Source organism: Winogradskya humida, from assembly GCF_016862215.1.
Classification (GTDB): Bacteria; Actinomycetota; Actinomycetes; order Mycobacteriales; family Micromonosporaceae; genus Actinoplanes; species Actinoplanes humidus.
Window position 1 is genome coordinate 56,241 of the sequence record NZ_BOMN01000126.1, and the last position, 41,295, is coordinate 97,535.

A 41,295-nucleotide genomic window follows, 5' to 3' on the forward strand; every position below is an offset into this window, starting at 1 on the left:
CCGACCCGGCCGACGGCGGCGGCGCCTTCCATGACGGCGTAGTCGACCGAGATGCGGGGCAGCGTGGGCCAGACCTCGCCGAGGACGTCCTCGCGTGACGGGGAATCCCAGGCCTGCGCGATCCGGGCGATGCCGGCGTGCAGTTGGGGCTGCTGGCGGGCCAGCTCGGTGAGGAAGACGTCGACCCGCCACACGAACATGCCGGCGTTCCACAGGTAGTTGCCGGATTTGACATAGCTCTCGGCGACTTCGTAGGAGGGTTTCTCCTTGAACTCCTCCACCGCGAGCACCGGGCCGTCGCCGACCGGGCTGCCGCACTGGACGTAGCCGTAGCCGGTCTCGGGGCGGGTCGGCGTGATGCCCAGGGTCATCAGCAGACCCTGCTCGGCGCCGTTCATCGCCTGCTTGATGACGTCGATGAAGTGCTCGCCGTTCGCGATGAGGTGGTCGGCGGCGAACGCACCCATGATCGCCTCGGGCTCGCGCCGGGCGATGACCGCCGCGGCGAGGGCGATCGCCGCGCAGGAGTCGCGTGGCGAGGGCTCGACGAGGATGTTCTCTTCCGGCACGGCAGTGAGCTGGCGTGCCACGGCGGCGGCGTGCGCCACGCCCGTCACGACGAAGATATGGTCGGTTTCTGTCATGGGCAGCAGCCGATCGACGGTCGCCTGCAGCAGCGACGCGTCCGTTCCGGTCAAGGGGTGCAGGAACTTCGGGTGACCCGCCCTGGACAAGGGCCATAGACGAGTGCCACTGCCACCTGCTGGGATGACGGCGTAGAGCCCACCCTGGTTGTCACTCATGCGCACGGAGTGTAGCGAATAACTACGACGCCACGCGGTTCCATGTCGTTACATGAACCTCTGCGCTTGTTGCCCACGTGAACTCCTTGGCCCGATCGAAGCCTGCCTTGGCCAGAGTGAGCCGCCGGGGCTCGTCGTGCAGGAGGTCGGCGAGGTCCTCGGCGATGCGGTCCGGGTCTTCCGTGGTGTACGCGACGGCGTCCCCGCCGACCTCCGGAAGCGACAGGCGCGGGGTGGTGAGGACCGGCGTGGCGCAGGCCATCGCCTCCAGGATCGGGAGCCCGAAACCCTCACCGAAGGACGGGTAGCACGCCACGAGGGCGCCGCCGAGGAAACCGGGCAGGTCGGCGTACCGAAGATAGCCGGGACGCAGCAGCCGCAGGTGCGACGGGACCTCGGCCACCGCACGGTCGATCTCGTCGTCGTGGCCCTGGCCACCGGCGACGACCAGCGCGGGCGGGTGCGGCCAGTCGGCGACAGCGCGGGCCCAGCCGCGGATCAGGTTGGGCACGTTCTTGCGGGGCTCCTTGGCGCCGAGGAACGCGACGTAGCCCGAGGAACCCAGGCCGAGCCGGGCCCGCACCCGCGCCTTCTCCTCGTCGCTGGGCGCGTGGAACGCCGTCTGGTCGACCCCGTGGTAGGCCACGTCGATGCGGGTCGGGTCGGCGTCGAGGAGCCGGATCAGCTCGTCGCGGGTGGCCTTGCTCGGCACGATGACGCGGGCGGCCCGGCGCAGCGAGGTCTTGATGGCGCTGCGGAAGAACGTGCGCTTGGTGTTGTCGTAATGCTCCGGCTCGGTGAAGAAGGTCGCGTCGTGCACGGTGACCGTGACCGGGCAACCCGCGCGCAACGGGCACGTGTAGAACGGCGAATGCAGCACCTTGGCGCCGACCTGCTGGGCGAGCAGCGGCAGACCCGTCTGCTCCCAGGCGAGCCGGGCGGGACGATGGGCCACCGCGGACGGGCCGGCGATGACCTCGGCGTTGGTGAGCATCCGGGAGTAACGCTCCGCATCTGAACGCTGCGCCACCACGGCGAGGTCCAGGCGGTCAGGATCGATGCTTCCCAGCGCGCCGAGCAGCCCGTCGACGTATCTGCCGACACCGCCTCGGTCGGCGGGGACGCTAGTGGCGTCGACGAGGACTCGGGGCGGACGACCGGCGGTCACTTGCAACTCCTCAAAGCTGTGGGCCAGACCACGGCCAAGGGTACGCCGCTCGATGCATCCCGTGTGAACTGCGACGCCCCACGTCATCTTGCCGTTACGTGTACTTCCGGTGCGCGCCGCCCACATCCACTCTCCGTGATGCGACTATCGTCTTTCGTGATGAACGAGACCATCCCCGCCGCATTCGCGCAAGCTGTCCGCCGCGACCCGACGGTCCCCCTGCTGACCTGGTACGACGACGCCTCAGGCGACCGCACGGAGCTGTCCGGCGCAACGATGGACAACTGGGTCTCCAAGACGGCCAACCTCCTCGTCGACGGCGCCGGCCTGGGCCAGGGCGACACGGCGGCCGTACTGCTGCCTCCGCATTGGCAGACCGCCGCGATCCTGCTGGGCGCCTGGTCAGCGGGCCTCACCGCGGCCCCGACCGCCGTCCCCGGCCCGGCGGACGTGCTCTTCACCAGCCCCGCCGAGCTGGCCTCAGCGGCAACCTGGTCGGCCGGCGACCGCTACGCGACAGGCCTCCTGCCGCTCGCGATGCCGCTGCGCCCGCTCCCCGACGGCTACGCGGACTACACGATCGAGGTACGAGGCTTCGGCGACCGCTTCGTCGCCCCCCAGCCGGTAACCCCCTCGGACCACGCCCTGGGCGACATCACCCACGCTTCCCTCTCGGGTACGGCATCAGCGCGCGCGTCATCCCTCGGCATCACGCCCGGCACCCGGGTCCTGGTCGACGCCACGGCCCACCCCGACCCGCTCGACTGGCTCCTAGCCCCACTCTTCGCCGGCGCCAGCATCGTCCTCTGCGCCAACCTCGACCCGGCCCTCGTGGACAAGCGCGCAGCCTCCGAGAACGTCACGCTGATCCTTCATTGACATCTTCTCCGCCCTGAAGCTCAAGGACTTCTCCGCCCTGAAGCTCAAGGACGGAAATTCCCTCCACACTGCGCGTGGAACACGCAGCGTCCGGGTGGGTTACCGCTTCACCGCGCGGTGCCGGCACGAATGCTGGTCTTACCTGCGCTCCACGGTTGTGGAAGTCCGCCTGCCCGGCGGCCTTGACATTCTTTGCAGCGCACGCCATTTGGTCTTCGTCACAAATTTCGGCACAGAATGTTCAGCGACCGACACCTCGCCCGGATGGGCGAGATCATGTGGTCGGTATGCACGGACTTCGAGACCGAGTTGGTCGAGTTCAACCACATCTGCCTACTCGTCAACTTCCCACCCAAAGTCGCCCCGGCGAAGCCGGTCAACTCGTTGAAGGGCGTGTCGTCGCGACGGATGCGCCAGGAGTTCCCTGACCGGGTACGGCACTACTACCAGGTCAACAAGCTCTGGTCCGGCTCTTACTTCGCCGGGCACGGCCCTCCCAACATGGGCCCTCACCCCCGCCCTGAAGGCCGGAGCGCTGGCCCGCATGTCAGTAGCCGACGGCGACCAGCAGGTACTTCGGGTCGGTGTGGGAGATGTAGGTCGATTGGGCCGCTACGTCGTCGTACGCGAAGCCATAAGCTTTGTGTCCGATAGCGTTGTCGTGCCAGAACTTGGCGTAATAGTTGGCCGGGGATTTCTGGTAGAACGTGCTCGGGCTGGCGCTCGTAGAGTTCCGGTTGAGCTGCGCGCACTGATCGGGCTTGCCGGATAACGGTCCAGCGCATCCGAAAATGTCCGAGGTCGCAATGTCACCCGGGAAATAGCCGGCATATTTTCCCCCGGCCCGGAATTGCGGATCGCCACCGGGCGAAAGAATCCGCGTCGTCCCCTCGGCCAGGTGATCGAACTCCGCGGGCACAGCGTCCCGGAACCGCCGGAACGTAGCCGCCCGCGACTCCGCGAACGTCGCCTGGTCCTCCCCGACCGTGAGGTCCGCACCGCTGCTGGAGTGCAACCGCATCGCCAGCTTGAGCACAAACGCATCGACCCGCGTGGTGTTCCCGTTGAACTGATCGGCCCCCACCGTGAACTCCACGAAGTCGTTCAACGCGGCATCCGGCGAGCCCAGATGGAAATACATCCGACCGGCCGAATTAGCGGGCATGTCAAGAAAAGGCTGCTCCGCGATCGAATGGGTCTGGCCGTTGAAACTCCAATAGACCTTGCTGTCGGGGTACTTCCCGTTGGTCCGGTTCAGCACCTTCACGGTGAGCACATTCTTGGCCTTCGGAATCCCACCCGCATCCCAGAAAGCCCCGCTTCCGGCCACCTTTTTGCTCGCCGTGGGCCGCACGCCGCTGGGTCCCGCCACGCTCGCCGACGGCTGTGCGCTCCCAGATGCCGGCGTGCCCGATGACGGCTGCGCGCTGCCGGATGCCGCACCCGCTGACGGCTGCGCGCTGCCGGAAACCGCCGCGCCCGCCGGCGGAGCCGCACTGGCCAACGGACCGGCCACCACCGACCCCGTGGGATTTCCGGCCACGGCCACCGGGTCGGCCCGCCAGCCACCGGCACCCCGCAGCACAACAAAACCGATCACAGCAGCAACGGCGACAGCAGCCCCGCCCGCGGTCCAGACAAGCCCCGCAGACGAGCGACGATGGGTTCCCACCCGCCCAGCCTCCGGACCGCCCCGCCACCCGTCAACGTGATGATGTCGGCGCCGAATTTCGGTTATCCCATTAGCTGTCGGCCGCCTCCATAGGCGGGGTCAATGTCAGTCACCCCCCCCGTGGCCCCGCTGAACGCCAAGCTTCAGCGAGCCGCCGCGCTTCCACCCGTGCCCCCGCTGAACGCCAAGCTTCAGCGAGCCGCCGCGCTTCCACCCGTGCCCCCCGCTGAACGCAAAGCTTCAGCGAGCCGCCGCGCTTCCACCACGACGCGGCTGGACCCGGGCCAGGCAGCCACCGCGTCCAACCCGTCGACCGGCAGCCGAACCCCCGTCGCCACCGCCGTCTCCGTCGCGAGGGCAAGCAGCTCGGGCGTGCCCCGCGGCACCTTCGGCGCGACTCCCGACGGCCGAGGCAGGGTAATTCTGGGCGGTGGTGTCTCGGGCGGAGCGCCACGCAGCAGGTGGGGAAGCGCCGCCGCCAGCAGGCGCCAGACCGAGAGCGGTGCACCGGCGGACGCGGCGTCGCGAAGGACCTCGACGATGCGGGTCGGCTTGAGCGGGCCTGACGTCGACAGGACGCCGATCAGCTCGCCGATGCCCTCCGGGTTGAGCGTTCCGGTGGCAGCCATCGTCAGGAAGGCGTCCAGCGCGGCGATCCGATCGGCCGGCCGCCGGGCGCTCACCGCGTATGCCAATCCCAGGTCGAGCGCCACTCCCCCGTCCCCGTCGCAGTCGGCCAGCAGAGGCAGGATGGCGGTGCTGCCATCGTCGATGTCCCGATCCGCAGCAGCGGCCAGGAGTGGCAGCGCCGCCGCGGCTACAACGCCACGATGGTGCGGCATCGCCAGTGCCCAGTGCCGCGACCAGTCCTCCTCGGCACGCGTCGAGTAGTACTCGCCGACGGTCACGTCGAGCAGCTCCACCAGCTCGAAGCCGAGGCCGGCGGGCGGTGCCGTCTCGACCAGAAGACGCCGGGGCCACAGGCCGAAGGACTCCCGTACGTCCGCGTCGTCGAGCTTCCGGCTGAACTCGACCGACACCGTGTACTGGCCCGGCTGCGGCAGCCCGCCCGAGCGGAGCCGCGCAGCAAGCGCCTTCCCAGCGCTGCTCCCCAGTGCCTCCGCCTGGGCTGCCAACCCGTTGTCGGGGGCCAGTGGCAGCCGGAGCAGCGCCTGCGTCAGGTCCACGGGCCACGGTTCGCGGTCTCCGAGCGAGGCGATGCGTTCGAGTAACACCGAACCGTCCAGCGAACCCGTCATCGAGGTCGGCGTGCAGAGCAGACTCGGAGTGCTGCCGAGCCGGGCGGTGGCCTCCTCGAGACGACGACGCACCAGGACCGCGGGTGCGGCCCGTGCCGGATCCGGCTCGTTCTCACTGGACCAGTCCTGCGGCTCCCGTTCGCGTTCCAGCCCCGCCGCGGCCCGGAGCAGGTCACCCATCGATTCGCAGAGGCAGTGCGGCTCGTTGCGATGTCTCCGGAAGACCCACCCGCGCGCATCCCGCAGGAGGGGTCGCAGTGCGCCCGCCAGCCGTCCGTCATCCACCGCGGCGAGCCGGACGAGGCCGTCGAGCACCCGCTCCACCGGCCCGTCGGGAATCCTGCGCCGCAGAAGGAGCGCGACTTCCTCGACCAGGGTGTCAACGTCGGTTATGGGAGGAGGCGCGGGTTGCGGCAACGCAAGCGCAGGCAGGTCATCACCCCGAGGCGACGAGAACACCACCGGGGCAGCCGGTCCGGCGACGCCGAGCCAGGCGAGCTGCGCCTTCACCAACGCCTTCTCGGGGCGCGCGAGCACCACCCGCGACGCCTCCAGCAAGGCATCCCGATCAGGCAGGTCGACCGTACGCAGAACCCGCTGCGCCATGGTCGCGACGCTCACCGGTCCGTCGGTCAGCAGCCGCAGATAGTCCCCGGGTCGTGCGACGACTTCGGCGGCGGTCGGCGCAAGTGTCTCGTGCAGCATGATGAACGCCCGCAACGCCTTCGGCCGGTCCCCTCGCAGCAGCCGGTCGAGCGTCGCACCGATCAGGTCAGCACGATCGAGCACACCTTCCCTGCTCAACTGGGCGACAGCATCGGCGAACCCGTTCTCCCGGCCGGTACACAGGTCGGGGAAGTGTAGTCGCAGACCGACGGTGTCGACCTCGAACAGCCTCGGCAGCAGGGCCCGAAGGAACGGGTCGTCTCGTAACCGATCGGCGAGGGGCCGGTCGAGGTCGCGCATCCCCAGGTCGGTCGCCCAGCCCTCGACGAAGCGATCCCCCGTGGGCGGTGGGGCTCCTTCCGCGCGGATGAGCCCGGCGACGAACCGCCAGTCCGGATCGGGGACGGTGGCCAGTCTGTTGGCGAGTTCAACAAGCCAGGGAACGCCGAGCGCACGGGCCACTTCGAGCACCGGCGCGACGGCCTCTTCCGGAAGGCCCACCGAGGGGCGGCCGAGGATCTGCGCGGCCGTCGCGGCGGTGGGCTGGCATCCGACGACAGCGACGCTCAGTGCGGCGCCCCGGGTGCCGTCCCACCAGACCTCACGGTCGCGTGTCATCGCCGTGAAGGCCGTGCGGGCCTCGCGGCGGCCCAGCTCGTCGGGGCTGCGGACGGCTGTGACCACTGAGGCCACGTCGCCCGCCTCGATCGCGGTCCGGAGACTCATGCGTTCGCCCCGGCCAGTCGGCGGGCCTCGGTCACGAGACGGCCGGAACCGGGACGGGCGGCGGCCGCGGCGAGGCCGTCGACCTCCAGGCTTACGCCGGTGGTTGTGGCCGTCTCGGTCGCCAGGGTGAGCAGGTCGGGAGTGCCGCGGGGTGGTTTGGGGGCCTTGAGCATCGGGGGCAGGGCCGCGGCCAGCACACGCCAGACCGATAGTGGCGCTCCGGCCGCGGCGGCGTCGCGGAGGGGTTCGAGGAAGCGGCTCGGTTTCAGGGCGTCGCGGACGGCCAGGCGGCCGAGGCTGGAGCCGATGGCGGTCGGGTCGAGGGTGCCGGCCGCGGCGAGGGAGAGGAACGCGTCGAGTGCCGCGACGCGGTCCTGGGGGTGGCGAGCGGCTAGGCCGTACGCGACAGCCGTCGGCAGCGCGGCCCCGCCGTCCCCGGCGCACTCGGCCAGGAGCGGCAGGATCGCGGCGCCGTCCCGGATGTCGCTGTCCGCCGCCGAGGCCACCTGCGGGAGGGCCGCCGCGGCGATCAGGCCACGATGGTGGGGCAGCAACGCCGGCCAGTAGCTCGTCCAGCTCCGGTGGTAGCTGGTCTCCGTGGTCCCGACGATGCCCGTGAGCAGGACCTCACTGTCGGGGTCGGTGCCGGGCGGCGCGGTTGTGCGGGTCAGCAGCCGCCAAGGTGGCAGCCTCTCCCAGGCTTCGTCCTGCCAGAAGCGACCGGTCTTGTTCGGGCGGCGCTCGACGAGCACCTCCTCCTGCAGCGGCTGTGGCAGGCCGCCGGCGCGCAGCCGGGCCGCGAGCGCGTCGCCCGCCGGTGTGCCGAGGGCCGCCGCGCGGGTGGCGAGCTGTTCGTCGACGCCCGGCTCGATCCGCAGGAACGCCTGGAACAGGTCCCACCGCCACGGCGCCCGGTCACCGAGCGCTGCGATGCGTTCGTAGAGGGCGGTCGCGTCGATCGCGCCGGTCGACGAGGTCGGGGCGGCAAGAAGCCCGTGATAGCCGACCGGGCCGCCGCCTGCGGGCAGGGTCAGGCCGGCTCTGTCGAGAGGCCGGGATCCGCCATAGCTGAGCAGGGCAGGAATCTCTGCGAGCCGTAACGCAAGGAGCCGGTGCAGGGGCGGAACGCTGCCACGGCCCTGCAACGGATGCTCATGGGCGCGGAGGATTTCCCCGAGCTTGCCGAGCCAGGTGGCGCGGGCACCGGCGGACGGAGCGGCCACGGCCCACAGGGCTCCCCCGATCGCCGGACACAGACACAGCGCGTCCCAACCGTCCCGCCCGAAGTTGCCGGTCTCCACCATCGGCCGCAGCACGCCCGCGAAAGACGACGACTGAACCTCGCCCGCGAAAACCGACGGCCGCGCCGCGCTCGGGAGGGATGTCGTGGCTGACAAGCGGACGATGCCGTCGAGGACTCGTTCGAGCGGGCCGGCGCTGAGATCGCGGAGCAGCAGCGCCACCTCCTCTCGTAGCTCGGCCACATCGGAGATGGGTGGTGGGGCGTCCGCCGGCCGGATGGGCGCGGGCAGGTCGTCACCGCGCGCCGTCACCACCGCGACCGCCGGCCCGGGGCCGGCACCGATGAGGGCGCGGGCACGGTCGCGGATCTCGGGAGCGGGATGATCCGCGGCGATGGCGATCACCTCGGCGACCTCCGGTGATCGGGGGAGCTTGCCCAGCCAGGTGAGTTGCTTCTTCACCAGGGTCTTCTCGGGACGGGTCAGCACCACCCGGGACGCGTCGAGCAGCGAAGACACCTCGACATCGGCGCCGGGCAACGCCTTCTGCGCCATAGCCGCGACGTTTCCCGGAGCGTCGGTGAGCAGGCGCAGATATTCACCGGTGCGAGCAGTGGTTTCCTCCCGGGTCGGGGCCAGGAGGTCGTGCAGGACCACGAACGCGCGCATCGCCCCCGGCCGGTCACCCCGGACCAGGCGATCGAGAGTGCTGTCCAGGACGGTTGCCCGGTCGAGCGTGCCGTCCGCGCAGAGGTGCGCGAGGGCGTCGAGGAAGACGTGCTTGATGCCGGAGCGGCGCGACTCGAAGAGCAGGCGGGTGCCGAGACCGTCGAGCTCGAAGATCCTGGGCAGCAGGACCGGCAGGAACGGGTCGGTGCGTAGCCGGTCGATTAGCGGAACGCTGCGCTGCCGGGGGATGTGCGGGAAGTCGAGCTCCCACAGCCAGCCCTGGACGAAGGCCTCGCTCGTGGGTGGCGCGGCGTTCTCGGCGTGGAGCAGGCCCGCGACGAAATCCCAGCGTTCCGCCGAGTCGCCGAGGCGGTGGGCCAGGTCGGCGAGCCAGGGGATGCCGCGCGCACGTGCGACGGTGACCACCGGGCCGACCGCTGCGGCGTCGAGTGCGATGTCTCGGCGGCGCAGGATCTGGGCGGTCTTCGCGGCAGTGGGCAGCAACCCGACCGCCGCCAGGACGGCCAGCGGCGCCTCGCCCGTAGTCCACCAGCCGTCGAACTGCTCACGGGTCAGCGTCGGCGACGCCCTGAGCACCGCCTCGACCACCGCATCGGTCTGCCCACCGTCGATCAACTTGAGGAAATTCACGACCGAAGGCCCAGCAGCCCGAGGACGGTTCGAGGACGGAGGCCGAGCAGCCTGGGCACGGGTCACGGCCGGAGACCCAGCAGCCCGAGCACCCGTCATGGCCGAAAGCCCAGAAGCCTGAGGATGGGTCACGGGCGGAGCTCCAGTTGGACGGCGAGGACGTGTTTGCAGGGGCCGCGTTGGCCGCGGTGCTTGGCGTACCAGGGGCAGGAGCAGGAGGACTCGGCGACGCGGACGCGGTGGTCGCCGACCGTGGCTGCGCGGCCGTCCTCGTCGAGCTTGACCAGGCCGGACGAGACGAGCGTGCGGGCACCGATCAGGCGGGGATTGTCGCGCTCGGCCCGGGTGGCGTCGCAGGGCATGACGCGGTGGAAATACGCACCCTCGTGGACGTCGTAGCCGACCCGCCCGGCCGTGCCGAGCTGGGCCAGCGCGCCCAGCACCCGCTCGGCGGTGAGCCCGGCGGAAGCGGCGAGACAGGCGACGTCGATCGCCGGGTCCCAGGAGAGCAGGGCCGAGATCAGCTCGGCGTCGTCGACGACCTCGTCTCCCGACAGCGCGGTGAGCGCGGCGCCCTCGCCCGAGAACCCGCGGTAGGGCTCGGGGCTCAGCGTCAGCGACAGCCGCAGCACTCCCGTGTCCAGCTCCCAGGTGCTCGGCAGCGGTCCTGAGCCGGCGGTGACCGGCGGCCCGTACACCTTGAGGGAGCGGGCGAAGCGCAGCATCCCGCGCAGGGCGCTCAGCCGGGAGCCGTCGGGGACGCAGATCGCACCCGGGACCGGGCGGGAGGTCAGCCGCAGCCCGCGACCTGCCGGGATCGCCCAGAGCACGCCCTTGGGCAGGCGGCGCAGGAAATCGACGGGGGCCACGCCTCGCTGCTCGAAGCCGGCGGACAGCACCTGCACCTCGGCGAAGCCCCGCAGCCAGCGCGGCGGCAGCGGCACCTTCTTCTCGACGATCGTGGCGTCCATCGTGGACACGGTCAGGTCGTCGGGCCCGACCGACAGGCGCAGCGGGTCGAGCCCGGAGACGCGCGCCAGCGATGCCCGCAGCGGATCGTTGACGTCGACGTTGGTGGTGCCGTGTGCCACGATCTCGCCGTCCAGGCCGTCGGGCAGCGCGTCCAGCCGGGCATAGACCCCGCAGCAGCCGGAGAAGGACTCGAAGCGCAGCCGGTCGGAGCCCGCCGTGACCACCGGGTCGAGGCTCGCCGCGCGCACCGGCTGGAAATATCGCGTGCGGGCGACCTCGGCCACCGCGAGCAGCCCGGCCGCGGCCGCCTGCGGGGTGGTCAGGAAGCCCGTGAAGAAGCGCGGGTTGGCTGCCGGGCCACCGCTGGTCTGCAGCGCGAGGCCGGCCTCACCAAGCCCGGAAGACCCGAGATATCGGTACGCCTGAACGACTGTCACGTCCCGGGACTCTAGGAACCGGGTACGACACTTTCGAACGCGGCCAGCGACTCGGGGTTCGCCAGGGCACCCATCGCCGCAGCTCGGTCAGCGGGTGTGCCAGTCAGGATCCGCTTCACGGGCACCTCGAGCTTCTTGCCGGACAGCGTGCGCGGCACTGCTCGTACCCGATGGATCTCGTCCGGGACGTGCCTGGGTGAGAGCGCCGCACGCAGCTCCGTCCTGATCCGGCCGCGGACGTCGTCATCGAGGTCGAGGCCGTCGGCGAGCACCACGAAGAGCAGGAGCCGGTCGCTCTCGTCGAGATGGATGACGAGCGAGTCGGCGACCTCGGCGAGACCCTCGACGACGGAGTAGAACTCGGCGGTGCCCAGCCGTACGCCACCGCGGTTGAGGGTCGCGTCGGAGCGGCCGGTGATCACGCAGGTGCCGTCCTCGCCGATGGTGATCCAGTCGCCGTGCCGCCACACCCCGGGAAAGACATCGAAGTACGCCTCGAAATAGCGCCGGCCGTCGGAATCGTTCCAGAATCCGACCGGCATGCTCGGCATCGGCGCGGTGACGACCAATTCGCCGAGCCGGCCGATCAGCGGTTTGCCTTCCGGGTCGTAGGCCTCGACCTTCGCGCCGAGTGCCCGGCAGGAAATGACCCCCTCGATCACGGGCAGCAGGGGTGCGCCGCCGACAAATCCGGTGCAGACATCGGTGCCGCCGGACAACGACTGCAGTTGCGGATCGGGGCCGAGCGCCGCGTAGATCCAGCGGAAGCCCTCCGGCGGAAGTGGCGCGCCGGTCGACCCCACGCCGCGGATGACGTTCGGCGGTGGCTGAACCCCGGCTTTACGGCAGGCGAGAATGAACGGCGCGGACGTCCCGAAATAGGTGACTCCGGCGTCGGCGGCCAGCTGCCAGAGCGTACCCAGATCGGGGTGTCCGGGGTTGCCGTCGAAAAGGACGATCGCGGCGCCGACAGCCGGGCCGGAGACCAGGAAATTCCACATCATCCAGCCGGTCGTGGTGAACCACAGGAACCGGTCGCCGGGGCCGAGATCGTGGTGCAGGGCGAGCATTTTGAGATGCTCGAGCAGGATGCCGCCGTGGCCGTGCACGATCGGTTTCGGCAGCCCGGTGGTGCCCGAGGAGTAGAGCACGTAGAGCGGATGGGCGAACGGCACGGCCGCGAAGGTCAGCGGCTCCGGGCCGTCGAGCGAGGCCCAGTCCCCGTCGGTGCCGAGATAGGGGATCGTGACCAGCTTTTCGACGCTCGGCAGCGCGGCGCGAATGGCGGCGACCTCGTCCCGCCGGTCGATGTCCTTGGCGCCGTAGCGATATCCGTCGACCGCGACCAGCACCTTCGGCTCGATCTGCGACCAGCGGTCGATGACGCTGCGGGAACCGAACTCCGGCGCGCACGAGGAAAAGATCGCCCCGAGACTCGCGGTCGCGAGCAGCAGCACGAATGTCTCCGGAATGTTCGGCGTATACGCCGCGACCCGGTCACCCTCACCGACACCCAGACCGCGAAGCCCGGCTGCGACCCGGCGGACCTCATCGCGCAACTGCCGGGCCGTGAGCGTGACAGCTTCCCGAGTCTGTGAGTACGCGTGAACGACAGCATCGTCGTCACCCAGCCCCGGCATCCGCAACACGTTCTCGGCGTAATTCAGCGTCGCCCCCGGAAACCATTCGGCACCGGGCATCGAGGTGTCGCCGAGCGTGGCGGTCGGCTGCGCATGTGCGACCACCCCGAAGTGGTCCCAGATCGCCCGCCAGAATCCGGCGAGATCGGTGACGGACCACTCCCACAATCCGGCGTAGTCGTGCACGTCGACGCCGCGCTCGTCGCGTACCCAGGACAGGAATTTCCCCATCCGGGAGGTCTCGAGAACGTCGGCCGGTGGCGTCCACAACACTGTGCCCGTCGTCATACCGCCACCTTAACGGTCATTCAGCGGGGGCGGCCCGGGCATCCTGAATGGCGGTGCGGCGGGCGAGCCGGTGCTCACGCCGGATGATCGCCTCCCGGAACCGGCGCTCGTCGTCCGGCGACTCCGGCAGCACCGGGGGCACCGGGCGCGGCTGACCGGAAACGTCCACCCCGACAAAAACCAGGTAAGCGGTGGCCACGGTGAGCGGCTCCCCATCGGCAGTGTCCCACCGCTCCGCGGTCACCCGCACGCCGACCTCCATCGAGGTGCTGCCGGCCCAGTTCACCTGCGCGTACGCGTGAACGAGGTCGCCCACCCGCACCGGCTCGACAAAGACGATCTCATCGATCGCGGCGGTGACAGCAGTGCCGCCGCTGTGCCTCGCGGCCGCAGCCCCGGCGACGTCATCGACGAATTTCATCAGCACACCGCCGTGCACCGTGCCGTACAGGTTGACATCGATCGCGGTCATGATCCGGCTCAGGGTGACGCGCGAACGCGAGGTGGGCCGCCCCTGGGGCTGGTCGCTCATGCCCCTCACGGTAGCGATCCCCGAGTTGAACGCCCCGGCTACGGTTCCCGCCGTGAGGCATCTCCGATCAGTTCTGTACGCACTCGTGCTCGCCCCCGCCGCCTGGATCCTGTGCGGCGTCGGCTTCGACCACGATCTCACCGGCCGGGCGCTCGACAACGGCGGGCCGGAGTCGGTGGGCGGCCCGCTGCTGCTGTTGCTGGCCGGTGCGGCGTACGCGATCCTGCTGCTCGCGCCGATCTCCCCCGCCGGACCGCTGCTGGCCGGTCTGACGTTTCTCGGCGTCGGCTTCTGGGCCCGCAGCGCCCCCGACGCGTACGCAGGTCTGTGGCCGGCCGATATCGCCAAGGACGGCTTCAACCTGAGCACACCCGGTTACGGCCTGGTCATGCTGCTCGCCGTCCCCCTGATCTGCACGGCGCTGAGCTCCCGCCGCTGGGCAGCCTACGAACCGCCGCAGATCGTCTTCCTCGGCACCGTCGGCCGAGCCCGGGGCGCCGCCCGCCCCTACGGCCCACCCATCGCGTCAGAGCTCACAACGGCCCTGCCACCGATGTCGGTCGTCGACGCCGACAGGACCCAGGCCCTGCGCACCCAGGTCATCAACCCTGCGACGCCGCACGCGGCGGACGCCACCCAGCGGATCTGACGGATCAGATCTGGGATCCGCCGCCGTCCACCGCGAGCTCGGCGCCGGTGGTGAATGTCGCGTCGAACGCCAGGAAGAGAACCGCCCTGGCGACCTCGGCGGGTTCCCCGAACCGCAGCATCGGGTTCTGGGCGCGCATCTGCGCCTTCGTCTGCTCGGCGGCTTCCGCCGGCATCGCGCGGTCGAGGATCCCGGTGTCGACCGGGCCGGGGCTGACAGCGTTGACCCGGATCTGGCGCGGGAGCAGTTCGCGGGCGAGGCTGCGGGTCATCGAACGCAACGCCGCCTTCGTCGCCGAATAGGCGCTGATCATCGGAATGCCGAGGACATTGGCGACCGAGGTGGTCAGCACCACGCCGCTGCCCGGGGCGAGCAGTGGGGCGAGTTTCTGGATGGTGAAGTACGGGCCTTTCGTGTTGACCGTGAAGAGTTCGTCGTACACGTGCTCGGACATCTCCTCGAAGGGCGTGAAGCGGGTGATGCCGGCGTTGACGAACAACGCGTCGACCGTGCCGAACTCGGCCTTCACCCGGTCGGCGAGCGCGTCGATGTCGGGCAGCGAAGCCGCGTCGCTCCGCACCACGATCGCATTGTCGCCGAGGTGTTCGCGGGCCTCGTCGAGCGTTTCCCGGGTGCGGCCGGTGATCAGAACCCGGGCACCCTCATCGATCAGAAGTTTCGCCGTCGTGCGGCCGAATCCGCTGCTACCGCCGGTGATCACAACACTCTTGCCGTCGTACTTACCCATTTCCGGGTTCCTGTTCTTTCGCCGTCCGTTGCCGCTCTCGAGTCAAGACGACGCCAAAACCGCTGTCCAAGACCTGTTCTGCACCGCGCTATACCGAAACAACATGACGGGTACGCTTGCCACGTGCCCGAAATCGGCCCCGACCTCGATCTCCGGCTGGTGCGCTACTTCGCCGTCGTCGCGGAGCACCGCAACTTCAGCCGGGCGGCCACGGCGTTGCACCTCGCGCAGCCCTCACTCAGCAGGCAGATCCAGCGCCTCGAGGAGCGACTCGGTGTCCGCCTGATCGACCGCACCCCGCAGGGCAGCACCCTCACCGGCGCAGGCCAGGCGTTTCTGCCGAAGGCACACGCCCTGCTGGAGGCCGCCCGTGACGCGACGCTCACGGCGCGCGCCGCGGCACCCCCGCGAACGATCACCGTCGGGTATGTCGAGGACCTCGTCGTCACGCCTGTCGTGCGCGAGCTGCGGCGGCGTTTTCCGGGCGCTGACGTGCGTACCCGTCATCTGAGCTGGAACGGGACGCAGGCCCTGCCGGACGGCGGGGTTGATGCCCTTCTCGCCCGGCTGCCGCTGTCGATTCCGGCGGAGAAATTGCGTGTGACCGTTCTCTATGAGGAGCCGCGGGTTCTCGTCGTGCCCCTTTCGCACCCGCTCGCAGGCAAGGAATCCGTCACGCTCGACGACCTCGCCGACGAACTCGTCCCGTGCACGAGTGACGCGAGCGTGTGGGGCACCGACGACGGCCGCGTGGACGAAACGCACGGCTACGCGGACAAAATTGAACTGATCGCCGAGGGCCGCGCGGTGGCGGTGTTACCTATCGGCGATCGGCGCACCTCACTGCGCGACGATCTGGCCACCATTCCCATCGAGGGAATCGATCCCTGCCAGGTCGTGATCGCCACACGGGCAGGCGACACCAGTGCCCTGACCGACGCGATCCATTCGCTCGCCGGACTACTGTCCTAGGCTCCCGACGCCCTTCGCGATCACCAGAACCGAGATGAACAGCGCGGACGTGGACTCGATGCCCATCAGGATCTTCGCGCGGGTGGACAACGGCATCGTGTCGGTCGGGCTGAACGCCGACGAATTGGTCAGCGACATGTAGAGATAGTCGACCACGGTCGGCACCCAGTCGCTGGCCCTGCTCGACCTGATCCGCACCTCGACAATGGCGTCCGCGTCCTCGTCCTGCGGAAACCGGAAATCCGCCGGAGGCAGCTGAACGCGAGGCAGGTGCGTCCGCGCAACCGGCCCGCCACGGTCCAGTTCCCAGTACGCGATGCCGTACACGATGACGTTGGTGAGCCAGACCTGACCCGCGGCGATCAGCAGCTCCACGGCCTCGTCACTGCCGGTCGTGACCAACTGCCGCAGCAACAGCACCAGAGCCACCGCATTGGCGACAGCAATGAGACACACGAGCGTCAGCGCCACGATCCGCGACCAAGGCGTGTCCCGCGTCATCCGAGAGGGATTGACGCCGACAAGGGCCACGAGAAGCGCGACCTCAAGCCCCGGAATAACCAGCCGGGGCCCGATGACCAATTGCTCGGGCAACAGCGCATAAAGCGCAATGGCAACCACAACCACAAGCGCGGAGGGCAGCCGCGCTTCACCCCGCCGCGCCCTCGCCGTAGCCACCATCACCCCAGCATGCTGCCACCCCCCACAGTGATCAAACTCCCGCCACCCGACTCGCCGCCCGAACAGCAGTCAGGGCCTCGGCGCTCCCTGCCCGCGCACAAACGCCCGAGCCTCGATCAGGTCGAACACCACAGCAGCGGCGTTCGTCGCGGCGAGCACCTGTGCTGTGTCGATCTTGTCCTGACCCCAGTCGCAGATCCCCTTCACCACGATCCATTCGACCCCCGCCCGGACCGCCGCCGCGTAAACCGCCGCACCTTCCATCTCTCCGCCGAGAGCGTCGCGGTATCGGTCCCGCAAGGCTGCGCGCAATGGCGCAAAATCGACGAGCACATCCCAGGAAAGCAAAGTGCCCTGCCATATGCGTACGCCCAGAGGTGGCACCGCAACAGCGAACCGCTCGACCAACCGGTGGCCGGCGGTGATCGCATCGCCGCGATCGCGGGTCTCCTCGTCCCCCACCCGCAGATTGACCACCTGAAGCCGCCGCCCGACGATCACGTCACCCAGGCTCTGCTCCTGCTCACGCAGCCCGAAGCAGATGCCGAGCATGATCACGAAGCGTGGGCTCCAGAACTCGATCAGTTCCGGCAGGCTGTAGGCGACCGACACCGGGCCCGTCACGCCCGGACCGCACTGTGCCAGGAGGACCTCGACGTCGCCGATCACCCCGAGCCGGTAGACGGGGTGACCCCCCGAGAAGTCCCGGATCGGCTCGGCCCTGCTCCGCGCCAGCACCGCTTCCCGCTCGACCTCGGTTGCCACGACGAGGAGCACTCGGTCGCGGCCCAGAGCGTCATCCATCATGGTCAGATATTCCGCACGCAGCGCCGAACGATAGCGGCGGTAGTGGGCGATCGCGCCGGCGCCGACCAGGACCGTCAGCGGCAGGAACACGCCGATCATCACGCCCGTCGACCGCGACCAGAACGTCACGGGATGCACCCCGGGCGGGTCCTGCCAGGCAAGCCTGTACCAGATCCACTCCAGCGCCGTCGCGTAGGACATGGGAGTGCCGGAGGCAGAACGCTCCCATTGAACGACCGACGACGCCATCGACACCAGCATCACAGCGACCAGCAGCAGGTAGACGAAGAAGAACGCGCCGGTCTCCATGACGCGGTGCGCGCGCACGGGCCGGCGTCGAGGCAGGCGCACGCTCACCTCGGGCCTCTCGATGTTCCCGCGTAGTCCGTCGGCCCAGACCGCGACCCGGTCACGCATCTCGACCGTACTGATGGCCCGGGCCGGGCAGGCCAGAGCCACGTCGTCGCCCGCCAGCGCAACCAACCGCCGCTCGACCGAGTCCAGCAACGCCGCAGCGCCGTCCGCACCCACGTGATGACACAGCGCCATGGACCACTGCTCGAAGGGCAGCGTTTCGGCGGCCACCTCGAGGGGACGAGGAGCATCCCGCGCCAGCGATCGCAACCCGCGCCAGACCATCTGTGTCAGCGCGGTGATCTGATCGGCGGCGACGACCAGCGACCACTGCCGGTCGATCCACCGGAGCCCCCGCGCTGTCCTGCCGATCGCCCGATCCGCGGGTGCCCGCAGCACGACGAACGAATCCGGCCCGTGCCAGACCAGCCTGTCCTCGCGGGCGGCCCGGAAGATCTGCAGCCAGATCGGCGCCCTCGTCCGGAAGAAACCATGCGTGCGGGGCCGCGAGAAGGCGACGACGTCATCCGCCATCGCGGCGGCGTGCAAGGCCCGCGCCGCTTCCCAGCAAGCACCAGGCCCGAGCCGTCGCCCACCCACGGACCAACCATAGGCCGTTCTCATCCCACCCACGAAGTACACCGGGGTGGAGGGATCGGCTGGTTTCGGGCACCATGGGGCGGTGAGTCCAGTGAGCCGGCGTCGCAAGGGCGCCAAGCCCAGTCAGAGCGGTCAGCGGGTGCTGCGCACCGTGCAGCCGGCAGCGCCGGAAGAGCCGTGCGACTGTCCCAATTGTTCGGGTGCGGAGCTGGATCTCGAGGATCTTGCCAACACGCTCGTCGGCGGGGCCGGGGAGTTGCTCAAGGTTGATGATCCGCTGGATGCGGAGTTCTTCGCCGCGGGGTTCCTGGCGATCGGGGCGATGGCCGGTGAGACCTTTGACGAGGCTCTTCAGGAGGGGATTCTGCCGGCCGTCGCCCGGCACGAGAGCTCTGAGGCCCTGGCTGTGCTGATCGCGCTCGACGCGGTCGGTGCCGGGCCGGTGGCCGGTGACGCTGCGGCGCGTCTTGAGCGTGCGGGTCTGGCGTTGCCGTCGTGGGCGGGCGAGTTGCGGGGGCCGGTGCGGCTTGGTCAGTCGTTGCGGTTCGCCGATTCCGACGGTGACGCGTCGATGCTGGTCTGCACGTTCGAGCGGGCCGGTCGGGGGCACGGGTTTGTCGTGCACGCCGATCACACCGACTGCGACGCGGCGGCGGAGATCGCGCTCTTCCCGACCGAGGTTCTGGACGAGGTTCTCGAAGAGATCCGGTCCGACGCCCGGCATGCCGGGCTGACCGTCACGTCCGAGGTGCTGGATCCTGCCGAGCTCCGCTGGCAGATCGAGCGCGCTCTCGACGCCCGCGAGGTGCACGACCTCGAGGACGGCGACCCCGAGCCGCCATCCGACATCCTCGACGAGGAGAACGACGAGGACGTTCCGGACTACCACCTCCTGGCCGTCCTGCTCAGGGCCCGCATCCGGACGCTCCCCGAGCCCACGCGCCCGCCCGCACCCCACGGCTCCACCGAGTAAGCGTGCTCCGCGCCCGCATCGCCACCTCCCTGGCCTTTCTCCTCTTCGGCACGTCGCTCGGGGTCTGGACCGCCCGGATCCCCGCGGTCAAGGAGAAGCTCGGGCTGAGCGACGGGCGGCTGAGCTTCGCCCTGCTGGCCTTCGCGGCGGGCTGCATCCTTGGCATGGCTCTGCTGGGCCGGCTGACCGATCGCTTCGGCAGTTCCCGGGTCCTCATAGTCACGGCGTTGCTGGAAGGGCTGCTGCTCATCCCGCCCGGCTACAGCACGAGCCTGGTCACGCTCTCGATCGCCGTGTTCTGCTTCGGCGCCGTGCACGGAACGCTGAACATCGCCATGAACGCGAACGCCGTCGAGGTGCAGCGCGCCTGGGGCAGCCCGATCATGTCGTCGTTCCACGCGATCTACAGCATCGGCGGTTTCCTGGGCGCCATCGCCGGAAGCCTGTTCGCGCACCACGGCGTGGGCGTCGGCCCGACACTCCTGACCGTCGGCGCCGCCGTTCTCGTGCTCGCTGCGTGGGCCGCCCTCTGGGTGATGCCCGTGCCCGGCGCTCCGGCCGAAAAAACCGAGCCAGGCGATACACGTACGGCCGGCAGCTCGCTCCTGGTCTTCTTCGGCATCCTCGTCCTCTGCACCCTGGTGGGCGAGGGCGCGGCGGCCGACTGGAGCGCCGTCTACCTTCGGGACAATCTGGACAGTGAGCCGGGCTTTGCCGCGTACGGTTATGCCGCTTTCTCCATCATGATGACGATCGGCCGCATCTTCGGCGACCGCTCGGTCCGCACTCTCGGCCCCGTCGGATTGGTACGCCTCGGCGGCCTGATCGCCGCGGCCGGCCTCGGCGCCGCCCTCATCATCAACCACCCGATCGCCGGCGTCATCGGTTTCGGCCTCCTGGGCATAGGCCTGTCCGGAATCGCACCCCAGGTCTTCTCCGCCGCCGGCAACCACGACCCGAAACGCTCCGGCCGAGCCCTTTCGATGGTGGTCAGCATCGGCTATCTCGGCTTCCTCCTGGGCCCCATCCTCATCGGCGCCGCAGCCAGTGTGGTCGGCCTGCCGACCGCCTTGTGGATCCCGGTTCTCCTGGCCGTCTTCGTCGCCCTGAGCGGCAACGCCATGCGCGCTCCACGGCCGCCGGCAGCCGTGAATCCGACACCCGCATAGGCATTCCGCTCGATATTCTGCGGATACCACTGCCCCGAGAATCGGCGGCATCCATATGCCGAAGCGACCACCAAGACCACCCGGCGGCCACGCCGACGGCCCGGACAACATCCGCCAGGCCCAGGAACAAGCCGCCGCCCTCTTACGGACAGGCCGCTCCAGTGCCGATGGCGGCGATGGCCGCGCCGGCGCAACCGCACAGAAGCTACAGCCAGACGATCTGGTCACGCATCTGACAGGGAGTCGCGGCGAAGCGCCAGATGGCCATCCGACGCGTATCGAGGTTGATGACGACGACGCAACCCGGCGGTCCATCGAGATGGAGAATTCCGCGGCGGTCACGTTGGCCGAGCAGGGCTGGCGTGTAAAGCAGAATCCGACACCCGACGAGATCACCAAGGCACGCCAGGAAACCGGAGATGTCGGCAATCCTCAAAAGAATCCGGATTACCTTCTTGAGGGACGAGTGTTCGATTGTTACGCGCCCACAAAGCCGACCAAGAACGCCCGCGGCGTCTGGACCGAGGTCAAGAAGAAGATCGTTACGCTCCAGACCCAACGGGTCGTGGTCAACCTCGAGGATTGGCGTGGAGACCTGGATGCCCTCACAGCGCAGTTCGCTGACTGGCCGATAGCAGGGCTGAAGGAACTCAAAGCCATCACGCCGGAAGGCGAAACCGTCCAGATCGACCTTACGCCGAAGACCGATTGAGAGCATGCGCCATGGCGATCGAGTACGACCTGACCCTCGCCGGGAACATCCCCGTCACCATGGTGGCCGAGCGGGCACTTCCCGATCCGGACGAGCGTCCCATCGGAACCCCCGAACTGCTCTCGATAGACCTGAGCAGCCGGTATGGCTTTGGCGTCACCATCCTTGCCGGAACGGACGTCTACCTCGACGTGGAAACCGACCAGGGCTCGTGGGAGTGGGAACCCGATGCCGCCACGACGATCGGGTTTCGCCTGGACAAGACTGCCGACCGTAAATGGGCGGTGGTGAACATGCTGACGGTGGTTCGGCGGGTGTTGGGGAGTGGGGCTGAGGATGCGGCGCTGGTTCTGAACGGGGATGTTCTGGTGCTGGCTCGGTTTGACGGGGTGGTGGTCAAGCATCATCGGGAGAGTTGGTGGGGGCACTATGCCGGGGCCGATGAGGTGATCGCTTCGACCGGGGGTGGGTAGCGCCGATAGGGTCGCCCGGAGGTGATCTTCGGGGAAGGGGGCGGGCGATGCCGTTGGATTCGTTGCGGTTGTTGGAGCAGCGTATTCGGCCGGATTTTCGGAAGGCTGTGGCGTTCGGGGTTTTGGCGCTCGCCGCGCTGATTGTCGGGTCTGAGCTGGGTGAGGTTCGGGACGGGTTGCGGCGGGGGCTCATCGCGTACGGGTGTGCGTTGCTGACCGCTGTTTTCGGGGTGATCGCGAGCCGGACCGCGGCGAATGAGGTGCATCGGGTGGCGGCTGCGCGTGCGGGTACCGCGGCGGCGGCTATGTTGCGGTTGCTGGTGCAGCTGGGTGGTTATCTGATTGTCGCGTTCTCGGTGTTCGATCTGATCGGGGTGGGGCTGCAGCATCTGCTGGTCGGCAGCGCGGTCACCGGTGTGATTCTGGGGCTGGCGGCGCAGCCGGTGCTGAGCAATCTGTTCGCCGGCCTGGTCCTGCTGTTCTCGCGGCCGTATGTGACGGGCGAGCGGGTGCGGGTGATGTCCGGTGCGCTGAACGGCCCGCTCACCGGCACCGTCGTCTCCGCCGGGCTGCTCTACACGATGCTGGAGACCGACGACGGCCCGCTGAACATCCCGAACTCGGCGTTGATGGCCTCCGCGGTAGGCCCCGCGACAGAGGAAGAAGAGGCGAAGCCCGACGAAGCGGAGCCCGAGACGCAAGGTGCGGCGGCCGGCGCGATCGGCGCAGTTGATTGATGGTGATCTATGGCGTTCCAGTAACGAGATAGTCACAAGTCGATGCCATGATCTAGGCGCGCCGGGACTCTATGCAGTCGTATGTGTTCAGGCTGCAACTCCGTCTCGGTAGCGCCCGGAGGCAAAGAGATGACTGTCCGATTCCAGGTGGCCCGCGGGCCGGCGGCGATCGCGATCGCCGCCCTGCTCGCCCTCACCGCCTGCAGTGGTAGCGACTCCGATTCGACGCAGGGCGAGCTCGGCTTCGACTCCTGCGCCAAGACACCGCTGACCTGCAACACCGGCAAGACGAAGGCCGGCGGCACGATGGTGTACTACGAGGAGCAGGACCGCACCACCTGGAACACCGTGAGCGAGGACGGCGCGCACTACGTGACGTCGATGATGATGCGGCAGCTGTTGCCGTTCGTCTATTACGGGGCGCCGGACTACAAGGCGGCACTGAACGGCAACCTGATGGTCGAGGAGCCCAAGCTCGTCGGGACCGACCCGCAGCAGGTGGTCTACAAGATCAAGCCGGAGGCGGTGTGGAGCGACGGTACGCCGATCACCGCCGATGACTTCGCCTACCAGTTCCGGGCCCGCAACACGCGCGACTGCCCGAACTGCGCCACGTCGAGCAGCGCCGGGTACGAGCTGCTGGCGAGCGTGGTCGGCGCGGACAACGGCAAGACGGTGACCGCGACGTTCCAGAACGGCAAGGCGTTCCCGGACTGGAAGTCGCTGTTCAACGAGATCTATCCCGCGCATCTGGCGAAACAGAACGGCGACGACGGCACGCCGGCCGGCGTGTCCAAGTCCTGGGAGTGGTTCAAGAAAACGCAACCGACCTGGTCCGGCGGCCCGTACATGATCGAGAGTTACGCCGAGGGCCAGCAGCTGGTCGAGGTGCCGAACCCGAAGTGGTGGGGCACGAAGCCGGCCCTGGACAAGCTGATCTTCAAGATCGTGACGGACCAGTCGTCGTTCGTTCCCGCGCTGCAGAACGGCGAGATCAACGCCGGTGACCCGCAGCCCAACCTGGACATGGTGACCCAGGTGCAGAACCTGCAGGACGTCAACTACCGGATCAGCGGCGGGCTCTCCTGGGAGCACATCGACCTCAACCTGCAGAACAAGTTCCTGAAGGACAAGGCGCTGCGCCAGGCCGTCTTCCAGGCCATCGATGTTCAGAGCATCATCAACCGTACGGTGGGCACGTTCTGGAAGGACGCCAAGCCGCTCAAGAACCACAACTTCATCCCGGAGAGCCCGTACTACCAGGACGTGGTGACCGCGAGCGGTGCGGGCGCCGGTGACGTCGAAGGGGCGAAGAAGACGCTGACCGACGCCGGCTACACGGGTGTCGGCACGCAGCTCACGACGCCGGCCGGCGAGCCGGTCACGCTGCGGTTCCGGCACACCGAGGGCAACGTCAACCGGGCCGCCACCGGCGAGCTCACCCAGGCGACGCTCAAGCAACTGGGCATCCCCGTGACCATCCAGCCCACGAACAACCTGTCCGACACGCTCGGCTCGGGCGACTTCGACATCATCGTGTACGCCTGGGTCAGCACGCCGTTCTTCTTCACGACCGCACAGAGCCTCTGGGCCAAGGGCGCCGAGTCGAACTACGGCCACTGGGTCAACGACCAGGCGGACACGCTGCTCAAGCAGGGTATCCAGGAGGGCCTCGACGAGGCCAGGGGCGCCGCGTTGCTCAACCAGGCCGACGCGTTGATGGCCAAGGACTACTACGTCCTGCCGCTCTTCCAGCGGGCGAACTTCCTGGCGGCCCAGTCCAGCTACGTGAACATCCGGCCGAATGCCACGTCCACCGGACCAGTGTTCAACTCCGAGGAGTGGGGACTGAAGGCAACCGCGAATTAAGTACGGGGAGAGCACATGTTCGCGTACCTCGTCAGACGCCTGCTCGCCGCTGTGCCCGTACTCATCATCGCGTCCTTTTTGTCCTATGCACTGGTGGCCCTCTCGGGTGACCCGCTCGAACCGCTGAAGTTGCGGAACCCACCCGCGCCGCAGCGGACCATCGAGCTGGAGACAGCGCGGCTCGGCCTGGACGACAACATCGTCGTCCGGTACGGGCACTGGCTCTGGGGCGTGCTGCACGGCGACTTCGGCGAATCGGTGCAGAGCACGTACGACATCGGCGCCAACCTGACCCGTTCGACCGCGGTCACCCTGCGGCTCGTCCTGGTCGCGATGCTGCTCGCCCTGGTCCTGGCCGTGTTCACCGGGGTGCTGGGGGCGGTCCGGCAGTATTCGAAGTCGGACTACGTGCTGACGTTCACGGGCTTCGTCTTCCTCGCCATGCCGTTGTTCTGGGTCGCGATCGTGCTCAAGGACCTGGCAGTTCGCTACAACAAGGCGACGGGTACGACGGTGTTCTACACGATCGGCGAGAAGTCGCAGGGCTACGACGAGCTCTCCCCCGGCGCGAAGGTGGCGGATCTCGCGGGGCATCTGGTGCTACCGACGATCGCGCTGGCCCTGATCTCGTACGCCGCCTGGAGCCGCTACCAGCGCGCCGCCGTACTCGAAGTGCTGAACTCCGACTACGTACGCCTCGCCCGCGCCAAAGGCCTGTCCTGGCGCAAGGTCCTGGTCAGGCACGTGTTGCGCACCGCACTGATCCCGCTGGTCACCGTCACCGCCCTGGACGTCGCCGGGATCCTGGGCGGTGCGGTGATCACCGAGACCGTCTTCAACTGGAACGGCCTGGGCCGGATGCTGCTGACCGGCGTCGCCCGCGGTGACACCGACGCGGTGGCGAGCTGGCTGCTGCTCGCCGGGCTCATCGTCGTCGCGTTCTCGGTCATCGCCGACGCCCTCTACGCCGTCCTCGACCCGAGGATCCGCCATGAATAACGTGGAGCGGACGCAGACCCAGCTGGTGCTCCGCCGGTTCTTCCGGCACCGGGCGGCGGTGACCAGCCTGATCCTGCTCGTGCTGGTGACGCTGTTCGCGTTCGCCGGCCCGCTGCTGTGGCGCTACAGCTACACGGACATCACCGACGACCTGTCCCTGCCGCCGTCGCCGGGGCACCCGTTCGGCACCGACCTGATCGGACACGACACGTTCGCCCAGGTCATGCGGGGCACCCAGCAGTCGATCAAGATCGCCCTGGCCATCGCGCTGATCGGTACGGTCTTCGGCACGCTCTGGGGCGCGATCGCGGGCCTCTACCGGGGCAAGCTCGACTTCCTCATGATGCGGCTCGTCGACATCGTGCTCACCCTGCCGTTGATCGCCGTCGCCGCTGCCGTCGCCGCCCAGGGCGTGGGTCAGAGCCAGTGGTGGGCCATCGCCGTCGTGCTGGGCGCGCTCACCTGGCCGTACGTCTCCCGCGTCGTCCGCAGCGTCGTGCTCTCCCTGCGCGAGCAGGAGTTCATCGAGGCGGCACGGGCGCTAGGCGCGGGCAACGTACGGATCATCCTGCGGCACCTGCTCCCCAACGCACTCGGCGCGATCATCGTGTCGGCCACGCTCGCCATCGCCACCGGCATCCTCGGCGAAGCGGCCCTGTCCTTCCTCGGGGTCGGCGTCCAGGCCCCGGACACGTCGCTGGGGCTGCTCGTGTCGATCAACAAGGACGCGGTCAACACCCGGCCGTGGCTGTTCTACTTCCCCGGCCTGTTCATCATCGCCATCGCGCTGACCATCAACTTCATCGGCGACGGCCTGCGGGACGCGTTCGACCCCAAGCAGACGAGAGTGCGCCGATGACGTTGCTGTCCGTGGAGAACCTCACCGTCGGCTTCCCCACCGAGGACGGTCGGTTGCGGGCGGTACGCGGGGTCTCGTACGAGGTGAACCGCGGCGAGTCCGTCGGGATCGTGGGCGAATCCGGCTCGGGCAAATCGGTGACGTCGCTCGCGATCATGGGGCTGCTGCCACGCAACGCGCAGGTCACGGGGTCGGTGAAGCTGCTCGGGGAGGAGCTTGTCGGGCGTACCGATAAAGAGCTGTCGAAGATCCGCGGCCGCAGGATAGCGATGATCTTCCAGGACCCGCTCACCTCGCTGAACCCCGTCTACACCGTCGGTGACCAGATCGCCGAGGCGGTCCGCGCGCACAACGGCGTCTCGAAACACGACGCGCTGCGGCGGGCGACCGACCTGCTCGACATCGTCGGCATCCCCAACCCGAAGCTGCGCGCCCGCAACTATCCGCACGAGATGTCCGGCGGCATGCGGCAACGGATCGTCATCGCGATCGCGATGGCCAACAACCCCGACCTGATCATCGCGGACGAGCCGACCACCGCCCTCGACGTGACCGTGCAGGCCCAGGTGCTCGAAGCACTCGAAGCCGCCCGCGCGGAAACCGGCGCGGCACTGGTCCTCATCACCCACGACCTCGGCGTCATCGCCGGCCACACCGACCGGGTCTGCGTGATGTACGCCGGCAAGCTCGTCGAGACCGGCACCGTCGACGAGATCTTCTACGGCCCGCGGATGCCCTACACCCTCGGCCTGCTGGGCAGCCTCCCGCGCATCGACGAAACGGGCCGGCAACGGCTCACCCCGATCACCGGCGCACCACCGTCACTGCTGCACCTGCCACCGGGCTGCCCGTTCTCGCCGCGCTGCCCCATGACCCGCGACCGGTGCGACGACGCGGAGCCCGTACTCACCGCAACAACCGGCCCTGACCACCGCGCGGCCTGCCACTTCCACACCGAGCTCGCCGAGGCGAAAGCGGAGGACGTGTTCTGATGACCGAACCCATCGTCTCGGTACGGAACCTGGTCAAGCACTTCCCGGTCCGCTCGCGGGGCGTCCTGCGGCGACGCACCGGCGACGTGCACGCGGTCTGCGACGTCTCCTTCGACATCTTCGCCCACGAAACGCTGGGTCTGGTCGGCGAATCCGGCTGCGGCAAAACCACCACCGGCCGCGTCCTGCTCAACCTCGAACCGGCAACCTCAGGCTCGGTCCACTACCGGGGCCGCGACCTGGTCCCACTCTCCCGCGCCCAGATGCGCCCGCTGCGCAAGGAACTGCAGATCGTCTTCCAGGATCCGTACGCCTCGCTCGACCCGAGAATGACCGTCACCGAACTCATCGCCGAACCCCTGCGCATCCACGGCACGTTCCAGGATCGATCCCAGGTACGCGACCTGCTCCGAACCGTCGGCCTCGACGCCGAACACGGCACCAGGTACGCCCACGAATTCTCCGGCGGCCAACGCCAGCGCATCGGAGTGGCCCGCGCGCTGGCCCTGCGCCCCAAGGTCCTGGTCCTCGACGAACCGCTGTCAGCCCTCGACGTCTCGGTCCAGGCCGGCGTGGTCAACCTCCTCGAAGACCTCCAGGACGAACTAGGCCTCTCCTACCTCTTCATCTCCCACGACCTGTCCGTCGTACGCCACATCGCCGACCGCGTCGCCGTCATGTACCTCGGCCGCATCGTCGAAACCGCCCCGGTCGACCAACTCTTCCGCCAGGCCGCCCACCCCTACACCCAGGCCCTGATCTCCGCCATCCCCGTCCCCGACCCCCGCAAGGAACGAACCCGCCGGCGAATCATCCTGAGCGGCGACGTCCCCAGCCCCATCACCCCACCGACGGGCTGCCGCTTCCGCACCCGCTGCCCCAAATACGCCACCCAGCTGACCGACCCCGAACGCCGCCGCTGCGCCGAAGAACCCCCCACCCTCACCGACCGCGGCCAGGGCCACCAGACCGCCTGCCACTACGCCGAACCCCTCACCCTGATCTAGCGAGAAAGTGTAAGTAAGGATCGGCCTTACCTCACCGCCTGCGCAGCCCTGAACGCCGACCCCATCCGGAGCATCGCCTTTGAGGACTCCCCCACCGGCGTGGCCGCCGCCCGCGCCGCCGCCATGCACGTGGTCGGAGTCACCTCCCTACCCGGCGTAACCCTCGCCGCCGACACGGTCTTCCCCTCCCTGACCCATCCGGCCCTCACCCACTGGGCCACCACGGTTGGTACCCCGGACGAATAGATCAGCAGAGAGGCCCCGCGTTCGAAACTGGATCAATCGTCGCACTATTGATACGATCGATCCATGTCGAGACGCACCGCGCTCATTGCGATCAGTCCGGTGACCAGCGAGCAGTGGGGCATGATCACAGCCGGGCAAGCTCGTCGCCTCGGCGTGTCACGTCAAGACCTGAACCGGCTCCTCAATGACGGCTCGCTGGCCGCAGTAGATCTGGCAGCGCGCGTATACCGGCTGACCGGAGCACCGGAAGATCCCGATCTGGACCCGCTCCGCGCAGCCTGGCTGCAGCTCGGCGCAGCGAAGTCATGGGTGGAACGAACTACCGCCACCCCCGATGCCATCATCAGTCACCGCAGTGCGGCACATTTGCGTGGACTCGGCGACCTGATCCCCCACGAATACGATTTTTATACAACCACTCGGCTACGGCCTCGGCGCGAAGACATCAAAACACGAATCCGGTCACACGTCGCACCCGAAAGCTGGGAAATCTGGGGCGGCCTACCGGTACGAAAAGTTCCAGCGATCATCGATGACCTCCTGACCGACCGCGAGGATGAATCCGCGGTGGCGCAGATCGTGAGTGACGCTCTCGGCCTCGGCCTTCTCAGCAGAGAATCACTCGACGCCATCGCCGCACCGCATGCGACTGCCTATGGCCGATCTGATCCGAGCAGTTTCGCTCGCGTGCTCGCAGGAGAGGTGACCGGCCGGTGACCAGCAAGTCTCTTCGCTACACAACGCCGACGGCGTTCCGAACAGCGTTGAAGAACGTTTCGGCCAGATCGCTCGCACCGATCAGCGTTACCCGCTCGCGGAACTTCAACGCCAATTCGCCTATGACCGCGCACTCGCTCGCCTGTTCAGCTCCCGGGAGGCCGGCCAGTGGGTCCTCAAGGGCGCCGGAGCGCTCCTGGCACGCCTCGCCGTAGCCCGCCACAGTAAGGATGTCGACGTCTTCTTCGACACCACGGACGCCGACGTCGACGACGCTGTCAACGCGTTGCAAGGCGCCCTTCGCCTCAATCTTGGTGACCATTTCATCTTCGATGTCATCCGCATCGCACCACTGCAGGAGAAGGCGAAGGGCGCCCGGGTCCACGTCAATGCACGACTGGGCCCAGCATCGTTCGCCAGTTTCCACATCGATGTCGTAGTCGGCACCGTCATGACCGGAACGCCCGACATCGTCGCGCCGCTGACTCCGATCGACATCGAAGGGCTTGCCCGACCACACTATCGAGTGTTCCCGATTTCCGACCACCTGGCCGACAAGTTCTGCGCAACGATCGGTGCATACACCCGGGAAGGACAGCCCACCGGCAGCAGCAGGGTGAAGGATCTCGTCGACATCGCCATCATCGCAGGCACCCATTTCGTTTCGGCCGAGGCACTCGCGTCCGCCGTCTTCGGAAACGCCGCAATGCGCAAGATAGAGTTGCCCGAACGCTTCAAGGTCCCCGATACGAATAGCTGGGCGATGCGCTACCCCCGGGTTGCAGCTGAGGCGCCCGGCCCCGTTCCCGACTTCGGCACTGCGGTGAGCCTCGCTGGACAGCTCTTGGATCCCGTCCTCAACAGGACAGCTACCGGCATCTGGAATCCGTCAGCTCTCAGCTGGACGAGCCGCTGACGACATCGCGGGGCGAAGCGTGAACGCCCACCTCACCCGGAGCATCGCCTTCGAGGGCTCCCCCACCGGCGCGGCCGCCGCTATGCACGTGGTCGGAGTGCCGTCCCTGACCCACCCCACCCTCACCCATTGGGCCACTACCGTCGCGTAACAAATACGGACAGTCCTCAAAGGATTGTTTACATATTCGGCGATGGTCGGGGGTGGGTGACCATGGCGTAAGGTGTCGGCGTTCCACCGGCCTGTCGCCGATTCTCTGACCGTCGATGTGCGAAGTGAAGGTCCCCGGTGTCATTGAAGAAGAACCAGTGGTTTGCCGTTGCGGCGGGCCTGGTCACGCTTGGTTTGATACTTGTCGTTGCGACCGTGGTGATGCTGGTGAACAAGCCTGGCGACAAAGCGACAACGACTGTCGCGCTCGCGGCGGATGCGTCCACGGCGCCGGTTCCGGCGTCGACGATCACGGTCTTTGTGAGCGGGTCGGCGGCTACTCCGAGCCCGTCCGCGTCGAAACATCCGAAGACGAAATCGCCGGCGCCGAAACCGAAACGTACGAAGTCGCCGACGCCGAAGGCGACCCCGTCACCGACGAAGACCGTGGCGGCCATCAAGACGCCGACCTCGGCCGACGGGCGTTGCATCCAGTTGCCGGCGTCGACGATCAACGGCGCGAAGGTTTCGGCTGCCAAGTGTGACGGCTCGGCCGGGCAGAAGTGGATTGTCACGCAGAACGTTTTCAAGAACGAGGCGTCCGGCAAGTGCCTCGACTTCGGCAACAACGGCGGGGCCGATATCAATTATCAGATCCAGCTCTGGGACTGCAATCTCGGCGGAGCACAGATCTACACCTATAAATCGGACGGTACGCTCTACAGCCCCCGCGCCGACCGCTGCCTCACGATCCGCCCCGACAACGACGGCGGCCCGGCCCTCGCCGTCCTGCCCTGCACCACGGACGCGAATGCCCGCTGGAAGCTGCCCGCGTAAGTCAGCTCCAGCGTTTGATGAAGTCCAGAGAAACGTCGCAGACCTCGCGCCAGCCGTGGTCGATGACAAGGGCGTGACCGCGGCCGGGCATGGTGGTTGTCTCGGTCACGCCGGGGTTCAACTTCTGCTTGCGGTAGATGGCGTTCGTGATGGCCGGCGGTGCCGTGTTGTCGCGTTCGCCGGAGACGATCAGCATCGGGCCGCGATCGGGGTTCCGGTAGTCGGCTCTGGCCTCGGTCCGCGGGTTGATGTTCGCGGTGGCGGCCTGGAAGAGCGGCATGCCCGAGGCCGGAACGGCGAATTCGCGGTGGAGCCGGCGCGCTTCGTCCTCGTCGACCGTGTTGGCGAACGCATAGCGGAACTGGTCGTAGGTCAGGGCCACCGCGCGGCGATAGTTGAGCGGGTTGCTCAGCACCGGAGCCGCCGCGCGCAACGCGGAGACCGGTAACGGGAGAACCCCTCGGAACGGTGCCGCGTCGATGGCGACCGTGGCGGCGGCCAGTCCGCGGCCCGCGACGATCTGGGCGAGAAGGCCGCCGAAGGAGTGCCCGACGAGCGCCGGCTTGCGGGTGAGCCGTCCGACGAGCGCGCTGTAGTGATCGGCCACCTGGCCGACCGATTTGCCGGCGAAGACCTCCGGGTGCGCGCTGGCCTGCTCGACCGTGTCCGGGTCGTCCGGCCAGCCCGGCAGCACCGGGGCGTATCCGGCCTCCTCGAACACGGTTGCCCAACGGTCCCAGCTGCTGGGCAACAGCCACAGGCCGTGAATGAAGACCACCGGGGTACGGCCGGACGCGTTCGCCCGGTCGATCTGTGCCAGGGCGTTGTCGGCCATGATCGTCCAACCTTGTCGTCGTTTGGTGTTCCCGACAAGCCTCTCGGACGACAACGGGGCGGGCTATGGCGTACATGTCGATGTTGATCGTCGATCTTTGTTAGTTTTTCCAAATGGCGACCGGGGCTTCGAGACGGCGGTTGATCGCGGAGCTGACCGCGCAGTCCGCGCCGCTCAGCGCGCGGATCCTGGAGCGGATGCGCGCCGAGATCCCGCTGTATGCGCGTAGTGAGCCCGAGGCGTTTCTCCCGGCGGTCCTGACCAGCCTGCAACGGGTCCTGGCCCCGCTGCACGAGGACCGCCCCTTCACCGACGGTGAGCTGGCCGAGTTCCGTTCCTACGGCGAGCAACGCGCGCGGCAGGGCATTCCGACCGAGGAGATGCTGCGCGCCTGGCGGCTGTCCATCCGGGAGGTCGTCGACGAGATGATCGCCGTCGGGCGGCAGCGCCGGCTCGCCGAGCGCACCCTGCTGGAACTCACCCGTGACCTGCTCACCACCACCGAGGTCGCGACCCTCGCGTTCACCCAGGGCCATCACCGGGCCGAGCTCGAGCTCGCCCGCCAGGAGCAGCAACGGCGCACCGACTTCGTACGCGGCGTCCTGTCGGCCACTCTGGGACCCGCCGAGATCCGCCGGCAGGCCGGGCGCTACGGCCTCGACCCCGACCTCGAATATCACCCGTTCCGAGCCCGGCCGACCGAGGCGATGACCGTCGAGGCCGTCGAACGCCTCCTCGGGCTCACCCTCGACAGCAGCCGTCCCCGCGGGCTGGCCGCCCTCATCGACGGCGACTTCGCCGGCTTCATCGACCGGCTGCCCAAGACCGAGTCCAAGGCCATGCCCAAGGCCGTGCCCGCGTCGGCGATCGGCGTCGGACCCAGTGCCGCCCTCGACCAGCTCGAACCACAGTTTCGCCGCGCGACACGGGCCCTGACCACCGCAACGGCGTTCGACCTGACCGGGTTCCACGATCTCACCGGCCTGGGACTGCTCCCCGCCGTCCTCGCCGACGCAGATGTGGGCGACGAACTGGTCCGCCGCTACATCACGCCGCTGGGATCAGGCGAGGGGATTAAACCCATCCTCGACACCGTACGCGTCTATCTCAGCCTGGGTATGCGCGCAGACCTCGCCGCCGTCGAGATGTCGGTGCATCACAACACGGTGCGGTACCGCGTACGCCGCTATGCGGAACTCACCGGAATCGACCTGCGCGACCCGAACCGCGCCCTGGAGATGTGGTGGGCCCTGCAACGGATCCGCCTGGAATCCTGAGGAAAGGCAGCGGGCCGCCACCCGTGGGGTGACGGCCCGCTGAACGCCCGGTCTAGTAGCGGATGGTGATGTCGGCCCGGCGGTTGCGGGCCATGCCGGCCGGGGTCTTGTTGCTGGCCGACGGGTTGGCCTCACCTCGGGTGATGACCGAAGTCTTGATCTTCAGTCGGGTGGTGAGGAGGCGGCAGACCTCGGCGGCCCGGTGCTCGCCGAGTTTCCGGCTTGCCTTGGCGTTGCCGCGGTCGTCGGTGTGCCCGATGCAGGTGATCGAGGTGACGCCGGTCAGCTTGGCTCGCAGCCCGGCGAGGTAGCGGCGCTGGGCGGCGCTGACCACCGAGGACGACGTGGCGAAGTACACCGGCCGGGCCGCGGTGAATGCGTTGAGGACCAGATTGGTACGGCTGCTGGCCCGCAACGTACGGCCCGTGGCAGGCGTCGTCGTCACCGCCACGGCGACGGGGTAGCCGCCGAGCCTGGCCGCCAGGGCCCGCCCGAGCGCGTTCAGCGTGATCGGCACAGCCGCCCGCCGGGTCGCCTTGGCCATCGTGCTCCGGCCGGCGCCGACGACGACCCGCTTGCCCGAGACGGTGCTCCACAGCACGACGCTGTTGCGACCCTTGACCGCGGTCGAGAACGAGACGATGACCGGGAACGTCGCCTTGGCAGGTTGCCCCCGGGTGACGGTCAGTTTGGCGACGTTCACCTTCACCGTTCCCGTGGACGGCCCCGGGCCCGGGTTGTCGGTGCTGCTCTTGGTGACCACCGCGGTGTACGTACCCGTGATCATCGTGCCGATCGCGTCGGTGATGCGATAGCTGACCGGATCGGCCTTGCCGCTGAAGCCCTTGACCGGCACGAACGAGATCGTTCCGGTGGTGGCGTCCAGTGCGTAGGTTCCCTGCCCTGCGACGGTGACGGTGGTCGCCGGGTTTCCGGACGCGTCCAGCAGCGTGATGCCGCCACCGGAGGGCACCGGCAACACCGTCTTCTGCGTGGTGTCGCCCGTACCGCTGCTGCCGGGGCTGGTCGGTGCCACGGTGACCGGCAGGGCCATCTTGCGCGGAGCACCCGCCGGGTCGACACCGACGGCGAGGAACGTGTGCTCACCGGCGGCGAGCCCGGCCGGCACGGTCACCGGTGCGGCGAAGTCACCGTTGGCGTCGGTGGTCACCTGGCCCAGCTCGATCGGGGTCGAGTAGATCGTCACGGTGGCCGTCGAGTACGGCGCGAAACCGGTGCCGATGACGATGATCTGCTGGGACGGCACCGCGAGGGACAGCTTTCCCTTGTCCGTCGTGAGGGTCAGCGGCACATCGGCCGGCACGGTCGGCGGCGTCACCGGCTCGGTCGGCACGACGGCGTTCGACGTCAGCGACGGTCCGGACGCGCCGCCCGGGCCCGAAGCCACGACGGTCACCGTGTAGCTCGTGCCGGCGACCCCTCCGATGACACACGAGGTGGCCGGGGCCGTTGTCGTGCAGGTGGCCTGGCCCGGTGACGCGTACGCCGTGTAACCGGTCACCTGCCCCGCGGCGGGCTGCCAGGAGACGCTGATGGACGACGTCCCGGCCCTGGCCACCGGTGCTGCGGTCAGCGCCGACGGCGGCGCGGGCGTGGGCGTGACCGGCGTAGGCGGGTCGGGAATCGGTGTGGGGTCGGCGATGTAGCTGTAGGTCGCGCTCGCCTCCGCCGTTCCCGCGACGAGGGTCACCGCGACGACGTCCGGCGACGACACCGCCGGGGTCCGGAACGTCAGGCTCGTACCGTCCCCGTTCACCTGGAAGTCCGGGATCCGCAGCACGGTGTCACCGATCCGGACGGAACGCACGGTGTCGAGGCGGTTGCCGGTGATGGTGACCGTGGTGCCACCGGAGACGCTGCCGATCGACGGGGAGATCCGGGTGATCTCCGGCGGCACGGGCGTGATGACCAGCGAGCCGGCGACGTACTGGAAGCTGCTCGGGTTGCTGTATGCCTGGTTGTTGGCGGCGGTCAGGGAACCACCGCGCGGCACGACCTTGTAGGTGCCGGGATCGGTGGGCGCACCGTTGAGCACCTGGTTGCCCTGGTAGTAGTCGTAGTCGATGCCGGAGACCTCGTCCCCGTCGAACAGGCCGGTGATCTGCGCGGTCGGCGAGATGTCATCGCCCACCGCGACGGTGAGGTCGTCGGCGATGACCGAGATCGTCTGCGGCGCGCCGAACACGCTGATCTCGACGGTCTCCACCGTCTCGGCCGGGTCGGAGGACGCGGTCGCGACGTTGTAGTTGACCGACGCCGGCTGCCGGCCCGTGATCACACAGGTGCCGGCACCACGGGCGGTGACGGTCGTGCCGGCGACGGTGCAGACGTCCGGGGTCTGCGAGGTCAGGACCACCGCCGCGAGATTGGCGTCGGGGTTCGGCGCGGCGTTGGTGCGCTTGTCCGTGACGGTCGCGGTGACCTCCACCGGTGTGTTCTCGGACAGCAGCACCGACTTGGGGCTGACCGACAGGGCGAGGACCGCGTCGGCCTTGGCGATGGTGCCGGTCACGGTCGGCCGGGGGTTGGTGAGGACGTAGTTCGCCTTCGCCGACCCGGCGAGCGCCACGTCGTCCGCCAGGGTCACCGGCTTGTTGATGCCCGGGGTGGCGTCCGCGAACGTCCCCGAGCCCGAGTTGCCCACGAGGGCGATCGAGTCGCCGTCCACCGCGCCGGTGAACGTCAGCTCGCCCAGCGTGACCGCCTCGGTGCCGTCGTAGACCTTGTCCGCGCGGACCGCGCCGATGGTCAGGTTTCGCGGGGTGATGGTGATCCGGGTGATCGGCTTGTCGGCGACGTAGTAGATGCCGCGGTCGGTCCCCGACGTCTTCATCTCGAAGGATTTGACCCGGACATCCCACGCCGCCTGCGAGACACCGTCACCGCCACAGTTCGGGTCGGCCAGCGCCACGTTGCCCGGCAGGCCCTCGGTCCAGCCGTCGGTCAGGGGCCGCTGGTCGCAGGTGGAGTTGCGGTACTCCCAGACGACCTTGGTGATCGGGTCCGTGGTGGAGCTGGGCGTGACGGTGAAGTCGGTGCCGTCCCTGAGCTGGCCCTGGTAGGTGAACGAGGCGCCATGGGCGGACATCGGGGTGAGCGTGATGGGCGTACCCGTGATGGTCACCCGGACCGGTGCGGGATCGCTGAGCCACAGATAGCGTTCCGCGGCGTAGGTCGCCCGGCCGCGTGCGACCCGGACGTAGTAGTCACCGGCGGCCACCGGGGCGCCTGCGGTCACTGCGGTGTTGAAGCCGTTGGCACCGTACGCCGCTGCCGTCACGTACTCGTATCCGCTCGGGGCCGTCACGATGAACGGGTTGGTGCCGATGAAGCCCGACGTGGTGTTGCCGAGCGTGTACGACTGGCCCGCGGGGATCGTCAGCTGATTCGCCGACCCGTTCGCGGTGGTGGTCACCGATGGGGCGAGCGCGCAGAGGAACCCGACCCGTTGCACCGGCTTGCTGGAGTCGGCCGGCGTGATGACGAAGGTCTTGGAGCCCCAGGGATTGCTCAGTTCGGCCGGCAGGGCGGCCAGGTCGACGACGACCTGCCCGTCGGAGTAGCTGGTCGGGACGATGGTCACGCCGTCGATCGATACGGTGCCGGCCGGCCCGAAAAGGCCACCGGAGTTCACGATCGTCACGACCGCGGGCGTCTGGGTGACGTTGCCCGTGGCCTGTTGCGTGGTCCGCAGGCAACTTCCGAAGTCCGGGCTGCGCGTCAGGGTGACACCGGCGTACAGGTAGTAGATGCCCGTCGTCGTGTACGCCCGGCCGGCATCGGTGACGACCGTGACCCGCTTCCAGCCACCGCTCGAGAAGCCGCGCGGCGCGGAGAACGTCAGCGACGTGTCGGTGATGGCGGACGGCGTGAGCGTCACGTCGTTCCCACCGCCCTGGTCCTCGACGATGACGCGGGTGCTCGCCGGAGCCGTGCCGGTCAGGTTGGTGCCGGTGAGCGTGAACCCGTCGTTGAGGTCGGCGACGGGGTCGAACTCGTTCCGGAAGTTGTGGCTGAGATCGGTGGTCGAGGCGATGCGGTCGATCGTCGGCAGGCCCAGGCTCGCGGTGTACCGCAGGGCGTTCGCGTACGTGGCCGACAGGGTGGCTCCCGCGGGGGTGACCGTGATCGAAGCCGAGCCGACCGGTTGCGCCGGGGCGGTGAAGACGATCGCGGTGTCCGACCAGGACAGTGGCGTCACCGTCGTGCTGCCGACCTTCACGGTTCCGCTGGGCCCGAAGCCGCTGCCCTGGACCCGGACCTTCATGCCGCCGGCGGTGGTGCCGTGCAGGATCAGGCCGCCGCGGTACTCATCCGGGTCCGGCGGCAGGAAGGCCGCGTTGTACGGATCCGGTCCCACATAGGTGACCGCCGGGCCGGTGACCCGGACGGAGCCGCGCAGCGCGGTCGAGCTGCCATTCGGCGTCACGACGACCGCCTGCGAACCCGCCGAGGTCGTGGGCACGGAGACGCCACTGATCACCGTGCCGTTGCTGGTCGCGGTGTAGGAGACGGCCGCTGCGGTGCCCACCTTGACGGTGCCGCCGGTGCCGAACCCCGAACCGGTGATGGTGATCTTCGCGGTGTTGCCCGTGGCGTACGACGCGATGACACCGGGCGAGACGGAGGTGATCCCGTTCTCGGGCAGGACGGTGATCCCGCCGGCCCTGGTCGCGGCACCGGTGACGGCGCCGACGACGAGATCCTTGACTCCGGTCGTGTCGACGGCGGGAACCTCGAAGGTCAGGGAGGTGGCGCTCGACGAGGTCACCCGGGCCCACACACCGTCGACGCTGACGCCGGCGGTCCCGGTCGCCCCGAATCCGCTCCCGGTGACCGTGACCTCGTCACCGATCTTGGCGCTGGCCGGGCTGACCTGGGAGATGACGGGCGCGGCACTCGGAGCCACGAGGGTCAGCGTGGTGGAGTCGGAGATCCCGCCGCCCTGGGCGGAGGAGACCTGCAACCCGACCGGACCGGTGGTCGCCGTGGCCGCGGGGACGACGGCGGTCAGCTTGGTGTTGCTCAGCCTGGTGACCAGCGGCGACTTGACCCCGCCGATGATGACCGTCGGACGGCCGCTCACCCCGAAGTCGGTGCCCTGGACGGTGATGACCGAGCCACCGGAATTCGCCACGGTGGCGGGGCTGATCGAGGTGATGCCGGGGCGGGACGCGTACGTGAAGCTTGCGGCTGTCGTCCCGGAACCGTAAGGGTTCGTCGCAGTGATCTTGACCGGGCCGGGACCCGGAGCCGCCGGAGCGGGGAACTCGATGATGTCGTAATCCTGGAGGTACTGCGCGAAGGTGTCGCCGTCCCAGCCCTCCTGCACGATCTCGTAGTCCGGAACGTCCTGACCGCCGACCTTGATGGTGGCCCGGTCCTCGCCGGAGACCAGGAACCGGCCCTTCAGACGGATCTTGGTACCGCCCGCGATCGGGCCGGACGAGGGCGAGAACGACAGATCAGAGGGAGCCGGCGCGAGCCAGTTGATGCTCCTGGACCAGATGGGTACGCAGTCAGGACCGTACTCGTCACCGCTCTCCGGGCAGTTTCCCGCGTACAGGGTCCGCGGGCCGCTGCCTCCGAACTCCTCGCCGCCGTCGGGGTACTCGACGTAGATCTGCGCGTTGTCGTCCCCGGTCCAGCCCCACCAGTAGACGTCGTCGATGATCCGCCCCTGCGAGTCCTGGATCCAGTACGCCACGTCGGCCGGGCTGACCACACCGCGCCCGCGCAGGACGAACAGGGAACCCGAGGTGACCGGGTCGGGGATGTCCGCGCTGGTGATCTGGAAGTCGTCGCTGTAGGTGTACGCGTTGGAGACGGTCGTCCGGCTCTCCATGCCGTAGAAGTTGCCGACGCTGCAGTACGTGCTGAGCTTCAGGTCCGCCTGTCCCGGTTTGTGCCCGGCCGTGGGGGGCAGTTCCACCACGACCTGGGTGAGCCCGGTGTCCGGGTCGAGCCGGTTGCTCATGACCCTCGTGTACCCGCTCGTCACCTCGACCTGAAGGTCGTAGCAGCCGCCGCCGCTGGGGAACGTGCCGTCCCGCAACGTCACGGTGGAGCGGGAACCGCCGAACACCGTCGGATCGGTGTTGGTGATGCCGACGACCTTGGCCTCGGGCGCGACGTTGAACCAGACCGCGAGATGGAAGGTGTCCGTGGTGCTGGTGTCGGCAGCCGTGACCTTGATCGTCACGTCGTTCCGCCCCCGGCTCAGCGGCAGGGCGACCGTACCCCCGGAATCAGCGGTTTTCAGCGCGCCCTCGAGCCGTACCTCCACCGAGGCCTGCGAGTCTGTGGCGACCGGGGTGAGCGTGAACGCTGGATCATCGGTGATGATCTGGTAGTAGTGGTTGGCCGCCGAGAAGCCCGGCGCGAGGGCGGAGACGCTGCCGGCCGAGCCGACACCCAGCGAGGCAAGACTGGCGTCGGCCGACACGCTCGCCACCGAGACCAGGTTCTTCAGCGTGCTCCGCGCCGCGAACTGCTGAGCGGGGTCGTTCAAGGTCACCACGGGTGGTGGCGTGTCGCTCGGCGGCCCCTTCGGTTCGGCCGCAGCCGCCCCCGGGACGAGGAAAGAAGCCGCCAGAACCGCTCCGGCGATACCACCGCTCAGCAGAAAACGAACCCCACGCACGTCTGCCCCCGGACCCCTCAAAACGATTGGACCCCTGCATCGTCGCGGAGCGAGGCCCACAATCAGGGGCAAACGTGAATATATCTAGTCTTGAGCTTCGACTCGGCCGCTGGGCGTCGGGTTCGTCGAACTCCTGCGAAGGGGAGTTTGCGGGCCACTGCGGAAATGCGTGCCGCTTGCCGGCGATGGTCGCGATCGCTGCGGGGATCATGATCACGACGGCGGTCCACGCGATGGAGACGACGCCGAACCCGAAGCCCCACGCGTCCACGCCCAGATAGAGGATCAGCACGGCCCACAGCTCGCCGCGGCCGGCCTCGGCATCGCCGTCACCCCGGGTCAGCGCGGGCTTCCCCGGCGCCGCCCGCTCCTTCTCACCCCGACGGACCAGGCAGTTGGTCGCGGTAACGCCCGCCTGCTCCGACCCACTCGCCGCCCGGTTCATCCCAACGTACGGTCGCGCGGCGTGCGGGTCCCCCGGGACGTGCAGGCCCAGCTCATCGTGGGGCCTTGATCGCTATTGCACTACACGCTCTTCTTGACGCCGGGTCGAGGACGGTCACGCCGAGCTGCGCGACCCCGCCGCCTGTTGTCGCTGTCGGTAGTCCCAGCGAATCGTCGTGGCCCGCCGGCCGCTCAAGGGCGACCGGACCCAGTGCGGCGCGCCTGATGGATTCACGCTCGGCAACCTGATGACTACCGAAGGATGACCAGGTCGCAAGTCGGGGCAAATAACTTGAAATGACTATCCCTAGCCTACCCCCCGATCAAAGGCTGGATCTCGATGAACATCTCCATAATGCGCACCGGGTTCGGCGCCGCCACGGCTGCGGCGCTGGTGCTCAGTTCGCCCGGCTCTGCCGAGGCCGGGACAACCTCCGCGGCGACGACGGTGATCTACGCGTGCGTCAAAAAGTCGACCGGTGTCGTGAGCGTCATCGATTACGCCCATGGGCGCCGGTGCACGGACGGCACGCTGATCTCCTGGTATCGGATCAACCCGCAGACGCAATCCGATCCGAACGATGGCGACGTCGCGCGCGGGTTGCGAGGCGTGGCCGGGATTCAAGGCCTCCTCGGTACCACTGGGCCGGCTGGGCCGATGGGTCCGGTAGGCCCCCGAGGCGCCACCGGGCCGATGGGTCCGGTAGGTCCGGCAGGGCCCAGGGGCGCGGTCGGGCCCCTAGGTCCGCAAGGGCTTGTCGGGCTGCCGGGTACGCCGGGGCTGCCAGGGGCCAGGGGCTTGACAGGACTGACCGGTGCGCAGGGGTTTATCGGTCCCATCGGGCCGGCCGGAGTCAAGGGTGCGACTGGAGCTACCGGAGCTACCGGTTTGACGGGCGCAGCCGGTGCAGCCGGTGCAACCGGCGGAGTCGGCTCAACGGGTGCAACAGGCGCGACGGGCGCGGTTGGCGCGGTTGGCGCGGTTGGCGCGACAGGCTCGGTTGG

General features: G+C 68.7%; 32 protein-coding genes and 1 pseudogene (1 of these 33 cut by a window edge). 20 read left to right on the top strand and 13 right to left on the bottom strand.

Features of this window, described 5'->3' with window-relative positions:
- Together Ahu01nite_RS43645 and Ahu01nite_RS43650 are read right to left on the bottom strand one after the other, a co-directional pair.
- On the bottom strand, nt 1-803 hold the 5' portion of the coding sequence (locus Ahu01nite_RS43645; RefSeq protein WP_203842663.1) for a mannose-1-phosphate guanylyltransferase. 313 nt of this gene lie to the left of the window's left edge; the window shows 803 of its 1,116 coding nt (coding positions 1-803); its start codon is at nt 801-803; its stop codon lies beyond the left edge, outside the window.
- Between the two features lie 22 nt (nt 804-825).
- Nucleotides 826-1,971, bottom strand: coding sequence for a glycosyltransferase family 4 protein (locus tag Ahu01nite_RS43650; RefSeq protein ID WP_203842664.1), 1,146 nt, complete (start codon nt 1,969-1,971; stop codon nt 826-828).
- A 159-nt stretch (nt 1,972-2,130) separates the two neighbouring features.
- Here Ahu01nite_RS43650 and Ahu01nite_RS43655 point away from each other — a divergent pair, with 159 nt between their 5' ends.
- Together Ahu01nite_RS43655 and tnpA are read left to right on the top strand one after the other, a co-directional pair.
- The gene (locus tag Ahu01nite_RS43655) at nt 2,131-2,850 is read left to right on the top strand and encodes a TIGR03089 family protein (RefSeq protein WP_203842665.1); all 720 of its coding nucleotides are present in this window, start codon (nt 2,131-2,133) and stop codon (nt 2,848-2,850) included.
- Between the two features lie 192 nt (nt 2,851-3,042).
- Nucleotides 3,043-3,504 carry an IS200/IS605 family transposase gene (gene tnpA, locus Ahu01nite_RS51570; RefSeq protein ID WP_275411828.1) on the top strand — a complete coding sequence of 154 codons (462 nt, stop codon included), beginning with the start codon at nt 3,043-3,045 and terminating at the stop codon, nt 3,502-3,504.
- Here tnpA and Ahu01nite_RS43665 read toward each other — a convergent pair.
- The 6 genes from Ahu01nite_RS43665 to Ahu01nite_RS43690 all read right to left on the bottom strand — a co-directional run bounded on the left by Ahu01nite_RS43665 (nt 3,398) and on the right by Ahu01nite_RS43690 (nt 13,603).
- Complete coding sequence (locus tag Ahu01nite_RS43665) at nt 3,398-4,450, bottom strand: glycoside hydrolase family 64 protein (RefSeq protein ID WP_239159619.1); 1,053 nt, start codon at nt 4,448-4,450, stop codon at nt 3,398-3,400. The genes tnpA and Ahu01nite_RS43665 overlap by 107 nt on opposite strands.
- A 263-nt stretch (nt 4,451-4,713) precedes the next feature.
- Nucleotides 4,714-7,173 carry a hypothetical protein gene (locus Ahu01nite_RS43670; protein ID WP_203842668.1) on the bottom strand — a complete coding sequence of 820 codons (2,460 nt, stop codon included), beginning with the start codon at nt 7,171-7,173 and terminating at the stop codon, nt 4,714-4,716.
- Nucleotides 7,170-9,734, bottom strand: a complete 2,565-nt coding sequence (locus tag Ahu01nite_RS43675; RefSeq protein WP_203842669.1) for a hypothetical protein — start codon at nt 9,732-9,734, stop codon at nt 7,170-7,172. Before Ahu01nite_RS43675 ends, Ahu01nite_RS43670 begins: the two co-directional genes overlap by 4 nt.
- Before the next feature lie 128 nt (nt 9,735-9,862).
- On the bottom strand, nt 9,863-11,143 hold the full coding sequence (locus Ahu01nite_RS43680) for an SWIM zinc finger family protein (RefSeq protein WP_203842670.1): 1,281 nt from the start codon (nt 11,141-11,143) through the stop codon (nt 9,863-9,865).
- An 11-nt stretch (nt 11,144-11,154) separates the two neighbouring features.
- Complete coding sequence (locus tag Ahu01nite_RS43685; RefSeq protein ID WP_203842671.1) at nt 11,155-13,071, bottom strand: acetoacetate--CoA ligase; 1,917 nt, start codon at nt 13,069-13,071, stop codon at nt 11,155-11,157.
- Nucleotides 13,072-13,087: 16 nt separating this feature from the next.
- Nucleotides 13,088-13,603, bottom strand: a complete 516-nt coding sequence (locus Ahu01nite_RS43690) for an acyl-CoA thioesterase (protein WP_203842672.1) — start codon at nt 13,601-13,603, stop codon at nt 13,088-13,090.
- Nucleotides 13,604-13,655: 52 nt separating this feature from the next.
- On the opposite strand from Ahu01nite_RS43690, the gene Ahu01nite_RS43695 reads away from it, so the two are divergent.
- Nucleotides 13,656-14,252: a hypothetical protein gene (locus Ahu01nite_RS43695; RefSeq protein WP_203842673.1), complete on the top strand. Its 597-nt coding sequence runs from the start codon at nt 13,656-13,658 to the stop codon at nt 14,250-14,252.
- 4 nt (nt 14,253-14,256) lie between these two features.
- Here Ahu01nite_RS43695 and Ahu01nite_RS43700 read toward each other — a convergent pair whose 3' ends face one another.
- On the bottom strand, nt 14,257-15,000 hold the full coding sequence (locus tag Ahu01nite_RS43700; RefSeq protein ID WP_203842674.1) for a glucose 1-dehydrogenase: 744 nt from the start codon (nt 14,998-15,000) through the stop codon (nt 14,257-14,259).
- 123 nt (nt 15,001-15,123) lie between these two features.
- Here Ahu01nite_RS43700 and Ahu01nite_RS43705 point away from each other — a divergent pair, with 123 nt between their 5' ends.
- On the top strand, nt 15,124-15,972 hold the full coding sequence (locus Ahu01nite_RS43705; RefSeq protein ID WP_203842675.1) for a LysR family transcriptional regulator: 849 nt from the start codon (nt 15,124-15,126) through the stop codon (nt 15,970-15,972).
- Here the strand turns inward: Ahu01nite_RS43705 and Ahu01nite_RS43710 are convergent.
- Together Ahu01nite_RS43710 and Ahu01nite_RS43715 are read right to left on the bottom strand one after the other, a co-directional pair.
- Nucleotides 15,961-16,653: a hypothetical protein gene (locus Ahu01nite_RS43710; protein WP_203842676.1), complete on the bottom strand. Its 693-nt coding sequence runs from the start codon at nt 16,651-16,653 to the stop codon at nt 15,961-15,963. The two genes, Ahu01nite_RS43705 and Ahu01nite_RS43710, sit on opposite strands and share 12 nt — an antisense overlap.
- A 69-nt stretch (nt 16,654-16,722) precedes the next feature.
- A complete protein-coding gene (locus Ahu01nite_RS43715) occupies nt 16,723-18,414 on the bottom strand; it encodes a 5'-methylthioadenosine/S-adenosylhomocysteine nucleosidase family protein (protein WP_203842677.1) in 1,692 nt (563 codons plus the stop codon).
- Between the two features lie 82 nt (nt 18,415-18,496).
- On the opposite strand from Ahu01nite_RS43715, the gene Ahu01nite_RS43720 reads away from it, so the two are divergent.
- The 15 genes and pseudogenes from Ahu01nite_RS43720 (at nt 18,497) to Ahu01nite_RS43785 (ending at nt 31,070) form a co-directional block, all read left to right on the top strand.
- Nucleotides 18,497-19,387: a hypothetical protein gene (locus tag Ahu01nite_RS43720; protein ID WP_203842678.1), complete on the top strand. Its 891-nt coding sequence runs from the start codon at nt 18,497-18,499 to the stop codon at nt 19,385-19,387.
- Between the two features lie 2 nt (nt 19,388-19,389).
- Nucleotides 19,390-20,556, top strand: a complete 1,167-nt coding sequence (locus Ahu01nite_RS43725) for an MFS transporter (RefSeq protein WP_203842679.1) — start codon at nt 19,390-19,392, stop codon at nt 20,554-20,556.
- Between the two features lie 55 nt (nt 20,557-20,611).
- The gene (locus tag Ahu01nite_RS52110) at nt 20,612-21,268 is read left to right on the top strand and encodes a CdiA C-terminal domain-containing protein (RefSeq protein WP_438874867.1); all 657 of its coding nucleotides are present in this window, start codon (nt 20,612-20,614) and stop codon (nt 21,266-21,268) included.
- A gap of 11 nt (nt 21,269-21,279) precedes the next feature.
- Complete coding sequence (locus Ahu01nite_RS43735) at nt 21,280-21,741, top strand: SitI3 family protein (RefSeq protein ID WP_203842680.1); 462 nt, start codon at nt 21,280-21,282, stop codon at nt 21,739-21,741.
- A gap of 320 nt (nt 21,742-22,061) precedes the next feature.
- Complete coding sequence (locus Ahu01nite_RS51045) at nt 22,062-22,478, top strand: mechanosensitive ion channel family protein (protein WP_239159621.1); 417 nt, start codon at nt 22,062-22,064, stop codon at nt 22,476-22,478.
- Nucleotides 22,479-22,607: 129 nt separating this feature from the next.
- Entirely contained in the window at nt 22,608-24,347 is a 1,740-nt protein-coding gene (locus tag Ahu01nite_RS43745; protein ID WP_203842681.1) for an ABC transporter family substrate-binding protein, read from the top strand.
- A gap of 15 nt (nt 24,348-24,362) precedes the next feature.
- Nucleotides 24,363-25,346, top strand: coding sequence for an ABC transporter permease (locus Ahu01nite_RS43750; RefSeq protein WP_203842682.1), 984 nt, complete (start codon nt 24,363-24,365; stop codon nt 25,344-25,346).
- A complete protein-coding gene (locus tag Ahu01nite_RS43755; protein ID WP_203842683.1) occupies nt 25,339-26,205 on the top strand; it encodes an ABC transporter permease in 867 nt (288 codons plus the stop codon). Before Ahu01nite_RS43750 ends, Ahu01nite_RS43755 begins: the two co-directional genes overlap by 8 nt.
- Nucleotides 26,202-27,197: an ABC transporter ATP-binding protein gene (locus Ahu01nite_RS43760; RefSeq protein ID WP_203842684.1), complete on the top strand. Its 996-nt coding sequence runs from the start codon at nt 26,202-26,204 to the stop codon at nt 27,195-27,197. The genes Ahu01nite_RS43755 and Ahu01nite_RS43760 overlap by 4 nt, the downstream gene beginning before the upstream one ends.
- Nucleotides 27,197-28,204 (top strand): ABC transporter ATP-binding protein, encoded by a 1,008-nt coding sequence (locus Ahu01nite_RS43765; RefSeq protein ID WP_203842685.1) that lies wholly within the window; start codon nt 27,197-27,199, stop codon nt 28,202-28,204. The genes Ahu01nite_RS43760 and Ahu01nite_RS43765 overlap by 1 nt, the downstream gene beginning before the upstream one ends.
- Before the next feature lie 39 nt (nt 28,205-28,243).
- Nucleotides 28,244-28,450, top strand: a pseudogene (locus tag Ahu01nite_RS43770) (HAD family hydrolase); the annotation flags it as partial.
- Between the two features lie 63 nt (nt 28,451-28,513).
- The gene (locus tag Ahu01nite_RS43775) at nt 28,514-29,167 is read left to right on the top strand and encodes a type IV toxin-antitoxin system AbiEi family antitoxin domain-containing protein (RefSeq protein WP_203842686.1); all 654 of its coding nucleotides are present in this window, start codon (nt 28,514-28,516) and stop codon (nt 29,165-29,167) included.
- 142 nt (nt 29,168-29,309) lie between these two features.
- A complete protein-coding gene (locus Ahu01nite_RS43780) occupies nt 29,310-30,083 on the top strand; it encodes a nucleotidyl transferase AbiEii/AbiGii toxin family protein (RefSeq protein ID WP_239159622.1) in 774 nt (257 codons plus the stop codon).
- A gap of 19 nt (nt 30,084-30,102) precedes the next feature.
- The gene (locus tag Ahu01nite_RS51575; RefSeq protein WP_275411829.1) at nt 30,103-30,234 is read left to right on the top strand and encodes an HAD family hydrolase; all 132 of its coding nucleotides are present in this window, start codon (nt 30,103-30,105) and stop codon (nt 30,232-30,234) included.
- Nucleotides 30,235-30,371: 137 nt separating this feature from the next.
- Nucleotides 30,372-31,070 (top strand): RICIN domain-containing protein, encoded by a 699-nt coding sequence (locus tag Ahu01nite_RS43785; protein ID WP_203842687.1) that lies wholly within the window; start codon nt 30,372-30,374, stop codon nt 31,068-31,070.
- A 1-nt stretch (nt 31,071) separates the two neighbouring features.
- On the opposite strand, the gene Ahu01nite_RS43790 is transcribed toward Ahu01nite_RS43785, so the two are convergent.
- Nucleotides 31,072-31,905, bottom strand: a complete 834-nt coding sequence (locus Ahu01nite_RS43790; protein ID WP_203842688.1) for an alpha/beta hydrolase — start codon at nt 31,903-31,905, stop codon at nt 31,072-31,074.
- Nucleotides 31,906-32,018: 113 nt separating this feature from the next.
- Here Ahu01nite_RS43790 and Ahu01nite_RS43795 point away from each other — a divergent pair, with 113 nt between their 5' ends.
- Complete coding sequence (locus Ahu01nite_RS43795; protein WP_203842689.1) at nt 32,019-33,182, top strand: PucR family transcriptional regulator; 1,164 nt, start codon at nt 32,019-32,021, stop codon at nt 33,180-33,182.
- Nucleotides 33,183-33,234: 52 nt separating this feature from the next.
- On the opposite strand, the gene Ahu01nite_RS43800 is transcribed toward Ahu01nite_RS43795, so the two are convergent.
- The gene (locus tag Ahu01nite_RS43800) at nt 33,235-39,723 is read right to left on the bottom strand and encodes an IPT/TIG domain-containing protein (RefSeq protein ID WP_203842690.1); all 6,489 of its coding nucleotides are present in this window, start codon (nt 39,721-39,723) and stop codon (nt 33,235-33,237) included.
- Nucleotides 39,724-41,295: the final 1,572 nt, after the last annotated feature.

Excerpts from the sequence above, each read along its gene's own strand:
- Ahu01nite_RS43655 (WP_203842665.1), top strand. The coding sequence starts at position 2,131 with ATGAACGAGACCATCCCCGCCGCATTCGCGCAAGCTGTCCGCCGCGAC.
- Ahu01nite_RS43670 (WP_203842668.1), bottom strand. The coding sequence starts at position 7,173 with ATGAGTCTCCGGACCGCGATCGAGGCGGGCGACGTGGCCTCAGTGGTC.
- Ahu01nite_RS43685 (WP_203842671.1), bottom strand. The coding sequence starts at position 13,071 with ATGACGACGGGCACAGTGTTGTGGACGCCACCGGCCGACGTTCTCGAG.
- Ahu01nite_RS43690 (WP_203842672.1), bottom strand. The coding sequence starts at position 13,603 with ATGAGCGACCAGCCCCAGGGGCGGCCCACCTCGCGTTCGCGCGTCACC.
- Ahu01nite_RS43700 (WP_203842674.1), bottom strand. The coding sequence starts at position 15,000 with ATGGGTAAGTACGACGGCAAGAGTGTTGTGATCACCGGCGGTAGCAGC.
- Ahu01nite_RS43710 (WP_203842676.1), bottom strand. The coding sequence starts at position 16,653 with ATGGTGGCTACGGCGAGGGCGCGGCGGGGTGAAGCGCGGCTGCCCTCC.
- Ahu01nite_RS52110 (WP_438874867.1), top strand. The coding sequence starts at position 20,612 with ATGCCGAAGCGACCACCAAGACCACCCGGCGGCCACGCCGACGGCCCG.
- Ahu01nite_RS43735 (WP_203842680.1), top strand. The coding sequence starts at position 21,280 with ATGGCGATCGAGTACGACCTGACCCTCGCCGGGAACATCCCCGTCACC.
- Ahu01nite_RS43745 (WP_203842681.1), top strand. The coding sequence starts at position 22,608 with ATGACTGTCCGATTCCAGGTGGCCCGCGGGCCGGCGGCGATCGCGATC.
- Ahu01nite_RS43750 (WP_203842682.1), top strand. The coding sequence starts at position 24,363 with ATGTTCGCGTACCTCGTCAGACGCCTGCTCGCCGCTGTGCCCGTACTC.
- Ahu01nite_RS43755 (WP_203842683.1), top strand. The coding sequence starts at position 25,339 with ATGAATAACGTGGAGCGGACGCAGACCCAGCTGGTGCTCCGCCGGTTC.
- Ahu01nite_RS43760 (WP_203842684.1), top strand. The coding sequence starts at position 26,202 with ATGACGTTGCTGTCCGTGGAGAACCTCACCGTCGGCTTCCCCACCGAG.
- Ahu01nite_RS43765 (WP_203842685.1), top strand. The coding sequence starts at position 27,197 with ATGACCGAACCCATCGTCTCGGTACGGAACCTGGTCAAGCACTTCCCG.
- Ahu01nite_RS43775 (WP_203842686.1), top strand. The coding sequence starts at position 28,514 with ATGTCGAGACGCACCGCGCTCATTGCGATCAGTCCGGTGACCAGCGAG.
- Ahu01nite_RS43790 (WP_203842688.1), bottom strand. The coding sequence starts at position 31,905 with ATGGCCGACAACGCCCTGGCACAGATCGACCGGGCGAACGCGTCCGGC.
- Ahu01nite_RS43795 (WP_203842689.1), top strand. The coding sequence starts at position 32,019 with ATGGCGACCGGGGCTTCGAGACGGCGGTTGATCGCGGAGCTGACCGCG.